The sequence below is a fragment of the Paenibacillus sp. 01T431 genome (genome assembly GCF_056398625.1).
Map to the genome: position 1 here is coordinate 230,686 of NZ_JBFTPT010000011.1, position 57,671 is coordinate 288,356.

Genomic DNA, 57,671 nt, shown 5'->3' on the forward strand with positions numbered 1-57,671 from the left:
ACGACGGCACCTGACAAAAACATCATCGTAACGAACCAGCCAACGAGAGAGCAGCTTGAAAAGATTTACGATATTTTAGATGAATGCTTTTCAGTAGGCCGAGTTTTTTTCCAAGAAAGATTAGACCTCGATAGCACATATGATCCAGAGACAACATGGTTCGCAATGGTCGACGGTGAGATTGCTGCTAATGTGCAAATTTTCCCTCTTTCTATTAAAGTCGGTCAAGCGATCTTGAAAATTGGTGCAATGGGCAGCGTCGGTACAGCTCCGAATTATCGCGGGATGGGCCTTACGCACAAAATTCTTCATGCACAAACAGACTACATGAAAGAAACCAATTATGATATAAGTTTACTTCTGGCTAGTAAGCATGGGTTTTATGAAAAGGTTGGCTGGAGACTTATTCCCGAGACTGCTTATGCAATTGAAAAGCAAGCAAGCTTTGAGCAGCAAAGCAGCTGCGACATCATTCCTTTTGAACCTCGTTATCTTGATGATATCCGTTTCATATATGAACAGTTCAATCAGAATCGCACCTATACCGTAGTTCGTAATGAATCATACTGGGATGATCTAATAAGCTGGCCGGAATGGAAAAAAGCAGACTGTCTGCTGCTCCGCAGAAATAAAAAAATTGTAGCTTATGGCATTATTGAAAAGAAGGATACTGAACAAGTATTTATTAATGAATTCATGTATTTGAACGAGGCAGTGGACGGTGTTGAACATTTATTTCATGCCTTATGTCAGCTGCGCCCAAGTGCAAAACAAATATTAGCGATGCTGCCAGAGGACCATAAGCTATATTCCTTTTATCAACAACATCAAGCACAATCCATACCAATTAATCAGGCGATGTGGAAAATGATCAATCTACATTCTACATTCCAAAAGCTTCGGCCTGAATTGGAACATCGACTTAACACTAATAACTTGATGGCAGATCAAGAACTGTACATAGCGCTTCAATGCGGAGAGGATCATATATATCTTGATTACAAGCAGAAGCGGCTTTCCGTTTCCGATGTTAGTCATGCTGAGTCCTATGTCGAGGTAGAAGTGGATGAACGTAATCTCATAACTTATTTGATGTTCGGCTATAATGCGGCAGGCAGAGCAAAGGATAGTGCTGAACAGGCAAACATTTTGCAAGCTCTATTCCCGAAACAGCAGGCCGTGTTTTATTTGACCGACAAATTTTAAGTCATTTTCCTTCAACTGATGTTGCTTAATAGCTTATAAAAAGGGGTGTGTCGCAAGTCCAGAACTGCTCGGACTTATGACACACCCTAATTTCGCATAACGCTAACTACTAATCGTTTTTCATTTTTGATCTTCCTAACAAAACAGCACCATAGGCAGCATCCCTAATCGGCAAGATCAGCTTTGTTTGCGGGTAGGTTCGTGCAAGCTTTCGTTCCAATGCATCTTTTACAAAACGAGATTTTTGCAGCACACTTCCTGCAACGGCAATCGGACTTTCATATAACTCTAGTCGCTCAATAACAGGCACCACAAGTTCAAATAGACTGGCTGCACATTGCTCCGCTAGCTCAAGCGCTTGCGCATCCCCTTTCTCGCATGCTGTCGTCATGATCGGTGCGAGCTTCGCAATATCTTTTTTTGTTGTATTTTTATGATAAACAAAGCCAATAATTTCTTTCACAGTGCTTAGCCCAAGCTGCTCGTATACTAGCGCTGGAATGATTGTATCCGTCATTCTTCCGTCCTCTGCTTGAACTAAAATGGACAAGAGATTGCGCCCAATGCAATAGCCACTTCCCTCGTCATCAATTAGATGGCCAAAGCCTCCTGTGCGATGCTGCTCTCCCTTTTCATTCACCCCGAAGCAAATCGACCCTGTACCGGCAATGAGAATAATGCCTTGCATCGCATTTTGTGCTCCGTATAATGCGGTTTCTTGATCACCTGTAATCGTTAACGGCCCTATGTAACCATTATCTCTCACATGCTTCTCCAAAAAATGAACGACTGTCGGATTGCTTACGCCTGCTGCTCCTATACAGATATGAGTAACTTCCTCTAAATTGCTGCAGTAGAGCTTCGTTCGATTAAAAATTTCCTCAAAGGAGACAGCAATCGCATCAGCATCCCCGCCGTTATAATTAATTGGTCCTACAGTAAAGGTTAATAAAGCATCTTCCTGGTCATGGATAATTGTGACAGCTGTCTTGGTGCCGCCTCCATCAACTCCAACGATATATGCCATACTCATATCCCCCTAAAGCTGAATCGTAATGTTGGCAGTTGGTGTAAGCTCACCATTTAAGATTGGAATAAGTGATTTGAATGCATCTAATGAATACTCAAATGCTGCAATTCCGCAGAACTCACCATCGATTAATGTTAAATCATATGGTCGTCCTAATGTAATGGCCGTTACTTTATAGTCTGCTGCCAACAGCTTCTGTACAAGCGCAAGTTGACCTTTGTTTTCACGCGCATTGAACAAGCCGATTACAACATGCTTGCAGCCTTCAGCCTTTTGCAGCGCAGCTTTAATTTGCTCCTCGCTCGGATCAATGCTGATAATCTCATACGCTGCATGAAAATGCTCACCCATATATTGCGGGAAGCTCAGATCTTGATTGACACTGCTGGATGCAAGATCGGTGCGATAGGAATAGGAGCCCATAAATAATACTTGCTCATCACCTGTTTGAATGGGATCAATCTCACCGTTAATGCGGCAGATCGTTTCCGTTCGCATCAGATCATTCGCACGGCGATGTACATCGCAGCCAACTATTTCGTAATCCAGCTCCTCAATAACTGCATATTGGGCTTTGTAAGCTAAAATTTTTGTAACAGCTGCATCAATAACCGCTTCATCCAAATCACCGATTGCTACAGCTTCTTCTATTAAATGAATCGCTTCTTTAACCGTTTTAGACGTATGACTAATAAATATCAAATCAATACCTGCTTTAACGGCCCCTAACGCTCCTTTTGCAGTACCATAATAACGTTTAATCGCATCCATTTCCAAACAATCCGATACAACTAAACCTTTAAAACCTAATTTTTCTTTTAATAGCTCTGTAATAATCGTATAAGACATCGTTCCCGGCAGTCCGGACTTATCGATTTGCGGAAATAAAATATGTGCGCTCATAATAGCTTGAGCACCTTGCTTAATTGCAGCCTTAAACGGCAGCAGTTCAAGCTGCTCTAATTCCTCTACCGTTTTTTCAATCGTAGGCAAGCCAATATGCGAATCGACATTTGTATCACCATGACCTGGAAAATGCTTAAGCGAGGACATTACGCCTCCACCCTGCAATCCCTTCATCATCTCAATCCCATATTGTGATACCTTCTCGACTGAATCTCCATAAGAACGAACGTTGATAACGGGGTTCAAGGCATTATTGTTAATGTCCATCACTGGCGCAAGATTGAAATTAATACCTAATGCTTTCAATTCTCTGGCAGTCATTCTACCTGCTGCATACGCATTTTCAGGTCGGCCTGATGAAGCAATAGCCATTGCCCCAGCAATATTTGTCGCGTCCTTGGGCATTCGAGTCACACGACCGCCTTCTTGGTCAATCGTAATAAAGCCTGGGAAACCTGTATGTGTCGTGAACCATTGCYGCAACTCAGCTACAAGCCCGCCTAATTGATATTTATCTTCGATATTATGTGAAAATAAAATAATATTGCCGACTTTATACTGCTCGATTACTTCCTTCAGCTCAGGAGATATCTCAGTTGACGGGAAGCCTGTGACGAACATTTGCCCGATCTTTTCACGCAAGCTCATTTGTTTTATTGTTTTCATCAATTGCTCACCATCCACTAACGATATAAATGATATTGCTGTTTCATTTCTGCAAATTGCTTGCTTTCCTCTGCGAACTGTTCAAGCAGCTGCTTTGCTCGAATATTTTCCGTACGATACATGCTGTCCCCGCCCAGCAAATCGATAAATGGGCGTGAGCCCTCCTTCACAGGAGGCAGGAATGAAAATTGCTCATACAAATCTCTTATCGCAAATAATAAGGTTACGCCAACATCTAACGGCTTCATCACTTGGATATCTGTAATATATATTTGTACTCCGCCACATCGTTCGCCAACATGCTTAGATGAGGCCGGCTTGAAATGAACAGGTCGGAAATGCACACCTGGCATTCGTTTGGCGTTCATCTCATCTGCCAATTGCTCCGCTTGAATGAAGGGAGCGCCAATCATTTCAAATGGGAACGTTGTACCGCGTCCTTCGGAGCAGTTTGTACCTTCAAATAAGCATGTACCTGTATATAATAACGCTGTTTCATATCGCGGTATCCCAAGTGAAGGATGAACCCAAGTTAATTTTGTATCCGGGAAGGACATGCTCCGTTCCCATCCTTCCAAACGAACGACATGAAGCGAAGCTTTCCAATTCATTTGATCATTTGCCATCATTGCCACTTCACCTGCTGTTAGGCCATATCGAACAGCGAGCTCGTAATTTCCAACAAATGATTTGAAGCTAGGCTTTAAAATATTCCCTTCCACGTTTACCCCATTAAGCGGATTAACACGATCAAGAACAACAAATTCTACGCCTGCCTTAGCACAATCTTCAAGTGCATACAGCATCGTATATATATATGTGTAATACCGTATACCAACATCTTGAATATCGTACACAACGATATCTACTTCATCCAGCATTTCCTTTGTTAAACGCTTGGAGTCTTTACGGTATAAACTATAGACCGGAACATTCGTCAAAGGATCCATATACGTCTCTACTAATGCCCCTGCATCCAAATCTCCGCGAACACCATGCTCAGGTGAAAACATCGCAGTAAGATTAAAGTTTTTATGCAAAATGGAAATCGTTGATTCAAAATTTTTTGTAAGCCCTGTCGGTGCTGTAATTAATCCTACGCGCTTGCCTTCAAACCATTGACGATAATTCATAATCGAATCGATCCCATTTAACACCATATAAAGTTGCCTCCTAACTGAACTGTTACCAAAGACTAGATTGTCTAACCTTCATCGTTTCAGCAGGCACCATAAAGGCTTCTGCATATGTTTTTCTTGCTTCACAGCCGCGAACAACTGCTAATGCTTTATAGTAATCCATATATTTGAAAGATTTGCTATTCGTCACAAACCAATGTTTGCTTAAAGCATCAATCCATAGATCATATGCCGCCTGATCGAAATCCACGTATAGGTAAGGGACATAATCAACAGCATCTTCCCAGTTTTCGGAATAATATAGTCTTGCTGCAAAGTGAGCAGGAAGATCTCGTTCAAAGGATGACAGGCTTGCGAAGAAACGAGCATCATTTACGATATGATGCGTTAGCGCATGATCCTTATGCATACTGTTTTTCCAATGTGTAATAATAATATTTGGCTTTACACGGCGAATAACATCACAAACCTCCATACGAACTTGTTGATTGTCAGGCAGCTCTCCGTCACAATAATCAAATACAATAGCTTCACCGCCAAGCATATCAGCAAATACTTCCGCCTCTTTCACTTTTTGCTGACGGTACTCCTTCATATCCCCTCCTGCTGGTACACCTCTTTCACCTGCAGTTAATGCTAGTGTCACAATGCGGTCTCCCTTTACACTATGACTTGCTAGTACACCACCGGATGCTAGTTCCACATCGCCAACATGTGCTCCAATGGCCAATACTGTTAATTTTTCGCTCATTTTTATAGTTCCCTCCGCAGTATAGAAAATTGTTTTTCAATACTAAATCCTGCTTTTTGATAGATTCGAAGAGCCGGATTATTGCTTCCAGTGAATAATGAAATATATTGACAGCCGACATGTTGAAAAGCCTCTACCATTCGGAAAAATAATACACTGCCGAGACCATGACCCTTATGCTCTGGGTGAACACCGATACCRCAAAAAAAAGCTCGACCATTCGGTTCTGAAATAATAGGACCTGCAAAGCCAACAACTTCGTTGCCATGCACAGCTGCTATAAGAGGTGCGCCATCCTTCACATACGATACAACATCTTTTTCCCACTGCGGATTTTGCAAGGCAGCAAGCGTTGCTTCAAGACCATTATGCAAAGCAGGGGCATAAGGAGTAACATAATAGCCTTTACTATTTGCTTTAACTTCTTTGCTTGTCATATCTTCAGGAACACTAAAGTTTCCGAGTCTTAAGTACATGCCGCATTGCGTCGCCCGATCCACGTACCCTCTTGCGATTAAAGCGTCGTATAATGGCTGGTCCTTACTGATGCCTGGGGCATTGTTGTGCTCATGCTGCGGCGCACTTGGAATATTCCATTTCAGCTTAATAGGGTTGAAAAACAATACTTCCGCCTGTCTTTTTCCAAGTGCTTGGAATCTTTTTTCTATACCTAATAGAAAAGCATCATAATGCTCTAGAAAAGCGACTTCGGCATCAATAATAACACTCGTAATATAGCCGGCCACATCTCCTAGCGGCAGGTCATCGCCACTGCAACCAGCAGCAAAACCAACAATACCTTTTTCATTGCAGCCTACCCATATACACTCCGCATCGAAATAAGGATGATCAATGAAATTATCTTGAAACTCCCGCTCTGTAAATGGTTTGTAATCATATTTTGTAGCCTCTCGATTCCAAAGCTCTACAACTTCAGAAAGATCTTCAATTGAAAAGGGTCTAATTTGCATCATTCAAGCCTCCTGTGAACGTCCAAGATAAGGCCAAGAAATTTTGCCCATGACTACTGGCTGAGAAGCTCCAGTTACTAGTGGAATATTGTTTGGCAAGCGCTTCATCGTATAATACGCTAGCACAGCAAATGCAATGGCTTCCTTAGCATCACTATTGCCACCGATATCCTCCTGCGTCAGCACCTGCACCTTATATGGTGCTAATAATTTCTGCAAATCACGCACTAACGTCAGGTTATAGCTGCCACCGCCACCAATTAACAATTGCTGGGCTTGATGCTGTGGCGCAATATACCGTTCATAGCTATCGACGATGCTCCATGCTGTTAAGTGTGTAGCTGTTGCAATAACATCTTCAGCTTTCCAGTTATTAACCTCCATCGATTCAATAATTTGTGCAACGTATGGTTGACCAAATCGTTCTCTGCCTGTCGATTTCGGTAAAGGCATCCTATAATATTCATCTTGCTGCATCCATTTCAAAAGCTCATCAATCACTTGACCGCTCGCAGCAATTCCACCGCCAACATCCATCGTCATTGGCGCAAATAATTGAGATACAAGCCCATCGATAATCATATTTCCAGGGCCAGTATCAAATGCAAATACCTGTTCCGGCGAGGCATTTGCAGGAAGAACAGTCACATTACCTATTCCTCCAATGTTTTGCAGAAGAAGTGTTTTCTCTGGATTGTTAAACAATAAATATTCAGTAAATGGTACTAACGGCGCTCCTTGTCCGCCCATTGCCATGTCAGCGACTCGAAAGTCTGATACGCAAGGAATTGCTGTGCGATTCGCAATTACAGCACCATCGCCAATTTGAACTGTACAATGCAGGTTATAGCCGTCCATAACATTTTCTTCCGGAGCATGATAGATCGTTTGACCATGTGATCCAACGGCAAATATTTGTGATGGCTCTAGCCCGCATTTCCCTATAACGGACAATGTGGCTTGGGCGTATAATTCACCAAGCCACATATTCATTGCGCCAACTTTATCAATCGTAGCGTTAGCCCGATCAAAAAGCTCAAATATTGCGTTTCTAACTTGCTTCGGAAAAGCAGTGTTCTCAAAAGCCAGCAGCTCAATCTCTACTCCTTGCTCTTTATCCGGCATTGGAGAAAGCTTAATTACCGCTGCATCAATACCATCTACTGATGTACCAGACATCAAACCAACTAAGTATGTTGCTTCAACTTTTGATTGTTTGTCCATTAGCCCTTCACCGCTCCAACTGTTACTCCTTCAAGGAAGTATTTTTGTAAACTGAAGAACAAAATAAACATTGGAACTGCTGAAATTGTTGCACCTGCCATCATTGGTGCAAAGTAAGTTGTATTCGCAAAGCGGAAGTTTTTCAAGCCGACCTGAATCGTTTGCATATCCATCGTATTCGTTACTAGGAATGGCCAGAAGAAGTCATTCCATGCTGCCATGAACGTTAGGATAGCCAGTACTGCCATAACTGTTTTTGATAGAGGCATAATGATATGCCAGAAGATTTTAGGTTGAGAACAACCTTCGATTTTAGCAGCTTCAATAATTTCAACTGGAATGGAAGACATGAACTGCTTAACCAAGAAAATGTTATACACCGTTACGATGCTTGGCATAATCAAAGCTGTATACGTATTTTGTAATTCAAAAATATTTACAATCAATATATATAGTGGAACCTGTGTGACTTGGCCAGGAATCATCATCGATCCTAGCAAAATAGCGAACAAAATGTTTCTTCCTTTAAATCTCATTTTTGCAAAAGAATACCCTGCAAGTGTAGCAAAAAATACGTTAGATACCGTGATACAAGCTGCCACAATAAAAGAGTTCATTAGCCAATCCCATGAATGCGGGCTGAAGTTAAAGAAGAATTTATAGGATTCAAATGAAATCTTCGACGGGATGATCGAATAGCTCATTGCACCAGCTTCTACCGGATCACCGAACGAGGAAATGATCATAAAGTAAATCGGGAAAATGGTAGCTGCGGCAAATAGGATAAGGAACGTAATAATTAGACCATTACGGACGAACAGATACCCTTTGCTTCTTATGTTATTGTTGAACAAACCCATAGTATCCTGCCTCTTTCCTAGTATTCTATTTCTTTGCCCAAAAACTTAAATTGAAGGTATGAAATAATTGCGATAATCGCTGCTAGAAGTAATGATTGTGCTGCTGCCTCACCAAACTCAAAATATGTGAACGCATTGTTAAAAATCAACAAACCTACCATTGTTGTTGCATGGTCTGGTCCACCGCCTGTCATAAGATAAGCGTTTTGGAATACTTGGAAGGAACCAATGACACCTGTAACAAGTAGGAATAGCGTGGTTGGCTTAAGGAAAGGAACGACGATAAACCAAAGCTTTTGCAAGAAAGTCGCGCCATCAATATCAGCTGCTTCATAATAGCTGTTATCAATACCGAGCAATGCAGCTAAATAGATAATAATCGCTGTACCATGACTTGATAGCCATGACATTAATACAAGTGAAAACATGGCAGTTGCACTGGAACCAAGCCAGTTTTGATTAGTAATCCCAAAAAACGACACAACCTGATTGGCAATACCTGATTTTAACGGATCGAAGATCCACAGCCATACAACAGCAAGCGCTACACCTGATGCTACAGCTGGCAAGTAATATACTGCTTTAAAGATTGTTTGTGTTCTTTTCTTGAAAGGTATAATCAAAATTGCAATTAAGAAGGATAGAAAAATATTAAATGGAACCGTTAATAACGTATATACTAATGTGTTTTTCAATGCTTTCCAGAAAAGTTCATCTGAAAATGAGTTAACGAAGTTTTCCAGGCCGACATATGTGGACCCTAATGGACGATATTCTTGTAAGCTGATCATAAAAGCATTGATTACTGGATATGCGGTAAATAAAGAAAACGCAATAAGTGCTACTGCGATAAACGCGTATCCCCAACCTAAGTCACTTTCGAGTTTCAATTTTTTTCTTTTAGTCAACGTTTGATTCATTGGGTCGCACCTCTCTTCTTTAAAAAGTAAAAGCTCTAGTCTAATTTAGAAGGAAAGCTGTACGTTGTAGCTACGTACAGCTTTCACATGCTAGGTTATGACAGACTAGTCAACTACAATACCATCTTCACCGAAGGCTTTAATTGCTGCTGCTTTAACTGCATCATACATTTTTTGTGGACTGATCTCATTTGCAAGTAATGCTTGCAGTTTAGGAACGATGACTTCCGTTTCAATTTTAAGTGCTTCTGCGGCTAGATCAGTTGGGATATCTGTACGCGCCGGAACCGCTTTGGACATCATGATTTGGTCTGCTTTAACGTTCTCTTCATTGCGAGGATATTGTTCAAGCACTGCAGCATTGCGTGCAGATTTTGTAATTGGTGATAAGAACAGCTCATTACTGTAGTTAGCTGCAATGGTTCCCGAAGATAGGAAATTAATGGCTAAACCAATATTTTTAACATGCTCTTCAGAAGGTTCCTTTTTGCCGCGAAGCGCAATGTAACCATCAACAACAGCTGTAGGAATGTAATCAGCGCCGTTAAATGTAGGTGTAGGAAGCGCAATGTATTCAGCTTCGATTGAATCCGCTACTGCAGAACCATCATTCGCTTTAATTTTTTCATTGTTTAGACGAGCAGAGTTTTCAAAGCTAGCTAGGCCTTTACCAGTGATCATGGTTTGACCAGTTAAGAACATGTTCCAGCGCTTGCCTGCATCGATAGAACTTAGTTCTTTAGGCATTGAGCCATCATCGATCATTTGACGGATAGCTTCAAGCAGACCTAAGAAGTTTTTGCTTGTGTAAGAGAACTTAAGGTTTTGATCAAAGTAGTCTGGCAAACCGGCAGATTTAGCCATAATACTAAGATAGTCCTTAGATGTAACACCAGATGTTGCGAAAACAAAACCATACTGAGTTGTTTCACCTTTAGCGTTTTTAACAACGCCTTTACTAATTGCATCGCGGAATTGGTCATATGTCCAACCGTTTTGTTGAACGTTTTTCCAATCGATACCCGCTTTCTCTAAGAACTGTTTGTTGCCACCGATAGAATGAATGGCCAAGTAAGCTGGCAAACCATATTGAGAATCGCCCAATTGGAAGTATTTCATTGCAACTTCATCATAATCTGCTTTAACTTCATCTGAAAGTGCAGCATTAAGGTCAATTAGAACGTTTAGCGCTGCATATTTAGATATTCCTGTAGAACCAACCCAAGCGATATCTGGAGGAGAACCCGCATTTACTTGAGTATCAAGTTTTTGTGTCATATCTTCCCAGCTCGCTGGTTCGATTTTCAAAGTTAGGTGTGGATACAATTCATTAAACTCTTTTTCCATAGCAGTAAAACGCGCTTGGTAGTTAGCCGATACTGGAGGTAACAATGCAGTAATCGTATCTTTTTTCAGCTCAGAACCACTGTTGCTGCTGCCTTTATTTTCGGAATTTGTAGCGTCTGGAGCGTTTTTACCGTTTCCTGCACAAGCGGATAATAGTGATAACATCATGATTACTGACAAAAATAGAGTTAATACACTTGATCTTTTTTTCATCGATAACAGCCTCCTCAATTTTTAAAAGCATCAATCCAGCTACTCCATTTCTTCTCCACCTAAGCCAATGATGAGATTGCTTGTTTCAACCGTCCTCCATTTGCGTTAAGTGCTTGTTCTGCTTCCTTTGCATCCAACCCCGTTTTAATCATCATTATTGCCAGCTTACAATTCATAGATGCTTTTTCAAGTGTTTCTGCGGCGGTTGATGTGTCTACACCAGTCGTATTCATAATAATACGGACTGAGCGATCTACCAGCTTAAAGTTACTTGCCTTTAGATCGACCATTAAGTTGTTATACGTTTTCCCTAGCTTGACCATTGTGCATGTTGTCAGCATATTAAGCACCAGCTTTTGAGCAGTTCCCGCCTTTAATCGAGTCGAGCCGCTAATGACCTCCGGCCCTACAACAGGTGAAATACAAACATCTACAATGGGTTCAAACTTTGAGCCTTTGTTGTTACAAACACCGATAGTGGCTGCTCCAAGCTCCTTTGCTTTCGTTAAAGCTGCAATAACATAGTTTGCACTGCCGCTTGCCGAAATCCCAATTAGCACATCTTTGTTTGTTACACCGATGCTTTCGATTAATGCGATCCCTTCATCAACATCGTCTTCACAGCCTTCAACCGCACTACGCAAAGCAATATCACCACCAGCGATATAGCCCTGTACTAAGGAAGGATCTGTACCAAAGGTAGGAGGACATTCTGAAGCATCCAAAACACCTAGTCTTCCTGAAGTGCCAGCTCCTATATAAAACATTCTTCCACCATTAGACAACCTATGATGTAGAACATCAACCGCCTTTGCAATCTGCGGAATTTCCTCAGCTATAGCTGCCGAGACCAGAGCATCTTGTTGATTCATTAACTGGACCATTTGCTCCGTAGTACATTCATCAATCATTAATGTGTCTGGATTCACAGCCTCTGTTGTTAATCCCGCAAGGTAGTCATTCATAGTCATCCTCCGTCTTGTTAACAATATTTCACATATAAATTACTAGATAAGTGAGGTTAATTAACATGAATTATTTTTTCATATTAATACACTGCCCTCAATTCGTCAATAGATTTTGAAATATTATTTCATAAATAAATAATATTTCGTTTTTTTATTTCAATATCTATACACACTGTTATATCACATTTACAAACCGCTTACAAGGTACTTTTTTAATTTTTGTTAAACGCTTACATTGCTATTATTACAGCATTCGCAAAATAAGAAATCGCTGTCATATGCGCTTGTTTCCAATTCAAATGAAGCATAAAATGACATAGTCTCTAATCAACCAGTAGACGTTTCGTTTACAATTTTCATTCATTTTCCATATTAAAATCGTGCGCGAAGCTTCAATTGTCGAATTAAACTAATCATTATATGGTTAGATTAAACGCATTCGTCATGTAGCTAATCTAACATCTATTGAGTGAGTATTATGTTAGGTATAAAAATAAATGCATGAAATACACAAAGAAAGCATTGATCAATGATCAATGCTTTCTTCCCCATTCATTAAAGAAGAACCTAATATCTCAGTTTTTTCTTCACTATATTATGTGTTTTTGTCAAGTAGGTTTTTACTTCCTCATATTCTGCACTTGCGACACCAGCAAATAAGATGTCGATAATCGTAAGCATAGCAATACGCGAGCCCATAGCACCACTGCGAATTGTAATTTCAGGTGTAGATATACTAAGAACAATATCCGCTCGCACGGCAAGCTCACTTTTATTGTACTTCGTAATCGCAATACATTTCGCTTTGTTCTTTTGAGCAATGATCAGTGCATCAATAATATCACTAGTTGCGCCAGAGTTGGAAATGAAAATGGCAACATCATCTTTCTCAAGTAACGTTGCTGCTGTGAGCTGACTATGACCATCCGTATAGGCATGGCACATCTTATTAATTCGTGAGAACTTCTGTTCCCCGTCCATACAAACGATTCCTGAGGCACCTATTCCAAAGAAAACAATTCTCTTGCTATGGCATAATAATTCTACAGCTCTTGCAATTTCTTTTCGGTCGATGACACTAAGCGTATCCTCAATGGACTTGCAATTATTCAAAGAAATATTTGAAATAATTGTCGAGAGATCATCGCCCGGCTGAATATCTGTATATTGAGCCTTTGGATCCTCATCACGAGAGCCCAAAGAAGCGGAGATACTCACAATAAAATTGCGGTATCCGCTGTAACCCATCGTCTTACAGAAACGAAGGACAGAGGCATCACTTGTTTTACTAGATTGAGCTAATTCCTTAATCGATAAATGAGGGATTTCTTCTTTATTTTCTAAAATGTAATCTCCAACCAATCGTTCAACTGGAGTAAAGCTTTCTCTCATTTCACGAATCTTAATTAATATGTTGTCATTTAAACTCATAATCTACCTACTCAAGATTTAATTAACACCTTAAATAATATCATAAACAATTTAGACAACCTAATACAATAGCAAAATACATTTTGGCAAACTTAAAATTAATATTTGTTACTCTGATACAATCATCCGATCATGCAAAAAATCAACGATGTGCATCGCTTTCATCGTCTGATCAGGCTTATGCTTTTCTATTCCAAGCTTCATTTGAAGCAGACAGCCTGGATTACTCGTTAGCATATAGCTTGCTTGTGTGTTGTTCGCATGCTCCATTTTGTGCTCAAGGATGGAACCCGCCATCTCAGGCTGTACGACATTGTATATGCCAGCAGAGCCGCAGCAGCGATCAGACTCACCCATTTCAACATATTCAGCGTTAACTACTTCCCTCATTAATTTACGCGGGGCGCTCGAGCCTTTCATCACATTGCGCAGATGACAGGAATCCTGATACGTCACTTTGACTTTCCGGGCATCTTGAGAACTTTCTTTTTGTACAAATTTCGGTACACGTCCCTTTTCTACAATCAATGTACTGACATCGATCACTCTTGAAGCAAACCATTTTGCTGTCTCGCTGTACTTTTTATTTTCCTGCATAAGATGGTCATATTCAACGAGCAGCGCACCACAACCGCCTGCATTGGATACAATGTAGGCGACATCGAGCTGTTTGAATATATCGATATTCACTGCTGCCAGTTCGCGAGCGTCATTCATTTCCCCACTATGAGCATGCAGCGCACCACAGCAGACCTGACTTTCAGGAATATATACGTCAAAGCCCGCAGCAGACAGCAGCTCAACTGTATTCACATTCGTATCTGCGAATATAACATCCATGATACAACCGCGAAACATCGCAACTTTGGCGATTCGTTCACCCTTCGCAGGATAAAAAGTGCCCAGCCGCTCAACTACACCCTTTGAACTGGCAGATGGCAAGATAGACTCCATCTCAGATAATTGTTTAGGCAACAGCTTCATTACACCGGTTGATTGCACTACTTTTTGCAAGCCGGATTTTTGATAGACCGCAAGCGAGCCTCCAAGCAGCTTCAAGCTGCTGCGTTTCGGAAATAAATGTTTGAAAACCGTCTTGCGAATACCTTTAATCGGCAATGAATGCGTTGCGTGCTCCTCGATCGCTTCTTTCGTCTGTTCAATTAATTGACCATACTTTACATCTGCCGGACAAGCTGGTTCACAAGCACGACAGCCTAAGCATAAGTTCATTTGATCTTGGAACTGCTGGTCTGGAACCATTAGTCCATCTACAGCTGCCTTCATCATCGCAATGCGTCCACGTGGAGAGGCAGGCTCCATACCTGTTTCATGGAATGTCGGACAAGCAGGCAAGCAGAAGCCGCATCGCATACAATTTGTTAGCTGATCGTAGTCAAGCTTCTCTAATAAAGTACGAGCAAGAGGATGAGCATGCTCGATAACCGGTTTTCCTGTAGTACTAGCCATGCTGCACCACCACCCGTTTCCTCGCTTCCTTAGCAAACATCTTACTAGGATTCAAAATATTCATTGGATCGAAAGCGCCTTTGATTCCTTTCATTACTTCAATTCCCGCTTCCCCAACCTTCCATTCCAAATAAGGGGCTTTCACAACGCCGACCCCATGCTCACCAGTAATCGTGCCACCGAGTTCGATTGCAGCTTCAAAAATTTCGGCAAATGCCTCCTCAACACGATGCACTTCTTCGTGGTCACGTGCGTCAGTCGTTGCGGTTGGATGCAGGTTTCCATCACCTGCATGCCCAAAGGTCGCTATATTCACATTATATTTTTGGGCGATTGCATTTGTACGCAATATCATTTCCGCAATTTTAGAACGAGGTACAGTAGCATCCTCAAGTATCGTCGTCGGGCGCAGGCGAGCAAGTGCGGTAAATGCGCTGCGTCTAGCTGTCAGAAGCTTTTCTGCTTCTTCACGATCCGCTGCTACCTCAATTCGATCCGCCTGCTCTTCCTTGCAAATAAGCTGTATTTTTTCAATATCACGTTCAACCACTTCTTGTTCACCATCCTGCTCAATAATGAGGATCGCGGCCATATCTAGTGGCAAACCGATTTTCGCGAAATCATCAACAACCCGAATGGTTGGATTATCCAGTATTTCCAAGGTCGCTGGAATAATTTGGTTTTTAATAATTTTAGATACCGTATGTGCTGCACCATAAATATCCTTATACATCGCAACCATCGTTTTCTTTGTTTTTGGCTGTGGCACAAGCTTAAGAATCGCCTCTGTAATAACGGCAAGAGTTCCTTCAGAGCCTACTAATAGTTTCGTCAAATCGTACCCAGCGACATCTTTAGTCAATTTCCCGCCAGTACGGATGATTGAGCCATTTGCCAGCACAGCAGTTAAGCCAAGTACATAATCTTTTGTGGTTCCGTACTTTAAGCCTCTTAGACCGCCTGAGCATTCAGCGATATTGCCGCCTATTGTAGAAATTTTCATACTGCTTGGATCTGGTGGATAGAATAGTCCTAGCCCTTCAACATGTGAAATGAATTGTCCAGTAATTAGACCAGGCTGGACAATAGCCGTTAAGTTTTCCATATCCACTTCAATAATTTTATTCATGCGATGCATAACCATCACAATTCCGCCTTGCAATGGTACTGTACCACCGCAAAGATTCGAACCCGAGCCTCTTGTTACAATCGGAATAAGATTGCTGTTAGCTATTTTCATAATTTCTGAAACTTGCTCTGTTGATTCTGGATAAATAACTGCATCTGGCAAAGCCTGCAACATCGGCGTTCCATCATAGGAATGTGCGATTAACGCCTCCTGATCTGTCCGAAAAAATTTTTCCCCTACAATCTCTCGTAATTGTTTAACTACAGCTTCATTCAACATGAACGATTCCTCCATAACTAAATTGAGCAGGTCATCTGATGACTTTGTGTTGATTATAGTGTAATAAAGTTGTACAGTATAGTCTATAGTTTTATTTTCGGGAGGTTTAAAGCTCTATGCAGCCGATAAAGGTAGAAACTGAAAAAGGACATGAGCTTGTGCGAAGAGCCATTCTCTCACAAATTGAGGAAGGTCTCTTACATCCTGGTCAAAAACTACCGTCCGTAGTTGACTTGAGTACCTCCTTTGGAGTAGGTCGCTCCACCATTCGTGAAGCATTGAGCGCATTAAAGGCAACAGGCTGGATAGATGTAAAGCATGGCGGAGGTACCTTTGTCAATAAAGTATTGCCTACCTTGCAGAGCAACTCGCGAGATCCATTCGAGGAATCGGAAAGTGTAAAAGAGATACTGGAAGTTCGTATTTGGCTTGAAAGCGGCAGTGCTGCATTCGCTGCCGAGCGTCGAAATGATAGGGATCTCGAGAACTTAAAGCAGATTATTGAACAAATGGAGCAAGCGTTGGAAATGAATAATACACAAATGAGTGAACATGCGGATATCGAATTTCATCTAGCTATAGCAGCTGCCTCACACAATAAGCTGCTTAATACATTAATGAGTTCACTTACTTCTAAGCTGACCGAAACAATGGGAAAAACTCGCCAGCTGTGGTTTTTCGAAGACAAGTCCTCTTCCACACTTCTCTTAAAAGAGCATCAATCCATATATAATGCAATATTAGCTCAAAACAGCGAGCTGGCCAGCCAGCTCATTCAAGCTCATTTGCATAAAGTCGAGAATGTACTGAAACGCAGAGACATTTTAGAATAATTCTGTTCAATAAAGATTCAAAGATAGAACGACAGTTCTATCTTTGGCTTTATTTTTTCCTATAGGCTTCTCAGCCTGATAACCGACTGGATCTATTATCTTTTTTCTATGTGCTTTATTCCTCTTAATAATCCTTTGATCTATTCCTTTTCGATTTAGTTAGTGGTGATAGAAGCAATTCTTCGCATTTCGCATAACCCCCTAGCAATTTCTGAGTCAAGCTTAACTTAGGAACAACAAGGTAAACAATTGAGCTTGAAATGATGCTTATAATAGCTCCTACTAGGATATCTGCTGGATAGTGGACACCGACCCAAATACGAGAAATACCAACAAGGGAAGCTAGTATAACCCATAAAAACCACCAGCCTTTTCTAAATAACCAAAAGGATACACAAAATGAAAAGAACAATATGGTATGATCGCTTGGAAAAGAATTATCAACTGCTTTTTCAATTAATTTATTAACATTTGCCAACTCAGCAAATGGTTGATTATTCGAATGAAATTTGCCTGCTATTTTCCCAATAATTTCAGCAAATACAAAAGTAATGGTTGCACACACAATCATCATTCTACTCTGTTTATTTCGAGTAAACCAAATGAAGATAACACCTAAAACCAAGAAATACACCATAAACTCAGCAATGAAAACCATAGCAGGATTTAAGTATGGATATTGTTTCCCTAGGTCATTTACCATTCTAAATAAATTAATATTTTCTTCTAAAAAATTCATTTCACACCACCTCCTCTGCCTTTATTTCTTATATCTTAAAAGACAGATAGGCAAACAACCATCGATTCCCCTAACAATTAAGGGATCCTATGTTACATTATTGTCATTTTGTAAATTGGCTTTAATATTCACATAGGCAGTTGCCCCCGTTGGCAGCGATTACCTCCCTCTTCTCCAATATCCTTATTCACGTTGAATTTCGACAAACGCAAAAAGACCTCCCAGAATAATCTGGAGGTCTCAAAGTAAAGATATTGTTAAACAGGATTTTCACTGACGAAAACCCTTGATGTTTAAAGGTTTATCCCCTTATTACATCATTCCACCCATACCGCCCATGCCGCCCATATCTGGCATGCCAGCGCCTGCACCCTTAGGTTCAGGTTTGTCAGCAACTACGGCTTCAGTTGTCAAGAACATAGCTGCAACGGAAGCTGCGTTTTGTAGAGCGGAACGAGTTACTTTAGCAGGGTCAACGATACCCGCTTCGAACATGTTAACCCATGTTCCAGTAGCTGCGTTGTAGCCTACGCCGATTTTTTCGTTTTTCAGACGCTCAACGATAACCGAACCTTCTTGACCAGCGTTCGCAGCGATTGTGCGAAGCGGCTCTTCAAGGGAACGAAGAACGATGTTAACGCCTGTTTGCTCGTCGCCTTCTGCTTTAACAGCAGCAACTGCATTGTATACGTTAATGAGGGCAGTACCGCCGCCCGATACGATACCTTCTTCAACCGCTGCACGAGTGGAGTTGAGGGCATCTTCGATGCGTAGTTTGCGCTCTTTCAATTCTGTTTCTGTAGCTGCGCCAACTTTGATAACTGCAACGCCGCCAGACAATTTTGCAAGACGCTCTTGAAGCTTCTCACGGTCAAAGTCGGAAGTTGTTTCTTCCAGTTGAGCGCGGATTTGGTTCACGCGAGCAACGATGTCAGCGGAGTTGCCGCTGCCGTCAACGATGATTGTAGTTTCTTTAGTGATGCGGATCTGACGAGCAGAACCTAGTGATTCAACGCCAGTTGATTTAAGCTCAAGGCCTAGCTCTTCTGTAATCACTTGGCCGCCTGTTAGAGCAGCGATATCTTGAAGCATAGCTTTACGACGGTCACCGAAGCCTGGAGCTTTAACAGCTACGCAAGTGAATGTTCCACGAAGTTTGTTCACTACTAGAGTAGCTTGAGCTTCGCCTTCTACGTCTTCAGCGATGATTAGCAATTGCTTGCCGGATTGTACGACTTTCTCAAGAACCGGAAGGATCTCTTGAATGCTCGTAATTTTTTTGTCAGTGATAAGAATGTAAGGGTTGTCTAGGACAGCTTCCATTTTATCAGTGTCAGTAATCATGTATGGAGATACATAACCACGGTCAAATTGCATACCTTCAACAACTTCTAGCTCTGTAACAAAGCCTTTCGACTCTTCTACAGTGATAACGCCGTCGTTGCCGACTTTTTCCATAGCTTCAGCAATAAGTTGGCCTACTTCATCGTCAGCAGATGAGATCGAAGCAACTTGTGCGATCGATTGTTTGCCTTCGATTGGTTTCGAGATTGCTTTAAGCTCTTCAACAGCAGCTTTAACAGCTTTCTCGATACCTTTGCGGATAACCATAGGGTTAGCGCCAGCTGTAACGTTTTTCAAGCCTTCGCGAATCATCGCTTGTGCAAGAACTGTTGCCGTAGTTGTACCGTCACCAGCTACGTCATTCGTTTTTGTAGCTACTTCTTTAACAAGTTGAGCGCCCATGTTTTCAAAAGCATCTTCAAGCTCGATTTCTTTTGCAATGGAAACACCATCATTTGTGATAAGCGGGCTTCCGAATTTTTTCTCAAGTACCACGTTGCGGCCTTTTGGACCTAGTGTTACTTTAACTGCATTTGCAAGTGCATCAACACCGCGCAGCATTGCGCGACGAGCGTCTTCGCTAAATTTAATTTCCTTAGCCATTAACAGAAACCTCCCAAAATAGTTTAAGTAGAACTGCTTAGTTTATGTGTTGCCTTCTATGTGACCCTAAGCGGGTTGTTATTCAAAAATCGCGTGAATTTCGCTTTCTTTCATAATCAAATACTCTTTGCCATCGTATTTGATTTCTGTGCCTGCATACTTGGAGAAAAGAACGCGGTCGCCTTCTTTAACTTCAAGAGCAATACGAACACCATCTTTCAGCGTGCCGCTTCCAACTGCAATCACTTTGCCTTCTTGCGGCTTTTCTTTCGCCGAATCCGGCAATACGATACCGCTAGCGGTTGTTTCTTCTTTCGCGATTGCTTCGATCAATACGCGTTCACCCAAAGGTCTGATCATTGAAAATAGCCTCCTTCAAAATTTGTCGCTGCTTATATTCTCGTTAGCACTCGAAACCTTCAAGTGCTAACAACTATTTTTATCATACTCATTTTCGTTATTAATTTCAAGTGCTTGGTTTCATTTTTCCGTTTATTTACACTAGGCAGAAGGAACTAAATCTTTTTTACGCGGATTGGCCCGTCCATTGTGATTCGCTCAAGCTATTATTATGCGCCAACTATATCTTGAGAATACGATAATGCTCAAATTGCTTCCCTGCAGAAATACGACCGTTTGCTCTTTTTAAAACGACCTCAGGATCAGTAGAGATTTACTTCAAAGCCGCATCGATGCCAAAAGCCTGTCCTGACCACGCCTTTTTAGAAGTCCAAGCCTCGTCCGCTCCACTCCAAAATGGATGCTCGCTTGCTAGGCCAAGCGGCAAGAACACCGCAGCGCATAAATAGAGGCTTCCCGTAGAAATGTACCGCTCGCCAATATCTCGCTGATGTCCGCAGAAGCCGATTGTAAGCCATCCATCCGCTGTAAAATTCCCTGGCACTTCTAGCGTTCTACGAATCGCTGCGGTTAGCGCACAGCGTACCTGAGGTGCTGTGACGGACGCTGGCAAATCATCATTTAGAGCATGCTGAGCTAGGCTTTGAAAGGCTCCGAAACGATAGGCAAGTGACCGTCCAATTGGCGGGTATGTTCCATCCGTTCCAATTAGCCGCTCAAGCACTTCTGCATAACGCCGTGAACGGCTCGCAACAGCACCCTGCATGGCTCGCCATTCCTCGTGCTCATCACCTGCTGCGGCAAGTACATCGACCAGCATCGGCTGAATAACGAAGCTGTTATAGTAATCCCAGTGGAAATCCGGACCATCACTATATGCGCCGTCACCCAAATACCACTGTTCATGCTGCTTCAACGCGTAATCGATCCGCATCGGGTCCCAGTCAAGCTCACCAAGCTTAAGCAGCGCCGCTTCAATCGTTGCTGCAAACAGCAGCCAATTCGAGAAGACTGGCTTTCTCGACCTCGTTTGCTTCAGCGCCGTAATTGCATTTGCTTTCACACGCTGCTCCAGCTTTTCACCAAGCTCTATTGGCGCACGCAATACCGCAAGCGCCAAAAAAGCAGCGTCGACAATCGGCTGGTAACCATCGCTGAAGTTCATATAGTCTGGCGATGCTGGATCAGTGCCCGCATCCACTGCTTCACGAGCAAGCGCGGCATAACGAACTCGCAGCTCCTCTTCGTGTCCATTAATGTGCTTATTCTCAAGCCATGGAGCCATGCCGGATAAAAGGCGTCCTAACGCTTCCAAATGCGTGAATTTCGCTCGGTCAGCTTTAAGTTCAGCGGCAGCTTTCTCATCATCAGTCTCTCCAGCAGTTATTGCGATTTCTATAGGCATCTTCTCTTTAAGACGGCGCTCCGCAAGGGCGCTAAGCACAGGTTCGCCAATAGCGAGCATCTGCTCCAGCCAGTATTTGCGCACAGGTAGCATTTCGTTTATCTGTGATCCACTTTCGATTTGCATGTTCGTTACCTCTCCTCTACCAGAACGTCGAGGAATCCCCTCTTAATCGTGCTAAACCTTCTACGAAGAAATAGTCGCCATAAATAAGCGGCACGTCAATGTTTCTCCGCTCTGGGTAGTGGCTTGTCCCATGCAAAATCAAGCCTTCCTCCGCCTCATCATCCCAAGCGCCGTAATTCTCGTACAGTGAACGCAATATTCGCTCGCCAGCCGCTTGATATAGCTCCGATTCTTCCCCAGGAACTGAGCTTGCGATTTCGAGCAGACCGCAGGCAGCACAAGCGCCAGCTGACGTGTCGAGATAACGTTCTACACCTGAAGGCAGACGGAAATCCCAATGCGGCACCGAATCCTCAGGCAAGTTCGCAAGGAAGAAATGGGCAACCCGCTTCGCCGCCTCCAAATACCGAGCCTCGCCCGTATAACGATAGCTGAGCGCCATCCCGTAAATTGCCCACGATGCTCCGCGCGACCACGCTGAGTTTGGTGCAAAGCCTTGTCCGCCGTTCACACTTGCAAATTCACCCGTATGCGGGTCAAAGACTACAATATGATTAACCGAACCGTCCGTCCGTATAAAATGCTCCAGCACCGTATCTGCATGCTCCATCGCCAAATGCTTAAATCTTGGGTCGCCCGTTGTCTCGCTCGCCCAGTAGAGCAAAGGCAGGTTCATCATGCAGTCGATAATCGCCCAGCCCTCATTGCGATCCCCCTCACCCCATGGGTTCCAAGCTCTAATATAGTTTCCTTTTACATTAAATCTTCCGCTGAGTACACTAGCCGCTAACAACGCTCGTCTGCGGGATTGCTCTTCACCAAGCAGCTTATAGCGGGCTACACTCGTTAGCGACCACATGAAGCCGATGTCGTGATCCAAGCGATCATATCCGAACAATACTTCATCCAATTGCTGCTCGCATGCTTCGGCAATATCTTTATATCGATCATCCTTCGACTCTGAATCACGGTACAGCAGCCATAACAAGCCCGGCCAGAAACCGGCTGTCCACCACTGAGGCGCCTCCAGCACATACGTTCCATCGACGCTTGCATGCGGAAATCTTGCACCAATCCGATTGCTCGTTCTCGTAACCTTCTCATGTACATTTGCCCAAGCTTCATTTGCCCAATTGATCTGCTCCATATCCTTGCTCGCTCCTCGCATCGAATATTGTAGTTATGATTCAAATTGAAAAATAAAATTTGCAATCAACGGCACTTCAACTGCTGCTGCTTTCCATTCAAAATCAAGCGTATACCAGAATCGCTCAACGCCATAATGATCGATATCGCTCCTTGCGGTAACGACCGGCTTCCAAACCTGATGATCATAATTAATGAACAATTGGCGTTGTCCTGTTAAAACTACTCGACCTTCCTCTGCCAGCTCAGGAACAAGAAACGTAATGAACCGCTCTGTAACTTGCCGTTCAGCATCAGCTTCTTCTCCATTTGGCATCATCCAAATCGTATTCGACAGCGTCAGGCGCGGCAGCTTTTCCTTTTCCCATAGGAATCGGCGCTCCATTCGCTCCAGCTTGGAATGGCCATACGCCGAGCTGATTTCCAGCGCAAACTTATCCATATTCGCATTTGTTGACGCTTCCATAACTGCTGCTCGAAAAGCAGCCCCATTTTGCTGATGAGAGCCGTCTATAATAGGAACCGAATGACCCTGAGAGCCATTGCACCAAATCGAATACCGTTCCGGGCCAAAATATTTCGCCGTATATTTTCCGCTGCCCAAATCCGCTAAATAAGCTTGTCCATCCGCATGTAAGATGAAATGGCCCACGTCATTGTGGTTATGAGGCTCCTCATTATGGCCCCCTTTTGCCGCAAAGCTGTAGTTGCCGCCGTTCTCGCTTGCATGTCTAGACAGAAGCCACTGCACATCAGATAAGTAATAGGACTCGGCAGGCCAGATCGTTTTACTTTCAGTCGCCGCCATCCATTCTTCTTTTACCCACATCAAATTACGAATCGCCGGCGCCCAGCGTCCGCAATGATCAGCAGCATACTCCGCTCTAAGGCTCGCATCCGGTACAATGACCTCTGCAAACTCCTGATGCAGACAACAGCTGAGCCCCATAAATATACCGCTTTCAGGACGCGAATCACTAAAGTTAACGACCGTGCTGCTTCCCGTAAAACATTTCTGCTGAAAAAGTGCAATCTCCTTCACCTTATTCGAAGCAAATAAGTTGATTTCTCCATCTGTTGCCCTTTTTAACATCTGAGCAAAATATACATAATACCCGAAACCATACTGCCAATATAAATAACCTTCCGCACACGCGCCGTCATCGCCAAATCCACTCAAATAACAATCAAGCGAATGAAGCACACGTTCCAGCACTTGCGACAGCCTATGCGAATCCTCAATGAGATAAAGTGCCGCTGCCCCAACCGAACCTGCGCATACAGCCGCCCAATTGTGATCCGCTGTCTCCCACCCATATGGGCCTTGCTCCAAAAAAGGACGGAATAGGCGATTCTCTACCTCAGTCTCTATACGCTTGTGCAGCATAACCGGTAAACGGTCGCCTAATAACAATTTAATCTCACTTAGTGCAAACCCAGTCTCCGCCGAAAATAAATCGATGTCCAGCCTGTCTGATCCTTCATTAAAATGAGCAGGCAAACACCATGTAAACTCATTGCAAACCGACCAGATCACATTAAGAGCGGCAACTTCGTAATCTGCATTTTCCGGCTCCTGCAGCGCCATAATGACATACGAATTCAATCTTTTTCGCCTCTCAAAATATACTCTTTCATAAGCTAAGCGCTCTCCCGTATCTCCATAAACACGAAATAGAGAGTAAGTGAGCTCGGGATCAGGGGTAAGCATGAAGCGATCGGCATCCCTTTTAATCTCTTCAAGGAGCTGTTCATTAATGGACTGATTCCACATTTGCGAACTGGGCTTCTGGATTTCACCGCCTGAGGCAAGAAGCGTCAGCCCTTTTTTCCTACGCTGCTCCAAAATTTCCTGTATCCGTTCACGTTTCATTTGTATAATCTCGCTCCTATTCTGCCTCAGCAGCTGCTGGCTTTATACTAAACGGGCATTATGCTTGAAACTCCAAACTTTCATAATCCTTGCACCTAAATTGTACCAGTAGTTTATGAATAGCAGAAGGCTGTAACAAAAAAATACCGTACGGCGATTTCTCGCGCACGGTATTTCATGGTTTTCAGCTATTCGCCTCTATAGTACAATCCACCCAAAATAAATAAGGTTAAATCCTCGACGATCGCTTCCTGTGATGAACGTTCTTCTTCATGCAAGATAGCCCAGTATTGGCTATTCCGATGAAAGAGCAACGTACCGATAATGGAAAACAAGGTGTTATCTAAGGAGTTGAATTGAAATAAACCTTGCTCCTGACCCTCTTTGAGCCAGTAGCGGAGCTTCCCCCACATCGGCATCACATGCTTGCGTATCTTCTCAATTCGATCCGTGTTCATGATAACTTCTTGCTGAATAATGTTAATTAATTGATAATCGCTGTAGCGGAAATTAGTTACCTCACGAACAATAAGTCTAACTCCCTCTACCGGATCTATCTGCATTGGGTCTAGCTCGGCAATTTGATTGTTTGGAAAATAATAATCAAATAAAGCATAGAACATATTTTCTTTCCCGCCAAAATGATACGAGACGAGCGCAACATTAGCTCCAGCCTCTTCGCATATTTGCCTAACGGTCGTTTTATCGAAGCCGTTTTCCGCAAACAGCTTTTTGGCAGCTGACAATATTCTAATTTTAATATCCGCATCTCCTGTTGTCATGACGGGCCCCCATAAAAACAATATCTTTTATTTTGAACCACTTCTAAACCAACAGCAAACTGCAGTTGAATTATCTTTTTTGCCCTGCAATAACTGCTGTAGGCTGTACTGCAGGAGCGGCTTGGCGCTTCAGCGCAACCGCAACTACGCTAACCGCAAAGGCAACGACTGCAATAACGCTCAGTGACAAAGAGTCAGCTGTAGCAGCTGGGCCGCCGAACAAAATATTCATCGTACCTTCAACTGCATACGTCGCTGGAAGAATATCACCAAGCTTGACGTAAAAGTCGGATAACAATTCACGCGGTACGATCGCACCAGAGGTAACAAGCTGTGCCGACAATAAAATAATATTGAACAGCATGCCGCTTAAACCAAACAGGTAAATAAACATTTGAGAAACGAATATAAATGTTAATACGAACATCAGCTGGAACAGCCAGATATGAAGGAATCCTTGTTCCATCTGACCGCCAAATGCAGCAAGCAAGGAAGAACCTACTAACGAAACAATGACACCTGCTCCTACATTAATTACGCTTCTTGCACCGAAACGTTTCCATCTGCTTGTTGTTGCTCCTAGTGAAAGGGAAGATTGCTCAAAATTCATACCCATGATCATCGCACCGACATAAGAAGCAAGCACCAGCATCATCGGAACCATCTGATTGTTCATTCCTTGTATCACGTTCGTTGACTGAATTTCAGATTTAACACGTTCTGACAATCCTTGTGCCGCTGCTCCAGCTTGCTCTGCTGGCAGCTGCATGTTGCCAAGTACCGTTTGAATGCCGCCCGTTACGGCTTGTTTATTTACTTCTGCTGTTATTTGTCCGGCTGCACCACTCATAATACTTTTAATCAGTGCTGGATTTGATTCGTTTATTACATATTGAATGGAGGCTGTACCATCGGCTGCTGAAGCCTTCTGAGAGAAATCCGCCGGTATCCATACGACCATCTGCAGTTCACGCTCATTCAGCTGCTGCTTCGCCTCGTCAATGCTGCTGATTTCACTCATGTTAAAAGGCAAGTTCTGAACAAGGTTGCCAGCAATCTTCTGTCCCATCTGTGCATCTTCATTGACAATAGCAATACGCAAATTTTGTACGCGGTCCGTAACACCGTTATAACCTGTCATCCAAATGACCGAAAAAATAACCTGGAACATGATTGCCGTAAATATGCCAACGATAGTCGTTGGACGTTTCATAAAAGCAATTAGTGCATTTTTCAATATGATCCACTCCCGTTTTCTCTATTTAAACAATTGTTTTAAACAACTGTTTAAATATTATGCGGAAATGATGTTTTTGTCAACCACGCAAACTCGCCTTCGGCGTCCTCTAGATGCTGATGAAGCTTTGACGGAGAAATATAAGCCCTTTATAAGCTTCTTATATTAAAAAAAGAAGAAGAGGACATTCCCCTTCTTCTTCCTATGCTTCAGACATTGACTCGCCATACTCCGCTTCCCATTTTGCATCAGCGGCAAGCTGCTTTTTGTGTACCGAGCCTGATAARAACACACTAATCTCATATAGAACAAGTAATGGGATTGCCACTAATATGTCCGATATGAAATCCGGCGGCGTAATCATAACTCCGATAAGCACCATGATGAAATAGGCTAGACGGCGCATTTTGCGCAGCCGCTGTGGATTCACTAAACGAATAGCTGTCAAAAACATGATGACTAGCGGCAGTTCGAATAACAGCGATATCGGAATGAGCAGATTAAACATAAACGTAAAATACTGCGCGATACCATATGTTTCCTCAAGGTTTAAATGTTGTGATACTGTTCTTGTGAAATTAAAAGCGAGTGGAAAGACGACAAAATAAGAAAACGCCAATCCAATTAAAAACATGATTAGTGCAAACGGAACATATTTAAGTGTGGAACGCTGCTCGTTCTTGCGCAAAGCCGGCTTTACGAATGCCCATAGCTGATATGCAATAACAGGCAAAGAAATAATTAAAGCGATGACAAATGCAAATTTCATATACATGCCAATGCCATCCCAAAGGGAAAACGTATGTAACGAAATTGTATTAGCAGGCTTCTGGCTCATTAGAAAGTTATAGGTAGGCTGTGCAAATATAAGTCCGACGACTAAGCCTAACGTTAAAATAATAAGCACGTAAATGATACGCTTGCGCAGCTCGCCAAGATGCTCCAAAAGCGGCATCAACCCTTCTTCACGAAGAAGCGCTTTACGTGATTTATGCTCCGATTTGCTGTTTCCTTCCGATCCCACCTGCACGATACCTCCTTCGCCTAGCGGTAAACCTTTTTTTCAAGAAAAAAGCGGGCCCGATTAATCCGGCAGCCGCTTATTGTCTTTATCATTATTTTCCGAGCGACTTACTTCAACACGGCTCGAATCTTTGTCCTTGCGATCACGGTCACGATCATCATCATCCATGATCTCTCTTGCTCCGGATTTAAACTCACGCAATGTCCGTCCGAATGCACGTCCAAGTTCTGGAAGCTTGTTTGGTCCAAATAGTAGCAAAGCAACCAACACGAGCAGTATAACACCTGTTGCACCAATTCCTGACATTTGCCAACCTCCTCGTAATTTTATGTAGCAGCATCATTAAGCAGCTCATACTTAACAGCTGTTTAAGCCGCCATATCCCATGCTGACAATATCTTCACGAACAATCGTATCTCCCGCTAAAATCCGCGGCAGCAGCACATCGAATGATGTATATGGATCATGCATGACGCATCCTGGAAGCCCCATTATCGGCACTCCGTTTAAATAACCAATAAGCAGCATTGAGCCTGGCAGCATCGGAGTTCCATAACTTACGATATCCGCACCTGTTTCCTTTATGGCTCCAGGAGTGCGATCGTCGGGATCTACCGACATTCCGCCAGTCACTAGTATCATATCATAACGTTGTGCAAGCAAATAGTGTATTTCCTTGACAATTGTTTGTCGATCATCGGGTGCAAATCGCTGCTCTGCAACTTCTGATCCAAGCTCCTCGAGCTTGCTTCTTACTGCCGGACCAAATTTATCTTCAATTCTTCCGTTAAAAACTTCGCCGCCTGTCGTCAACAAACCGACACGAAATTTACGGAAAGGGCGAACCCGCAGCGGCGAAGCTCCGCCATTCGCTTCACGGTATTCTGCTGCAAGCCTCTCCACCGTCTCCACCTTCGATTTGGGTACGACAAGCGGAATGGCTCTTGTTGCAGCCAGCGCTTGACCCGGCTTAACGACTGTTTTTGCCTTAATCGTCGCTAATGCAATTTCACCCAGCTCATTAATGGCATCAACTAATGCCTTATCAATCTCCGCAAGGCCTAGCTGGTTTGCTTTAATGCTTACCTTGCCCTCATGCGGCTCTGAAAGAATGAGTTTCTCGTCATATAACGCTTCAGCCATTCGAATGGCTGCATCATCCTCATGAAGCTCGTTTTCTCCAAGCTCCATAATATAGATATGCTCCTTGCCAATATCAAGCAGATTAGAAATGTCTGCTTCTACCACAACATGACCTTTTTTGAACAATCGACCCTTAAACTGACCTGGGATAATTCGCGTTAAATCATGAGCCAGTCGCAGCCCGATCGCATCATATACGGAAACTTCTCTTAGCGTAGTCGATCCATGCTGTTCTGTTCCGTTCTTAGCATGATGCTGCTGCTGACTCATACGCTATGTTCCCCCAGTTCTCCGGATAAAATGCCCAGAGCATGCGGCAATTGATCCATGATCGCCATTAAGCTCTCGTGTACGCCCTTTGGGCTCCCAGGCAGGTTAACGATTAATGAGCTGCCTCTAATGCCGCAGACGCCTCTTGAGAGCATTGCTCTTCTTGTTTTTTGGAGAGCGCCCATGCGCATCGCTTCCGCTATTCCCGGAACAGCACGGTCAATAACCTTGAGCGTTGCCTCGGGCGTAACATCGCGCTCTGCAAGACCTGTGCCGCCCGTCGTAAGCACAAGATCCGCATGGAAGTACTCTGTCATTTCTATGATGGCTGCCATTATCTCATCCTGCTCATCCGGTACAATCCGATAATCAATAATTTCTCCACCCAGCTCTTCCTCAACCAATTCACGGATAACCTGGGCACTCGTATCCTCACGTTCTCCACGTGATCCTTTATCGCTTGCTGTCAAAATTGCTACTTTCCACCGCATTTACCATTCCTCCCATTCCTATTTCGCTCATGGGTTTGACGAAATTCGATAATCGCCGCTTTTTCCGCCCGTTTTTGAAACCAGCTGCGTAGGACCGATAACCATATCCTTTTGCAGCGCTTTGCACATGTCGTAGACCGTTAGAGCTGCGGCAGACACGGCTGTCAGTGCTTCCATTTCCACGCCGGTTTTTCCTGTTGTCTTTACTGTACCTTCTATGTAAAGCTCATCCGTTCCGTTATCGCTGAAAACCACATTGATGCCTGTGAGCGGTAGCGGATGGCACATTGGAATCCAATCTGACGTTTTTTTGGCAGCCATAACTGCAGCAACCTGAGCTACAGCCAGTACATCGCCCTTCCCAATCTTGCCAGCCTTAATTTGTTCTAATGTATCTCGGTTCATCGTTATCCTAGTTTGAGCGACTGCCGTGCGGGAAGTGACTTCCTTGTCAGAGATGTCTACCATTCGCGCCCGGCCCTGCTCGTTAAAATGTGTCAACTCCACCTCAAACGCTCCTTCTAACGCTAATGAACGGTTCGCCTTTAACGTTCATAGCTCGCTTGGCAATCATTCAGCTGCATTTCCTCTAAACTAAATACATGTTTTTTTCAGTAATCAAGCCATCCATTTTCAAATCATGCCCCTCGAGAGGCACCTCATCAATGAGCTGCGCCTCGAACGCTATTCCAAGCCAGTACGGCTTTGAAGCATTGTTTTGAGAGGATTCAGCAAATCGGTCATAATAACCGCCTCCATAACCAAGCCGGCCCCCTTGAAGGTCAAAGGCTAGTCCCGGCACAAACACAACACCCAGTTCACAATTTTCCTTAAAAGGCTGCGCCGTATTCGGATTCGGCTCCATAATCCCATATGCACCAGGTATCAGATCATCCCAGCTCCGCAAGGTATAGAGCTCCATGGAACGATCTGCTGCGATGCATCTTGGAGCAATGACTTCTCGCCCTGTTCGCCAGCCCCATTCAATGAGACCCGATAAATCAAGCTCGCTCCGAAAAGACACGTACACCATAAACGCGCCGACCGAATGGCTTTCAATAAAAGCCATTGCGTTCGTGCAAGCTGCTTCTGACCATAATCGCCGCTGCTCGACTGGTAATTTATTTCGTTTTATCGTTATCTGACTTCGTATGTAAGCCTTATCGCCCCGTTGATTTGGTTCAACCAAAAGCATTCACCTATTCTAGTTCCCATCATTTTCTTTCATTAATTGTAGTTTAACATTGTTGTGCAACTTTCGCCAATGCTAGCGCTCGTTTATGGTACACTAATATGTAGTATGAGCATTCGTTCTTTACCATTTATTTGTTGGAGGTTTCAAAATGCTGCTGCAGGTTTCTAACGTAACAAAAAGCTACGGCGTAAATGTCGTATTATCCAATATTTCGATGCAAGTGCTGGAACGAGAACGTATTGGTCTCGTAGGTGTGAACGGTGCAGGCAAGTCTACACTGCTCAAAATCATTGCAGGCGAAATGTCCGCAGATTCTGGCGCTATTCATAAAGCCAAAGAAACTAAAATTGGTTATCTCGCACAGAATAGCGGATTGCAATCCAATCGAACGATTGGTGAAGAAATGCTTGCCGTTTTCTCACATCTAATTGAAGCAGAGCAAGAGCTTCGTGATCTTGAAGTGAAAATTGCAGATCCCGAACTTCATCAGGATGAGAAACGTTATACAGCCATACTCGATCGTTATGCCAAGCGTTCAGATTGGTACCGCGAGCAAGGCGGTTTCGAGGTCAACACGCGCATTAACAGTGTTCTTCACGGTATGGGTTTCGGAACATTTCCAGCTGACACTTTAATATCAACATTAAGTGGCGGCCAGAAAACACGGCTCGCACTCGCTCGCATATTGCTTCAAGCACCAGATCTGCTCATGCTTGATGAGCCTACCAACTATCTCGACATTGAGACTTTAACGTGGCTAGAGTCCTATTTGCGCGGATATTCGGGTGCCATCTTAGTTGTATCCCATGACCGTTACTTCCTAGATGCTCTTGCTCAAACAATTATCGAAATCGAGCGTCATACCTCCAAGCGGTATACTGGAAATTACAGCCGCTATATGGAGCTGAAAGCTGCCGAATACGAAATCAATATGCGTCAATTCGAAAAACAGCAGGACGAAATTTCGCGTATGGAGCAATTTGTTCAACGAAATATTGTTCGAGCTTCAACGACCAAACGTGCACAAAGCAGACGGAAAGCTTTGGACAAAATGGATCGCCTGGACAAGCCGCAAGGTGATTTGAAAAAAGCTCATTTCACTTTTGAAATCGAGCGTTCGACAGGCAAAGACGTACTTGCTGTTAATGAGGTTTCCGTTGTTTTCCCGGGTAAGGACACACCTATCTTTAAAAATGTATCCTTCCAGCTCACTCGTGGTGAAACCGTTGCATTAATTGGTCCGAACGGGATTGGGAAATCAACACTGCTAAAGGTTATTGTCGGTCAAAATGAACCAACAACAGGTACAATTAAGTTTGGAACTCACGTCAAACTCGGCTACTATGACCAAGAACAAACGAGGCTGAACGGCCAAAATACTGTTCTTGAAGAGGTCTGGGGCAGCTACTCCCATATGGAGGAGGCACGTATTCGTACGGTGCTCGGCAACTTCTTATTTAGCGGCGAAGACGTACTCAAGCGAATTTCTTCCCTTAGCGGCGGTGAGAAGGCACGTGTATCTCTAGCGAAGCTTATGCTTGCAGAGGCCAATGTCCTTATTTTGGATGAGCCTACCAACCATCTCGATCTATTTAGCAAAGAAGTTCTTGAAGCTGCATTGCTTGACTATGAAGGAACCTTGCTCTTCATTTCGCATGATCGTTACTTCCTAAACAAGATGGCTGAACGAATTGTCGAACTAAAGTCGTCAGGTACTGATCATTTCCTAGGAAATTATGACGAAATGATAGAGAAAAAAAGTGAAATCGAAGAAGCACGGCTCGAAGCACTGTCAAAACAGGCTTCAAACTCAAAAACAACAGCCGTATCCGACATTTCACCTGCCAACTCTTATGAGGCGGACAAGCAAGCAAAACGTGAAGAACGTACACGTCAGCGTAAAGTTGAACAATTAGAACTGGAAATCGCTACGCTCGAGCAGCAAATAACCGATTTGGAATTACAGCTTACTGATCCTGCGATTTTTAATGATTACATCCGTATACAAGAAATTCAAGCTGCCATTGAAGCTGTTAAAACCTCACTATCGGCCGCATATGAGGAATGGGAACAATACATGTAAGTTTCGTAAATCAATTCGTAAATCAATTAAAACCGGCAGCTTAAGGATAATCCTTTAGCTGCCGGTTTTATTCATTCCTATCCTACTTAACCACCTAAACAAACTAGAGTTATCTAACCTAATTCTAGTATTGTTCTAAGCTGATCAAGCCTAAACGCTGTGCTTCCTTAATTGCTTCCGAACGGGACCGCACGTTGAGTTTATCAAATATACGCGACAGCTGATATTCGACATTCCGCTGGCTAACATGAAGCATAGCTGCCAATTCTTTATTGCTAATTCCAGTGGCTACTTCATGTAATATGGTCTGTTCTTTCTCATTAATCGACACATCTTCAACAGCTACTTCTGTCCGTCCGATCGTTACTTCATGCCTTCTAAGCTGCTTTAACAAGGTGATCGGAATAACCGTGTCCCCTCTCATGGCACATCGAATCGCATTATGAAGCTGTTCTCTTGATACTGTCTTGGAAATAAAACCAGAGACGCCTGATTCAATCAGCAAGTTAAAATGCGAGCCAATCTCATAGCCCGAGTAAATAATAACCTTGCGCTCCGGATCCTGTTGAATAAGACGTTTCGTTAATTCCAATCCACTAATGCCTGGCATATTCAAATCACATAAAATGAGATCAAATTGCTGGATTTGTACAATATCGAGCGCTTCAATGGCGGACAAAACGACCGATACCGACATCTCGCTGTCTTGCTCAATCATTGTTTTGGTTCCTTCTCCGACAGAAGGATGGTCATCAACTAATAAGATACGAATCACGCGATATACCCCTCTCCGATCTACCGGCTGTCATGATCTCTGGCAGCAAGATGACAACCTCTAAGCCGTTACCGCTTTCCGAATAAAATGATATGTCACCTTCCAGACCAGTCACCCGCTCTTTAATGCCTGACAAGCCCATATGTTCAAAAGAAACACTCATTTGATTTACATCCATACCGACACCATCATCTTGATATCGGAAATATATCGTTCCTTTGCGCAGCTCAAGCTCAAGAACAACTAATTTAGCTTGAGAATGTTTGTCCGCATTACGCAGCAATTCCTGTACGATCCGGTAAATCGCCGTAATTTGTTCCTCGTTAAGCGGACGATTAAATGATTTTGCACGAAAATCCACTGCAAAGTTAACACGCATTTGAGTATGCTCGATAATCGATTCAACAGCCTCGACTACTCCCATCTCCTTCAAAAGCGGTGGACGCAGTTCATTACAAGTTTCACGAATTTGATGGATAACATCGAGTAATCCTTCTTTAATATCCTCCAGCTCGCGTCCCAAACTATTCGAAATCGGATAGTCCATCATAATGGCTTCAAGCTTCCGGTACCAAAGCAGCTGATCTTGCAGCGCTGAGTCATGCAAGTCAGCAGCAAGTTTTCTTCTCTCGTTCTCAGACAAACAGAATAGAAGGCGCAGCACCCATGGTGAAGTTGAATGCTCTTTGCGAACCTCCGACTCTAAATCCTCAATTAAACCTTCAATTAAATATAGATTCTCAAATACGATGCTGGAATAATTGGACATCGTCTTAAGCCAACGAAGCTCGTCCGAATTAAAGCGCGTATGATTGGTTTTCATGCCGATCCACAAAATATGATACCTAGACCGTTGTCTGCCGATTACAAGACCGAGTCCATAAGGCAGCTCGATTAACTCGCCCACCTGTAAGGAATTTACAGTTCCGAGCAAAAACTCAGCAGTAATAAGTTCCTCAGGATGATCGCCCATCGGGTATACGGTATTCTCCGATTGCTCAATAAGTAAAAAAGTAATCCGACTAACTGGCAGCAGATCACTAATCTCTTGTTTGAGCACAGCTTCCAAATCGCTTTGCTTCATTACTCTAGCGATTTTTCGCGAGAAACGATCCAGACTATCCTGATAACTATACATCGCCTTAAAGAGCTTAGGTCTGAACCTTTGATCAATTTGTTCCTTCCCATATAAAAACAACGTCATTCCGATGTAAATGACAAAAAATAYGCCAAACCACGCGGACCATGACGGATTGTTCTCTCCTAGTAATACGAACGCTACAAGTGCCGCCACAATGACAGCTGGAATAAAGGCTAGCGCCGTATAATATTTAAATCTAGTTAGAATAAAGTCAATATCAAATAATTGATTTGAGGTAGACAGATAGAAATAAACGATAGGTAATAAGAATAGGAATAGCGCAGTAAAAGCGGCTGGAAAAACTTGGTCCTTGCCAATAATTTGAGGCAGCAAGTTCATTAATGCAAACGGAGTAAAAGCAACTAGATGCGAGATCAACGTAATGGTGAACAGAGAATGCAGCTTTGTACGCCGATGCTTTATAAACTTTCGCACAAGCATATAAACGCATACAAAATTACCTATCAGCACAGAACTGCTATAGGCTATTTGAATATAGGTATAGATGTTATTTGACGCTAAATCTGTCCAGATATAAATTAAGCTTATGATCCCTACAAAACCCACAATCCCATATAGAGTGTTCAATATTGATTTACTAATAAAATGAACATCGAATCGCTTTAAATAAATGTTCATGAAGCTCATAAACAGCAATGGTATGTTGGGTAGAACCAAATAAATAATAGTAAGCCCAACAGAATCGCTTCGACTTGATGCTGCAGAACTATAGTAACTTAAGCCAATCGAAATAAAAAACAAAATAAGAATGATTACAGCCTTATCATTCCTTCGTTTTGCATACAAAAATCCTGAAAACGCACAAAAAATAATGAGTGAAACACCAGGGATATACAACTGAATCAGCAGCTCCCATAACGAATGGTCGCCTGTCCACCCCTTGGGAAACTCAATTTTCTGTGTAACTTTATCCTTATGTAAAACAAGAACGTAATCTGCGGATTCAATTGAATTATATTTCTTTACATACTCAAAATCCTGTACTGAATCACCGTTTATTTCTAAAATCTGATCGCCTATTTCAATACCTTTTACATCCGCTTGTCCGGCTGGTTCTATCGACTTAACAAAATAACGATTACCTGGCTCCTCCACTAGTACAGCACCGATTGAAGGAATTCTTACGATTACCGAGGTTAAATATAAAACAGAACCTAACAAGACAAACAGGAAGAGGATTGCAACAATTCGGTTAAATAAGTTAGGTCTCATGCACTCCTCTTCCTTCCCTACAAATCAGTATGCTAATTCCACATGTATGCGTAGCCGCTATTTTTTTCGTTTTTGTTCTTTAGTTCGCCAAGAAGAGCGCGTTGTTCAGCAACTGAAACACCTGCTACTTGCATTTGTCCACCCATAGCCATAGACATTTTTTCAGTGTTGCTTACCAACTGACGAATAGCTTCTTTTAACATATTAACTCCTCCGCTTCTCTACTACTATATTAGTAATCTTTTCTTCTTCTCTACTATAACAGGAATAGATACGACAGGAAACGCAAAAGTGATTCGTATTTACCGAAAGACGTTTTGCGTGGTTTGTTGTTATGCATTTTTAGAGTTTATTATGTGCAAAAATTCCGCTTTCCAAGGACTTATTTCCTGTATGGAGTCTACTAATTCCTCAAAGCGATTATAGTGCATCCGACTCATGACAGAGCCATATAGTATAGTTCCTGTTCTTTCACAGGTTTCAAGAAAAAGCTCTCTTTTCATCGCAATTTCTTCGGAAGTTAACCGACCCTCAAAATACTCTTTAATCCAGCGATCCTCTTCTGCTTCTCCTTCTATTAAATACAGAGTAAGCAAGGTGCATTTACGTTGAAGAAAATCACTTTTTTCATCCCATCGCAGCAAATCTCGGAGGTCATTCTGAATTTGAGCTGAAACACCTATTTCTAGCGCATATTCTGCAACGATTTCATTCCAAGGGCGACCAGCCAACATTACGCCAGCCATACACGCTAGTTGAAGAAGCGTAGCAGACTTTTGTTTTACGACATCCAAATAGGATTCCTCGTCGTTCATTTCATTCATAATATCAAGCATTTGACCATTTGCGGCCTTCAGAAGCTGCGCATTCATCATTTCTGTGAGTGCCAATCGAATCTCATGATTAGATGTGCTGCTTAACATTGCTTGCTGCGACAAGGTTAGTAGAGAGGATGCTATATGAATGGCAATAGGCATTGGGACTTTCATCCAAGGCTTGCTTGGAACATCCTGATCCTGCAAATCATCCAATATATCCGACGCCAAAATAAATAGTTCGACTGCAGCAGCTGCTTTTATGGGGTCTTCGCCTTTTCCGCCAAACATGCGGTAATGAATAACCGTCAGTTGACCAAATCGAATCGTCTCTTCAAGCTTGTCCGCAATAAACTGCTCTGCATAACGTGCAAGAGGCTCAGCTGTAAAGAAACGCTGAACCAATAAACGCATGTGTTGACCAATGAGTGGAATACAATCGTTCACAATCGATCCTCCGCCAAATCAAGATCATTATATTATACTACTAAATCGTTACATAAACATACGCTGAAATACAGTTACGAATCGTCCTATCCGATGTAGTGTCCTTATGCCGTTGCAGTCGCCTCTGCGCTTTTGTTTTTTTTGCTTTTGATCTTCTTGCTTCTGACTCTCCCCCTCATTCATTTGACTGATTAAGTTTGTAATCATCTCCATTCTCTTCTCCAATAGTTTTCTGCGCTCGACTGACGGACTTTCGATGCGATCTCGATGATCCATTTACTAAAAAGCCCTCCTTGAGGAATACATGTGCAATAAACATACTTTCAGTTTTTGTTTTTCTTATATGCTGACACTCCCATTCATCTCAACTGCGTGATGCATATAAACGGCTTCCATTGTCATGCCGCCACCAGGCAGCTGTGCAATAAGTGTAGACGGGTTATCGCAAGTAATGAATTCTCCCTTGCGCATCACGCATACGCGATCGCAATTGCGCTGAATTTCCTCCATATCATGAGAAGCGACAATAATTGTTTTCCCTTGTTGTCTAAGAATCTGCAGCAGTGACCAATAATCACGTTTGGCTTGCGGATCCAGTCCTGTTGTGGGTTCATCCAAAAATATGATTTTTGGATCGTTCACCAATGCGATAGCTAGTGCCGTACGTTGTCTCCAACCGCCTGATAAACGTTTAACTAGTTTATCCGAATATGGACTAAGCCCAAACTGTTCAATGATGTGATCCAAATTATTTTTCCGTTTATAAAAACCTTGGAAAAGCTCCATTGCCTCTCGAACATTCATTTTATCTACTAAGGTTGTGCTTTGCAGATGAATTCCGATGTCTTCCTTCAATTTTTCTGCATCCAGCACCACATCATGTCCATAGATGCGTATACTGCCTTGATCGGGCATACGAATCCCCATTAGCATCTCTAGCAGCGTCGTTTTTCCCGCGCCGTGCGTACCGATAATACCGAATATTTCACCTTCGTTTACTTTGAAGGAAACCTGATCTACTGCCTTATTCGCACCATAGTACTTGCTGACCGAGCTTACCTGAATGATCGTTTGCTTATCCATTCCTTGGTTAACCTCCATTCACACTTAAGCATTGCCTATCACTAAAAGCTATAAGGTGAGATTTATGTTTTGGTATGCGTCATAGTTTCAAGATAACGCATACCGTTAACTTTTTCACCGAAAACCTGTCTAGTAATTCACGCAATTTTTTTGCGTGACCGCAATGCTAGCGCAAAACAAAAGGAAGCTTACTAATGATTCCAAAAGCTGCTATAAACAACCAATCACCATTATCCACAGAGATATCAACAGTTCTGTATAAATTGTTAGTTAATTCTGTCGATAGTACCTACGTATAAGAGTAGCATTTTAGCGGAATCCGTCGTTTTATAGGTACAATTTCTTACATTTATTTATTTTATCCACGTTATACACATTATCCACAGTTATACCCCGCAAATAATATCCCCTTTCCGTTCACAATATTGATCTTTCGTAAATCCAGTGTTTTCGGGCATTTCACTCTTTTATCCACAAAATGAAGCCTCATTGTGGATAACTTTGTGCACAACACTAATTTTGGTAATTTTTTATGGCTATTTTCTAATTCCGATGTAAAGCAAATGTGAAGCTGAACCTAATAAATGAATATTTTCAGCAGAATCATAAATCATTTGCATGAAATCAGAGAATTGTTTGTTTCCCTGAGACCTCCAATAATCGAACTGCTCCGTTGTAAGGGCTCCTGCAACGCTGGAGGAACCAATCAACTTGACCGTTTCAAATCCTTGCGCTTCCATAAACGGCGTAATCGTATCGATATCATAGTAATAGGCTCCCGTGAATCTGCCTTCATCTGTATGATTAAAAACACCCGAATCCATAAACTGCTGAATCTCATCCATTGAATCGAGAGGCTTCCAGCTTTGCGGATAAGCAAGAGCAGTAAGCAAATGTCTAATCCGTGTCATAAAAGCGATAAACACATAACCTCCGCTCCGTGTTACACGATATAGCTCCTTAACCGCCTGTTCACGATCCTCTTCCTTCTGTAAATGATAGAGCGGTCCCATCATCAATGAAGCATCAAAAGTCTCATCTGCAAACGAGCTCAAGCTTCTAGCATCTGCAACGCGGAAACCTTTAAAACGATCTGCCAGCCCAAGCTCCTCTGCCTTCTCAGCGGCTAATTGTACCAGCCTTGGGGTCAAATCTGTTAACGTGACATCATAGCCGCTATCAGCTAGTTCCATCGCATATTTTCCAGGCCCGGCGCCATTATCCAAAATATGTCCACGCGCAGGCAAGTAATTTCGAATAAAATGCCAGTTGACGATAAACTCAAGGGGCGCTCTATCGAGACGCCCCCATTCATCAAACTGATTATAATATTGAATAATTTTACTCATCACATATACCTCCTTGAGGTTTTATGCCCACAGCAGCGCTTATTCCCATAATAGAAAGAACTCACTCTACTATGGGAAAAGCAATCCGTTGGCCTTATGAGAAATTAGTTGGCAGCTTTAGTTTGGATTACTTCTACTACTCTGCTGCCTGTCGTCATAACTGCTTGATTGCACGCTGAAACATAGGCTTGAGCGGCTGCAAGCACAATATCACTATGAATGGATGTACCGCGGAATCGTTTCTGTTGATGAATAATGCTGACGACCGCTTCACCGTGAGCATCCTCGCCAGTTGATAGCGAATGAAGCTCCAAATCCTCGAACTCCGCTGCTACTGGAATCGCTTGTTGAATGGCATGGATCACTGCCTCAATAGGGCCGCCTCCCATTGCGATATAAGATTGTTCTACACCAAACTCATTCTCACAGATGGTAACCGTCGCTGTACGTGAAGGCTGCGTACCCGCGTGAACATGCAGATCAACCAGTACATATGGATCTGGCTGCGTCTGTGTCAGCTCACCTGCGATACGAATCAATTCATCATCTGTCACGATTTTTTGAGCATCAGCGACTTCCTTGAATTTATCGTACACATCCTGCAGCTGCACTTCTGTCATATCGATGCCATACTCAGCAAGGCGATGTTTAATCGCATGGCGGCCGGAATGTTTGCCCAATATAATCATGTTCCGCGAAATGCCCATCGCTTCCGGATCCATAATTTCATACGTGTTACGGTTTTTCAGCAAACCGTCTTGATGGATGCCCGATTCATGCTGGAATGCATTGCGGCCAACGATTGGCTTATTGTAAGCAATCGGGAAATGCATAGCGCGGCTAACCAAACGAGAGGTTTCATAAATTTCGCTAATTTTAATGTTTGTTTCTGCTTGAATAGCATCCTTGCGCGTTTCTATTGCCATAACCAGCTCTTCTAGAGAGCAGTTGCCCGCGCGTTCGCCAATCCCGTTTACAGTCACTTCAATTTGTGTGGCACCTGCATTAATAGCAGAAATACTGTTAGCTACAGCAAGGCCTAGGTCATTATGACAATGGGCACTATATCTCACCGTTTCTCCGCCTCTGGCTTGCTTGCGCACCGCGCGGAACAGCTCGCTCATTTCCTCTGGCATAGCATAACCAAGCGTATCCGGCAGGTTAATGATAGTCGCACCTTCCGCAATAACCGCCTCAACGAGCTGAATGACAAAGTCTCTGCCAGATCGTGTGGAATCCATTGCAGAAAACTCGATTTCATCTACGAATTGCTTGCCGTAAGCAACCATATCTCTCGCGATCTTAATGACCTCTTCCCGAGATTTGCGAAGCTGATGATTAAGATGAATATCGGAGGAGGATATAAACAAGTGAAGGCGTCTGCGTGCTGCATCCTGTGTCGCTTTCACTGCAGCGTCAATATCAACCTTTACCGCTCTCGCAAAACCTGCGATCTCTACATGCTGAAGCTCACGTGAAATTTGCTGTACAGCCGCGAATTCGCCTGGGCTGGAAACCGGGAAACCTGGCTCAATAACATCAATGCCAAGCTTGCCAAGCTGGCGTGCAATAATAATTTTACGTTCAGGATCAATTGAAGCACCTGGTGACTGCTCGCCATCACGAAGAGTTGTATCAAAAATTTGGATTTTTTTCATTTCGTTTGTCATTGTTAATTCCTCCTAGGGATTCGTTTGGATGTATTTTTTTCATTTTTGGGTACAAAAAAAAGCGCGTCGTCTCCTTGTAAGAGACGACGCGCTTACGCTGCCGTGGTACCACTCTAATTGACCGATTCTTGCTGCAGAAGCTTAAACAATGCTGCCTTGCAAAAAAGGCAATATTGAATAGCTTGCTGCGGGAACCGAGCCCGCTTAAATGCCCGATGACGGCGGCTAACCGTAACGTTGTAGACAAAAACTGTCTTTTATGACAGCTTGCTTCCCACGTTCCGCTCCCAGGCGAGATTCAAACCTCAGCTTCGACTGCGTCACACCACCCCGCAGCTCTCTGTACGATTTCAATTCGTTCATCTGCTTTTGATGAACATATCTTGAAATTCGTTTTGCCAGCCTACTGTTCTACTGCTCCTGTTCATTGCGTTTTTACTCTATATGGATTGTTGCTGCTCATTAAATCGTTAAATCCTTCACTTCAAGACAACAAGAAAAACCTGTCATCTCTTGAATCAAGAGACGACAGGTTATTATGACCCGCGCGGTACCACCCTTGTTGACACCCATACGTTCGCAAACGAGCAGGGACGCCCAACTTAAGCATATGGCCAACTCCGGATGTTGACTCACATGCACCCGATTACGGTGGTTAACCGTAACAATGTACCTGCATGGCTATCAGCATGAACTCATGCTGCCATCGTTTCCACTGTTCCGCTCCCAGGCGAGTTTCAAGCATCCTTCGACTGCGTTGCACCATCCCGCAGCTCTCTTGTGTCATAACGACGTATGAATGATGCACATTCATAGTGACGTTTCAGACATTCCCGGACAAGCTTTACTATTCCTGTTCTTTGCGTTTGTAACGTATGAAGTTGAAGTTTGAAGTATTGTTGCTTATTATATGCTCTAATAAATTGTCTGTCAATTCCAATTGAAAATATTTTTTATTAGCCCCTATTCAGCCAACGAATGTGGCATATTGCTCACTGACCAGCTCTCAAGCGATAAACCAGGGTCAGCTTTCATGTCAAGATCTGTGAATTGCGACCGTTTTAGCTTCAAATAAGCCGCTGCTCCAATCATTGCAGCATTATCTGTACACAGCGAATTCGGCGGTATAAGCAGAGGCACACGTTCTGACACGCACTTTGCACTTAAAGCTGCCCTCAAGCCCTTATTCGCTGCCACGCCGCCACAAAGCAGCAGCTGCTTCGCACCATATTGTTTGACTGCGCGCAGAGCTTTTGTGACGAGCACCTCAGTGACTGACTCTTGGAATCCGCGAGCAAGTGCCGCCTCATTCAGGACTAAACCTTTCATTCTCGTCTGATTAATAACCGCTAGTACTGCCGATTTCAAGCCGCTAAAGCTAAAATCATAGCTATCCGGTTCCAGCCATGCACGAGGCAAAGTAATCGATTCGTCTGCTTCGACTGCAAGCTTGTCGATATGCGGCCCTCCTGGGTAAGGCAAGTGCAGCGCACGCGCTACCTTGTCATATGCTTCACCGACTGCGTCATCCCTAGTACGGCCAACAACTTGGAAATCACCTTCACTTTTTAACAGCACTAACTCTGTATGGCCCCCCGAAACAACTAGCGCCATACATGGATATATAATGTCATGAACGAGCTCATTTGCATAAATATGACCTGCAATATGATGCGTACCGATCAATGGAATATCTAATGCCATAGACAGGCTTTTGGCCGCTACAATACCTACGAGCAAAGCCCCTACAAGACCGGGACCTTGTGTGACTGCGATAGCTGACATATCCTTTAGCGTCAGCCCTGATTCCTTGACAGCCTGTTCTATTATCAATGTAATCGACTCTACATGTTTACGCGATGCAATCTCGGGAACTACACCGCCATATCGTTCATGTATTTCAATTTGGCTGGACACGACATTCGATAAAATATGTTTTCCACCGCGAATAACCGCCGCTGACGTTTCGTCGCAGCTCGTTTCAATCGCCAAAACAAGATCATTCATTGGCTGTTCATTCACTGCCTGTTTCGATTGATTCACATTCATTGCTCCCTTACCTTCAACCGCTCTTTGTCTAGCTCAGCCCACATTATAAGCGCGTCTTCATTGTTGTCCGAGTAGTACCGCGGGCGTATGCCGGCAGGCTCAAAACCGTATTTCCGATAAAGGTTTTGCGCAATTTCATTGGAGGGACGAACCTCTAGCGTCATCTTTACCGCGCCAAAGAAAACTGCCGTCCGCTGCAGCTCATTAAGCAAGCAGTTTCCTAAACCTTGCCCGCGATAATCTGAGCGTACCGCAATATTCGTTACATGCGCTTCGTCCATAATAACCCACATGCCGCCGTAGCCTATTATTTGTTCCTCATATTCCATAATCATATAGCGAGCAAATAAGTTGTTCATGAGCTCATTCGTGAATGCTTCCACAGTCCATGGACTCGTAAAGGCTTCCTGTTCAATCGCAACGATAGCGGGTATGTCTGCCATAGTCATCGCTCGAAAAATGAGTTTGTTCACTTCTAATTTCATGCCTTAGCTTCACCTGCCTGCTTTGCCTTCCATACGACCTCAGCCTCAGTTAGCTGAGTGTAGTTAGGAATAAGAGTATGCGGATCTTCTATTAGACCTGACTGCAGTCTTTTGAGGCCAAGCTCTGCTATCCATTTGCCCTCTTGGATAAAGGGTTGAAGCTGAACGATAACGCCTGCTGCCTCGCCAATCTGCTTCAAGCGCATCGCGCTTTCTTCGTGAAGCGACAGGTCGCCGACAAGTGAGATGCTCCGTATGCTTCCAGCCGGCAAATTCGCTAATCGCTGCTCAAGCTGATCTACAAAATCCTTCATAATACGAACGCCATCATCCAGCCAGCGAGTCCATTCAGATGCATCCGTCATCAAGAAAGCCGATGTATACACCTGACCGCGCCTTGCATCCATAATCGGAAATACCCAATGCTCGCCATTATGCATTTTCTCCAGCTCCGCAATTCCGCTCACCTGCTGATGCCAAGCGCCATATGCTATGGCCTCCAAGCTGGACACGCTCACCAGCGGCTTGTTCCATACCCATGCCAACGTTTTTGCTACAGAGATCGCGATACGCATTCCTGTATATGATCCTGGTCCATTCCCAACCGCAATCGCCTCGATGTCCGTAGTAGCAAGGCCGCTTTTTCGCAGCATTTCTTGAATATGCGTCACAACGTGTACAGAATGGTTTCTTTCCGCTAACGTTTGAATTTCCGCAAGCACCTCATGACCGCTAACGATAGCAGCTGCCATCGACGCCGTGGACGTATCTAAAGCGAGTATCGGTCCCGTTTGATTTCTCTGCTCATTACTCATCTGTCTGCTCCTAACTTGCTTAAAGCTTCACACCAGCCTGCGTAAATTTCACCATAGCCGGTCAATTGTATGCGCCGTGCTTCATCGCCAAGATGCTCAATATACAGCTCCAACCTCTCAGTTGGCAGCAGCTCCTTGATCAAGCTAGCCCATTCCACAATCGTTACGCCATCGCCATAAAAATAATCATCCAAACCAAGCTCATCCGCTTCCTCCAGCGACAGCCTGTAGACATCCATATGATAAAAGGGAAGCTGATTCCCTTCATATTCTTTAATAATTGTAAAAGTCGGACTATTCACAATGCCTCTCACACCGATTGCGCCTGCAAAAGCTTGTGAAAATCTAGTTTTTCCCGCGCCCAGATCACCATCCAATGCAAGCAATGTACCTGGTTTTACCCAAGCTGCAAGCTGTTCGGCTAGCGTTACAGTGTCATGTTCCGTTTGTGCCAGCCAAGTGGCATGGCTTATCTGTTGTTGCATGCTATTCACCCGTTCATGTCGAAAAATGATTATATCCGCGTTTCTTAAGCAAAACTCTCTTCTCCAAATGAGGCAGCGACTCTTTTTCCTTAAAAGCTTGATCATGTCGAATGAGCTCAACAGCGGGCTCACCCATCTCGGTTTCTCCAATAATAAAAAAAGGAATACCTTCTTGATGAAAAGCTGCTCGCATCGCTTCCGCATGTTCTGGTGCCATCGTGCCTAGCAAGACGTAATCTTCTCCGCCATACAGCATCCATTCCAGCGGATCTATTCCTGCACTTGAAGCGTAAGCGGCCAAGCTGCCGCTCTTTGGCAGAAGCTTCTCATAAAGCACGAGGCGAAGCCCCGACGCTTCAGCAATTTCCCATGCTTCGCTCGCCAGGCCGTCGCTTACATCATTAAGTGAACGACAGCTCCCATGCTCAAGCAGCAGCCTTCCCGCACGCACTGAAGGATTTGGCCGCTGATGCGCCTGCACTAGCAAACCTTCCCTACCCGCGCTGAAATCCGCGGGCTGCAGCACCACGCGCTCCTCCTCTGCAAGGAGCGCATGCAATCCCGCCGCCGACATGCCTACGGCGCCGGTCACAAACACTGCATCGCCCGGCTTTGCGCCCGAGCGACACAGCTCACGCCCTGCTTCCACGGTGCCAACCACCGTTACAGCGACAACCAAATGCTCCGGCGCCGACGTCGTATCGCCGCCTACAATGGCAACCCCGTAGCGCTCGGCGCACTCGTACAGCCCATCATACAACCTCCGCATTCGCTCCGGCGTATACGATGGCGGCACGCTGACCGAGACGAGCGCATGCAAAGGCACGCCTCCCATCGCGGCAATATCGCTAATGTTGGCGGCAAGCGCCTTATAGCCGACATCCTCGTCCCGCATCGTCGACGGCTTGAAGTGTACCGTCTCCACCATCGTGTCGACGGCCAGCAGTATCCGCTTTGGAGCAGCAATGCCATCCGCAGCAGAAGCGGGATCAACTACGGCGGTATCATCGCCTATCCCTATAACCACGCCGCGCTCGCGCTGCCAAGCACTTCCTTGCATGCCTGCCGTCCAATGATGAATACTCGCAAACTCATCCAAATTGCTGGTCTCCTTCATCTCAAAGCAAAAGTGGGCCGATCTGTGCAAGCCAAATCGGCCGCGCATTTCTTAGAAACTGACTACTACCATCATTAGTGAATATCCCGTTTCTTAAACCGTCCGCCCTTCACATCGTGAATATTGCCGACGGCAAGAAACGCCACAGGGTCAAGCTCATGAACAATCGACTTCATCTTCGCCTCTTCAAGCCGCGTAATGACACAAAAAATAACGCGTTTGCTGCCGCCAGTAAAGCCGCCTTCGCCATGCAGGTAAGTAACTCCGCGTCCTAAACGGCTCATAATCGCTGCGCCGATTTCCTTCGCTTCATCGCTAATGATCCACACCGCTTTGGATTCATCGAAGCCCTCGATCGTAATATCAATCAATTTATAAGCAATATAATACGCGATAAGCGAATACATCGCCCGATCCCAGCCAAACACGAAGCCTGCACTGCCGAGAATGAATAAGTTGAAAAACATAACGGTCTCGCCAACCGAAAGAGGAATACGCTTATTAAACACGATCGCAACAATTTCGGTACCATCGAGCGATCCGCCAAACCGAATAACCATGCCAACGCCAATGCCCAAAATGACACCGCCGAATATAGCAGCTAGAAAAGGCTCTACCGTAAGAGGCGGTACGGGATGAAGCAAAAACGTTCCTAGCGACATGACCGAAACGCCGTACAGCGTCGATATTGCAAAGGTTTTGCCGATTTGCTTGTAACCAAGGAACAAAAATGGAAGATTAAGAAGAAAGAGAAAAAGACCAAGCGGCACTTTCGTTAAATAGGAGGCCATGATCGATATGCCGACAATACCACCATCAATAATATGATTTGGTACTAGAAAGATTTCCAGCCCAACTGAGACGAGCGCAGCGCCTAGTGTAATAAACAGCACTCTTCGCAACACTTCGAGCTTGGACAGTTTGTGGTGCTGTAATGATCCCATAAATGTACGCACATCCCCCTATTAGCTCTATTTCTCATTATTTTACCTTAAAAAGTACCAGATATAAAGCAACTCTGTCATTATTGCAAAAAAAGAAACCTTCCACTTTAGCAGCAATTTGCCTCTAAGAGAAGGTTTCTATCCGTGTTTAATATTCAAGTAAGCGCGAAAGACATAGCGCCTATTTCCTACAAAAAATAATTACAACTCCTTTACGATTGTAATATGAAGCTCGTTCTTGAGCTCAATCTCATAAGGCGATGCCGGCATTGTGCCGTCTGGCTCCATAATAATTCGTATACGGGGACGATGGACAGCGAGCTCCGTATTTTCTGAAACGACACCAACTTGACCAGTGCTAAGCAAAAGCGAAGTCGAAACTGGATATATTGATATATGCCGACAGAACAGCTTAATCAAGTCCAGATCAAAAAAGGTGCCGCCGGCAGCAAATAAAAACTCAATCGCTTCGCTTGCCGTGTACCGTTTGCGATAAGGTCTTGGTGAAGTTAATGCATCAAAAGTGTCCGCTAATCCTACGATTTGAGCGTACATATGAATCTCACTTTCCTTGAGCCCGCGCGGGTAACCTGATCCGTTAAATCGTTCATGATGCTGAAGCGCGCAGTGTGCAGAAACGATAGATATATCGTGATACTTGCGTAATATATCGAACCCGTCCTTCGCATGGCTTTTGATGACTTCACGTTCCGCCAGCGATAAACCGCCGGTATGAGCCAGCAGCTTTGGCGGCACCTTTGTCATACCAATATCGAAGAGCAGCGCGCCAATGCCAAGCTCTTCAAGCTGATTGCGATTAAAGCCCTTTGCCATGCCCATAATGCCTGAAAGCACAGCCACGTTAAAGGAATGCTGAAATAAATAACCTTCCATGGCATGAATGCTCGTTAAATTAACCAGCATGTTTGGTCTTGAGGATAAATCCTGCATAATTTGGCCGAATACCGCCCGAAAATTGCGGCCCATATCCGGTGCGATCGTTCGCCCTTTTGTTACGGTCTGGTCTTTGAAGGAGTTCATCGTTTTGTAAATAGTATCGACCGCTTGCTTACGCGTTTCATCACGGATCGTATCTTCAGGAATCAGATCCTCCGTCAACCCATCCTCTATGAATAGAAAATCGATGCCTAAGTTCCGCAATCGATCGATGTAACGATCATTCAATTCAACCCCTTCTCCTAGAAGCACGTTGCCGTTTTCTTGAAAAATGGGTTTAGCCACCTTGTCTCCCGGCTTGACCATTCCAATCTGCGTTTTTCTCATTAGATTAGTTCCCGCCTTTGATAGTTTAGCGATTGTAACCGGATCAAATCCATTTTATCAGAACTATGTCCAACTGACTATGCAGCAAACACGAAAAAGCCTAAACATATTGTTCAGGCTGCTAGGCTAATTTTCGTTTAACAATCCGATTACGTCCATTATACTTGGCCTCATATAATGCGGCATCTGCCTGTGCAAGCAACTCTCTTAAGAAAGCTTTTGGATCTACTAAATCGGTTGGGTCAACATGTTCAATAGAGATTACGCCCATGCTTATCGTTACCGATACCGGCTCCTCAGAGGTTCCCGTGTTTATTTTATTTTGCTCAACCGATTCCATAAGAATCTCCGCTATCTGATCGGCTTGGTCTCGGTTGGTATGCGGCAAATACACCGTAAATTCTTCTCCGCCATAACGAGCTAATATATCCGTAAATCGCAGAACTCCTCTAACGGCATCAACCGTACCGCAAAGCACCTCATCACCAATTAAGTGGCCATATTTATCGTTAATCAATTTAAAATGATCGAGGTCAAATAAAAATATAGAGAAGGGTATGCCATAACGAATATTAGCAATCACTTCTTGCTCCAATTGATGGAGCAAGTAACGCCGATTATAGCAGCCGGTCAAACCGTCAGTAATCGCCATATGCTCAAGCTTCTTATTCGCTTGAAACAGCTCGTCCTGCATAATAAGCAGATCGCGATTTCGATCTTGAAGCAGCTCGTTCTGAACATTCGTTTCTTCGACTAGCAGGCGAAGCTCCGTCACATCTTGGAAGGTCAGTACTCTGCCTACCAATGTCTTCTTATTGTTCAATATAGGCGCAGACTGTACGATAATATGCCTATGCTTGTCATGCTGAATTGCAATTTCCATCTCAAGCCTGTCCATCGGACGCTTATTCTGCTCTTCAAAAAAAGCAGCAATATCTCTAGTAACCTCGCCTTTAAATTGCGGTCCTAGATGAGCGGAATTAAACTTGTCGCCAATGCGCAGCCTCAGAATCGGCTTTATTACTTTATTTACATCAATAATGATATCGTTCTCATCGAGCACGATAATACCCATCGACATCGTATTCATTACATCTCTTTGTACGGTTTGAATAATATCGAGTACTTTGTTCCGTCTAATGGCATGTACCAAATAAACAGCGGCAACAGCCATTCCTACTGAAATAAGCGGAATATATTGATTCATTTTTTCAATTAATAGAACATTGATAAATAAATCTGTTATAGCAAACGAAACGAGTACAAACATACCGTTTATTGCGGTTTTGATTAATGTGCGCTGCCGTACCGAATTTTCGCCGCGCAGCTTGTAGAACATAATAACAAAAGAAACGGTTACATAAACAATTAATTGCGTAATCATAATCCAGTACAACGGCCCTTGCTCTAGCTGCTTGAGCGGACTTAGCTGATCGTTAATTCGTAGAAACATGCCATTTGGGTTAATGATAACCACAGCTACAGAAATAAGCGCGGGCATCGCTAAAATGAACAACCGGCTCTTTCGTATAACATACGACTGGCCGGTGAGATATACGATGAATACGAACCATCCAATTCCAAGCAGAGAAAGCCCTACATACGATATGGAAACGTAAAATAGTCTAAAGAGCGCAGAAGTTGTCGTCTGGGACGCAAATTGAAAAAGCGTCCAACACATAAAAACGACATGCAAAGTCAAATACATACGATGCAAAATCGTAACGTTGCTGGAGGCAAACACGTAGAAAAACAAGCCGAGCAGCACTAGAAACATACTAAAGTCTAGCCAGATCATCCATTCCAATACGGTTCACCCATTCATTTGATAGCCATCTTCTTCCATTGTAGCAAATGTTAATACTATCGACAATTGCTTACCCTCAAAAAATTCAAAGTGTAACATTCGCCAATAAGCAATATTATTTGGAGATATGATTAGGCCATCGTTCGGAAAGCATATGCTCCAGCGACGGGGAAATGTTCAGAAACTGACGAAATTGCTCATACTCTTCCCATTTTTTCATAGAAAGCCCATGCTGCTCTGAACGGACCGCGCGAATGAGCAGATTTTTTGGCGTATGCTCTGGATCTACAAATTCCAGCATCGAAACCTTATACCCCAAAACCTCCAGCAAAGTTCCTCTTGCGGCATCCGTGGCGAGTGCGGAAAAACGCTCCTTCAGCAGGCCTTGAGAGAGTAACGGAGATAAAACATCACTCTTTACCTGCTTGAACAGCTCATGCTGGCAGCAAGGTACCGACATAATAACGGAGGCTCCCCAATTAACAGCTTTGGCAAGCGCAGCATCCGTAGCCGTGTCGCATGCATGCAGAGTGACAACCATATCAGCAGCTTGCAGCTCTTCATATTCAGCAATGTCACCTACGAGAAACTTAAGCTTGTCATAACCCAGCTTCTCCGCAAGTTCCGAACAGAAAGCAATGACATCGGCTTTCAAGTCAAGTCCAATAATGTTAATATTCCTCTTCTGCTCCACTGCAAGCAAATGGTAAAGCGCAAACGTTAAATAAGATTTGCCGCAGCCAAAATCAACGATCGTAATTTCCCTGTCCGTTGGCAAATACGCAAGCACATCCGTTACCATCTCTAGAAAACGATTGATTTGTCTGTATTTATCCTGTTTTTTGGCGTGGACAAGCCCTTCCTGCGTCATAATGCCAAGCTCAACAAGAAAAGGGGCCGCTTGACTCTCGGACAAAATACGCTGTTTCTGCCGATTATGCTGCAAATTCGCTTTGCTCGAATCACCAGTTGGCGGTTTCTTTAAAATAGCCGCTTTCCCTTTTTTGCTAAAGAGCAATTGAACGTCAGCCTCGTTCGTTTTTACAAGCGCCTGACGGTAGTTCTCCTGCAGCAAATCGATGACTCGCTCAGCCGCTTGCGGCTCAGCAACATTGTCATGCGTAACCTTGTTTGCAAAATGATATTCAAATTGATAAAACAAGCCGTTCTTCATCTCAATGGGACGAATGATTGTTTTAGGCGCTGCGGTTCCGTCCTTCCGCTTCGGCTGGCTAAGCGTAGCCTGCAGCAGCTCTTTGCCAGTGATCCATTTCGTAATTTCTTGCTGCCATTGTTCCGTCATGCTGTCCAATCACTCCTAAATCAGTTTTGAAGCTAAGCTCATTATACGTACGCTTATGCTATATCGTCTGTTTGCTGCTTGGCAAGGTCTTCAATTCCCTGCTCTATCTCCTCGCGCGGCAGCCCTCCCGCTTCAAGCCGTTCGTCTGGTTGTAACAATATTCGTTTATAGGCTGCTTCTGCTTCCTCGTTCGTCAGCGCGTTATCTTCAAGCAGCTCATGCATCATATTTTCAACAGCGTCATAACGCCCTTCTGCTTCAAGCCATTCCATTAACAAACGTTTCGTTGCTAGGGGCAATTCATAAGGCTTCAGCCGCTCAAGCAGCTCCTTTATTTGTTCGCGGGGCTCGGTAATCGTTGGTGCCGCATCTACTAGCGACAATCTTAGAAACAAATGCAGCGACTTCACATACGCGATGAAGCTCTCATCCTCGCGTCCCAAGTCGGCAGTCAATTCAGCTTCCTGCTTCATCAGAAGAGCGATGGCTTGCAAATGATCCGTTTCCAATATCCCGTTCGTCGTCATCATTTTCAGTAAGTCTTCATCCGAAAGGGAACGAATAAGCTTGCTGCTTAGCCTAAACTTTGTATCAAGAAGCTCATCGATGTAGAGCAAAGCCTCCTCGTGCTTGCGCTCTCGCCTCAAATTCATAATTTGACCGACTGCTTCTGTCATTTGCTCAATCATTCGCATGAAATAATCGCGCTGAAACATCTGGTTCCCCCTCTCGCCAATCTACTGCTGCTTATTCTTTACAAAGCTAAGAATAGCATTGATCAATTGCTTCGGCTCTTCGATCATTCCCATATGACCTGCGCTGCCAAGCTCCACTTTCACGGCCCAGCCGTTTGATGCTGCAAAAACACTTTCCACCGGAATAACCTTATCTGACACCCCTGCAACAAGAAGTACTGGCAGCTCAGATTGCTCGATTACCTGCGTCCGGTTTGGACGTGCCTTCATTCCTTTTGCTGTGCCGATTGCGCCTTGCAGGGATGTGCCATAGCCTATTTTCTTTCCTTGCTCAACCTCAGCGGACAAAGCCTCCACATTATCGGGAGCAAACAGCTTAGGAATAAGACCATCAACGAATGTCTTCACGCCATCTTGCTCGAGAGCCGCTGCTGCTTTATCACGGTTTTCTTTGGCAGCGTCACTATCTGCTAGCGCTGTTGAATGGATCAGGCCAAAGCCAGAAAGCTTCTTCGCATATTTTTCAGCGAATGCAAGAGTAATATAGCCCCCTAAGGAATGCCCAAGCAATACTGCATTATGAATTTGCAGCTTGATAAGCAGCTCAGCAATATCCTCCGCATACAACTCCATCGTATAAACCTCATCACTTGGCGCAGAGCTTCTTCCATGCCCGCGTGCGTCTGGCGCAATGATACGTACAGATTGCTCTAGCCCATCCAAGATATGCTCCCAATAGGAAGAGCTTCCGCAGTAGCCATGCAGCAAAACGACAACCTCGCTAATGCCATCCGCCGCGCCTCCGTCATCCGGATGGGAATCATAATATGCAAGCTCCAATCCGTTATTCAAAAAAAGCTTACGCTGTGCGATTGAGTATACTTCTTTGCTATTTTCATTTGTCATTTGTTCATGCTCCTCTACACGGATGGAATTTGTAATGCTTGATTAACATATGACAAGCTATCCGAATGCTGGCCCCAAGCTGAATCTACCGCGCACGCGATCTCGCTTGCCATACGCATCACTTGGTAAAGTGAAGTCGTTTGCAGCATCCAGTAAGCCTTGGGTCCGTTAGCATTTACTACGCCTGCAATACTATAATGCCCAATTGCTGGAAGTCTGCGGCCGATTGCCTTTCCTGGCTCAAGCGGTCCTTCGTGCAAAATAAAACGGCCGATGGAGGTTGGTTTGCCAAGGCATGCATCAATGGCAATGACAACGTCATCTTTATGCAGCGACTGAGCGGCTTGCTGAACCGCATGCGCATCACATGGCTTGTCTAATGTTCCAATGACATTCGGCCAACCTCTCTCCTTAAGCATCGTTCCCACTAATGGACCAAGAGAGTCCCCTGTGGAACGATCACTGCCTATACATACAAATACAATGCCGCTGCGATTCATATACTTATTTGCAATGGCACTAAAAAAGGACTCCAATTCACTGCTCGTTAGCTGTTCCGTCGTATTGCACCTGCCCTGTCTTCGATTGCCAATCGTATCTTGTTCAATTGTATCCAATTTTAAGATACTGTTCAATTTGTGGTCATTCTCGTTTGAAACATGTTACAATTGCAGCATTGCAAAACGTTCGAACAAGCCCATTTCCGCAGCCGAATTCGGCTCGCAAAAACTTTAGGAGGCACTCCATGACGAATTTAAACTTACAAACGCAAGAAAATGTAGCGTTTATGATTGAAGTTATCAAAACAAAGCTGAAAATGGCTTCCGCTGCAGCGATGCAGGCATCTAACTTTGATCTCAATAAATATGAGGATATAAAAGATCTGTACGAAGTAGTCGCTTCAAAAGAGAAATTCAGCATCAGCGAGGTAGAAGCGCTCGTTTCCGAGCTTGGAAAGCTGCGTTTGCAATAAACTATTTACAAACATAATATTCCAGTATCAGACATTTATTTTCATTTTTCTACAAAAGAAGAACCGAGCCAGGCAACTTCGCCGAACTCGGTTCTTGTTATTGTTCATTCAGTATTTACTCCAGCTCTTCCACTTCTATTTCCGCAGCTTCTATAGACAGCTTTATCGATACTTCCTTGTGCTCGCCTTTTAGAAAATGTGCGATTCGCTCCAGCTTGTCTGCAAGTGCAGGTCCGCTTAGCGTCGTATTTAAATGGTAATCGAAGCTATCCGACGGAAGCTTGCGCTCCGCGAAAGCAGACTGCCCGGACCAGCCGCGCTCTCCGCCAGCATTCGTTCTCGTTATGAGCTGCTCTTGGACGGGATAAAACTTATCTGATTTATTAACAACTCTTTCGTAAATCCGAAGCTTCTTCAGCAGCATATAATATTGCGCGGAATGCTTGAAGTTCCAAGCTTCCCGAATGTCTTTAAGCGTGTAATCCATCTTCCAACGCTTTAATTTTTCCACTTGCTCATCAGTGCTAAGCTGCAAAAAGTCGTCCAACGGCAGCATTTTTTCGGACATCTTGACCCCTCCGATAAATAGTTTATAGAGAAATAAAAATATAATTCAAAAAGGTTTGTTTATTCTATAAAAAATACCATAAATTTTGTCACTTTACAAATTAATATAATTTCACAATGCATGATTATAAAACATTATATAAATTGCTTCATTTTTAAGCTTGATAGCAAAAAACCTCCATCCAATCGCAAGTGACCCGCGTGGATAGAGGTTTTATTATTTTATGCTCTTTGGAGCCCTATAGACGTTAAGAAACGTTCAAAGGCTGCGGCGCCATCAGCTGTGCGCTTGTATACGCCTGCGTCCTTCAACACCTCTAGAAACTTGCTGCCCGTTTCAGCTTCAACGATTTTTTTCGCTTGTTCAGCAGTATTTGAAGATCCAAAACGATCGATTAGAGCTAGCAGCCACTCCGCATGCTTATGGAGCGGATGAGAGTCCGCATGAAGCTCTTCTGGAACAGCAGCTGATGCCCCTGACAAATAAGCTGCAATTTGCTCCAGTTCATCCTTCAAGCGTCCTGGCAGTACTGCAAGTCCCATGACTTCGATCAAGCCGATATTTTCTTTCTTCACATGATGCAAATGCTGATGCGGATGGAAAATACCGTCCGGATGCTCTTCGCTCGTGCGATTGTTGCGAAGCACTAGATCAATCTCATACTCGCCATTGTCCCGTAGACGTGCAATAGGCGTAATCGTGTTATGCGGAGTATTTGTACCATCGGCCTGCTTCGTAAATGCCAGCACATCTACAGCCTCATCGCTATAATTACGCCATTCAACGAGAATATGGCAAGCTGCACGATGAACATCCGCTTTGGACGTCCCGTTAACCCGAACGACTGACATCGGCCAGTTCACGATGCCAAAGCGCAAGCCTGGCAGCTTAGGGTCAGTAAACAGCGTATCTGTTGATGCAGCTTCCATCGGAAACACATGGCGGCCGCCTTGGAAATGATCATGGCTTAGAATCGATCCGCCGACTATCGGCAAATCAGCGTTCGAGCCAATGAAATAATGCGGAAACAATTCCACGAAGTCGAGCAGTCTCGCGAATGAAGAATGCGAAATAACCATCGGCTCATGTGCGCCTTTGAAAATGATGCTGTGCTCATTGTAATAAACATACGGTGAATATTGCAGATACCACTGCTCTTCTTGCAGCGTGAGCGGCAGGACACGCAGGTTTTGACGAGCCGGATGATCAGGACGGCCAGCATAGCCAACGTTTTCTACGCAGAGCAAGCACTTCGGATATTTCGCCTGCGGCATCGTTTTGAGCAGCGCAATCTCCTTCGGATCTTTCTCGGGCTTCGAGAGATTAATCGTAATCTCAAGATTTCCGAATTCTGTCTCGTGCAGCCAATAAAGGTTTTTGCGAATGCGGTCCATCCGAATGTAGTTCGAATCGATGCTCAGGTTGTAGAATGCGTCCGTAGCTGCTTTTAGCCCCTGCTCCTTCGCCAAACGCTGAAATGCAGCGCTGGCTTCAGAAGGACGCGGCAGCAAGAAGCCCATAATGCGAGCATCAAGCAAATCGCGATATGTCGTCGTATTATCTGGAATGAGTCCGATTGCGTAACCATAGTCAAGCAGCGGCTCCAGAAGCGGTACTGCGCTTTCGAGTCGCTCCTCCGGCACTTGGCCTTCAAAAGGCTCAGTAAAGTGAAAGAGATCAAGCAGTTCGTTTCTCGCTGCATGCGTATCAAGCTGATCGTTCAGCAGATTGCGCTGCAATCCAAATTGCAGCAAGCGTTCTATAAGAATCAGCGCATCGTTTGCTGATGTTGCTTGTTGTTTGGTTTCCAAGGTGATGCAGCTCCTTTCCTTTAAGCGTCAATCCTAGTCGTTGTATCCATTTGGATTCGCTTCATGCCAGCTCCAAGCGCTTTTGATAATGTCTTCAAGCTTATCCCGCTTCGGATTCCAGCCCAGCTCCTTGCGAGCACGATCTGATGAAGCTACGAGAATAGCAGGGTCGCCCGCACGGCGAGCTTCGAACACAGCAGGGATTTCTTTGCCAGTCACTGTGCGCGCAATTTCAATAACTTGTTTGACAGAAAAGCCTGTTCCGTTGCCTAAATTGTATACAGAGCTTTCAGCTCCGCTGCGAAGACGATCCACTGCAAGCACATGGGCATCGGCAAGGTCGCTTACATGAATGTAATCACGGACACACGTACCGTCTGGCGTCTCATAGTCTTCTCCAAATACCGAAATATGAGGACGTTGACCAAGCGCTGCTTGGAGCACGATAGGAATCAAATGGGTTTCCGGGCTATGGTCCTCGCCGATTTTCCCGCTCTCATGAGCGCCCGCCGCATTGAAGTAACGAAGCGAAACAAATTTGATGTTATGAGCAACATCGAACCATTTCATCATTTTTTCCATCGCAAGCTTCGTTTCGCCATAAGCATTCGTCGGAAGCGTGCGATCGTACTCGTCGATCGGCACGTTCTCCGGTTCGCCGTAAGTAGCAGCTGTCGAAGAGAATACGATTTTACGAACATTGTATTCATTCATTTTCTCAAGCAGGCAAAGCGTACCAAATACGTTATTGT

At 44.0% G+C, this 57,671-nt stretch carries 54 protein-coding genes (2 of these 54 only partly in view); 4 read left to right on the forward strand and 50 right to left on the reverse strand.

Annotated features, from left to right (window positions below; genetic code table 11):
* Positions 1-1,206: the 3' portion of a GNAT family N-acetyltransferase gene (locus tag AC1DM9_RS20860; RefSeq protein ID WP_477581967.1), read on the forward strand. The gene continues 3 nt to the left of window position 1, outside the view; only the last 1,206 of its 1,209 coding nucleotides appear in the window; the start codon falls outside the window, past its left edge; its stop codon occupies positions 1,204-1,206.
* 109 nt (positions 1,207-1,315) lie between these two features.
* Here the strand turns inward: AC1DM9_RS20860 and AC1DM9_RS20865 are convergent, their stop codons facing one another.
* From AC1DM9_RS20865 to AC1DM9_RS20925, 13 genes are all read right to left on the reverse strand, one after another.
* A complete protein-coding gene (locus tag AC1DM9_RS20865) occupies positions 1,316-2,233 on the reverse strand; it encodes an N-acetylglucosamine kinase (protein ID WP_441877285.1) in 918 nt (305 codons plus the stop codon).
* Positions 2,234-2,245: 12 nt separating this feature from the next.
* Complete coding sequence (locus tag AC1DM9_RS20870; RefSeq protein ID WP_477581970.1) at positions 2,246-3,808, reverse strand: glycoside hydrolase family 3 protein; 1,563 nt, start codon at positions 3,806-3,808, stop codon at positions 2,246-2,248.
* A gap of 17 nt (positions 3,809-3,825) precedes the next feature.
* A complete protein-coding gene (locus AC1DM9_RS20875) occupies positions 3,826-4,968 on the reverse strand; it encodes an exo-beta-N-acetylmuramidase NamZ family protein (protein ID WP_477581972.1) in 1,143 nt (380 codons plus the stop codon).
* Positions 4,969-4,993: 25 nt separating this feature from the next.
* Positions 4,994-5,698, reverse strand: a complete 705-nt coding sequence (locus AC1DM9_RS20880; RefSeq protein WP_441910659.1) for a PIG-L deacetylase family protein — start codon at positions 5,696-5,698, stop codon at positions 4,994-4,996.
* 2 nt (positions 5,699-5,700) lie between these two features.
* Positions 5,701-6,672 (reverse strand): GNAT family N-acetyltransferase, encoded by a 972-nt coding sequence (locus AC1DM9_RS20885; RefSeq protein ID WP_477581975.1) that lies wholly within the window; start codon positions 6,670-6,672, stop codon positions 5,701-5,703.
* Entirely contained in the window at positions 6,673-7,893 is a 1,221-nt protein-coding gene (locus tag AC1DM9_RS20890; protein ID WP_477581977.1) for an anhydro-N-acetylmuramic acid kinase, read from the reverse strand.
* Positions 7,893-8,753, reverse strand: a complete 861-nt coding sequence (locus AC1DM9_RS20895; protein WP_441910654.1) for a carbohydrate ABC transporter permease — start codon at positions 8,751-8,753, stop codon at positions 7,893-7,895. Before AC1DM9_RS20895 ends, AC1DM9_RS20890 begins: the two co-directional genes overlap by 1 nt.
* Before the next feature lie 17 nt (positions 8,754-8,770).
* A complete protein-coding gene (locus tag AC1DM9_RS20900) occupies positions 8,771-9,673 on the reverse strand; it encodes a carbohydrate ABC transporter permease (RefSeq protein ID WP_441877306.1) in 903 nt (300 codons plus the stop codon).
* A gap of 105 nt (positions 9,674-9,778) precedes the next feature.
* Complete coding sequence (locus tag AC1DM9_RS20905) at positions 9,779-11,233, reverse strand: ABC transporter substrate-binding protein (protein ID WP_477551678.1); 1,455 nt, start codon at positions 11,231-11,233, stop codon at positions 9,779-9,781.
* Between the two features lie 59 nt (positions 11,234-11,292).
* Complete coding sequence (gene murQ, locus AC1DM9_RS20910) at positions 11,293-12,198, reverse strand: N-acetylmuramic acid 6-phosphate etherase (RefSeq protein WP_477551679.1); 906 nt, start codon at positions 12,196-12,198, stop codon at positions 11,293-11,295.
* 570 nt (positions 12,199-12,768) lie between these two features.
* Positions 12,769-13,632 carry a MurR/RpiR family transcriptional regulator gene (locus AC1DM9_RS20915; RefSeq protein WP_441877315.1) on the reverse strand — a complete coding sequence of 288 codons (864 nt, stop codon included), beginning with the start codon at positions 13,630-13,632 and terminating at the stop codon, positions 12,769-12,771.
* A gap of 108 nt (positions 13,633-13,740) precedes the next feature.
* Complete coding sequence (locus tag AC1DM9_RS20920) at positions 13,741-15,102, reverse strand: (Fe-S)-binding protein (protein WP_441877318.1); 1,362 nt, start codon at positions 15,100-15,102, stop codon at positions 13,741-13,743.
* Positions 15,095-16,510: an FAD-binding oxidoreductase gene (locus AC1DM9_RS20925; RefSeq protein ID WP_477581979.1), complete on the reverse strand. Its 1,416-nt coding sequence runs from the start codon at positions 16,508-16,510 to the stop codon at positions 15,095-15,097. The genes AC1DM9_RS20920 and AC1DM9_RS20925 overlap by 8 nt, the downstream gene beginning before the upstream one ends.
* A gap of 116 nt (positions 16,511-16,626) precedes the next feature.
* Here AC1DM9_RS20925 and AC1DM9_RS20930 point away from each other — a divergent pair, with 116 nt between their 5' ends.
* Positions 16,627-17,343 (forward strand): FadR/GntR family transcriptional regulator, encoded by a 717-nt coding sequence (locus AC1DM9_RS20930; protein ID WP_477510293.1) that lies wholly within the window; start codon positions 16,627-16,629, stop codon positions 17,341-17,343.
* Between the two features lie 124 nt (positions 17,344-17,467).
* On the opposite strand, the gene AC1DM9_RS20935 is transcribed toward AC1DM9_RS20930, so the two are convergent.
* From AC1DM9_RS20935 to AC1DM9_RS21000, 14 genes are all read right to left on the reverse strand, one after another.
* On the reverse strand, positions 17,468-18,082 hold the full coding sequence (locus AC1DM9_RS20935) for an undecaprenyl-diphosphatase (RefSeq protein WP_477510294.1): 615 nt from the start codon (positions 18,080-18,082) through the stop codon (positions 17,468-17,470).
* A gap of 312 nt (positions 18,083-18,394) precedes the next feature.
* Positions 18,395-20,029 (reverse strand): chaperonin GroEL, encoded by a 1,635-nt coding sequence (groL, locus tag AC1DM9_RS20940; RefSeq protein WP_076269676.1) that lies wholly within the window; start codon positions 20,027-20,029, stop codon positions 18,395-18,397.
* Positions 20,030-20,107: 78 nt separating this feature from the next.
* Positions 20,108-20,389 (reverse strand): co-chaperone GroES, encoded by a 282-nt coding sequence (gene groES / locus AC1DM9_RS20945; protein ID WP_441911650.1) that lies wholly within the window; start codon positions 20,387-20,389, stop codon positions 20,108-20,110.
* 313 nt (positions 20,390-20,702) lie between these two features.
* Entirely contained in the window at positions 20,703-21,920 is a 1,218-nt protein-coding gene (locus tag AC1DM9_RS20950; RefSeq protein WP_477581982.1) for a DUF2264 domain-containing protein, read from the reverse strand.
* Between the two features lie 16 nt (positions 21,921-21,936).
* Positions 21,937-23,067: a glycoside hydrolase family 88 protein gene (locus AC1DM9_RS20955; RefSeq protein ID WP_477581984.1), complete on the reverse strand. Its 1,131-nt coding sequence runs from the start codon at positions 23,065-23,067 to the stop codon at positions 21,937-21,939.
* 33 nt (positions 23,068-23,100) lie between these two features.
* Entirely contained in the window at positions 23,101-24,939 is a 1,839-nt protein-coding gene (locus AC1DM9_RS20960) for a hypothetical protein (RefSeq protein WP_477581986.1), read from the reverse strand.
* A 188-nt stretch (positions 24,940-25,127) separates the two neighbouring features.
* Positions 25,128-25,721, reverse strand: a complete 594-nt coding sequence (locus AC1DM9_RS20965; protein ID WP_441877343.1) for a TetR/AcrR family transcriptional regulator — start codon at positions 25,719-25,721, stop codon at positions 25,128-25,130.
* 70 nt (positions 25,722-25,791) lie between these two features.
* Complete coding sequence (locus AC1DM9_RS20970) at positions 25,792-26,958, reverse strand: YhgE/Pip domain-containing protein (RefSeq protein ID WP_477581988.1); 1,167 nt, start codon at positions 26,956-26,958, stop codon at positions 25,792-25,794.
* Positions 26,959-27,160: 202 nt separating this feature from the next.
* The gene (tatC, locus tag AC1DM9_RS20975; protein ID WP_076269790.1) at positions 27,161-27,913 is read right to left on the reverse strand and encodes a twin-arginine translocase subunit TatC; all 753 of its coding nucleotides are present in this window, start codon (positions 27,911-27,913) and stop codon (positions 27,161-27,163) included.
* A 129-nt stretch (positions 27,914-28,042) separates the two neighbouring features.
* Complete coding sequence (tatA, locus tag AC1DM9_RS20980) at positions 28,043-28,288, reverse strand: twin-arginine translocase TatA/TatE family subunit (protein WP_441877349.1); 246 nt, start codon at positions 28,286-28,288, stop codon at positions 28,043-28,045.
* A gap of 51 nt (positions 28,289-28,339) precedes the next feature.
* Complete coding sequence (locus AC1DM9_RS20985; RefSeq protein WP_477581991.1) at positions 28,340-29,395, reverse strand: molybdopterin-binding protein; 1,056 nt, start codon at positions 29,393-29,395, stop codon at positions 28,340-28,342.
* Positions 29,392-29,886 carry a MogA/MoaB family molybdenum cofactor biosynthesis protein gene (locus AC1DM9_RS20990; protein WP_054026672.1) on the reverse strand — a complete coding sequence of 165 codons (495 nt, stop codon included), beginning with the start codon at positions 29,884-29,886 and terminating at the stop codon, positions 29,392-29,394. The genes AC1DM9_RS20985 and AC1DM9_RS20990 overlap by 4 nt, the downstream gene beginning before the upstream one ends.
* 27 nt (positions 29,887-29,913) lie before the next feature.
* Entirely contained in the window at positions 29,914-30,393 is a 480-nt protein-coding gene (gene moaC, locus AC1DM9_RS20995) for a cyclic pyranopterin monophosphate synthase MoaC (protein ID WP_339207238.1), read from the reverse strand.
* 82 nt (positions 30,394-30,475) lie between these two features.
* A complete protein-coding gene (locus tag AC1DM9_RS21000) occupies positions 30,476-31,075 on the reverse strand; it encodes a 5-formyltetrahydrofolate cyclo-ligase (protein WP_477581993.1) in 600 nt (199 codons plus the stop codon).
* A 154-nt stretch (positions 31,076-31,229) separates the two neighbouring features.
* On the opposite strand from AC1DM9_RS21000, the gene AC1DM9_RS21005 reads away from it, so the two are divergent.
* Positions 31,230-33,164 carry an ABC-F family ATP-binding cassette domain-containing protein gene (locus tag AC1DM9_RS21005; protein ID WP_477581994.1) on the forward strand — a complete coding sequence of 645 codons (1,935 nt, stop codon included), beginning with the start codon at positions 31,230-31,232 and terminating at the stop codon, positions 33,162-33,164.
* Between the two features lie 124 nt (positions 33,165-33,288).
* Here AC1DM9_RS21005 and AC1DM9_RS21010 read toward each other — a convergent pair whose 3' ends face one another.
* The 20 genes from AC1DM9_RS21010 to yyaC all read right to left on the reverse strand — a co-directional run bounded on the left by AC1DM9_RS21010 (position 33,289) and on the right by yyaC (position 54,184).
* Positions 33,289-33,939: a response regulator transcription factor gene (locus tag AC1DM9_RS21010; protein ID WP_076269667.1), complete on the reverse strand. Its 651-nt coding sequence runs from the start codon at positions 33,937-33,939 to the stop codon at positions 33,289-33,291.
* On the reverse strand, positions 33,917-36,313 hold the full coding sequence (locus AC1DM9_RS21015) for an ATP-binding protein (protein WP_477581996.1): 2,397 nt from the start codon (positions 36,311-36,313) through the stop codon (positions 33,917-33,919). The genes AC1DM9_RS21010 and AC1DM9_RS21015 overlap by 23 nt, the downstream gene beginning before the upstream one ends.
* 32 nt (positions 36,314-36,345) lie before the next feature.
* A complete protein-coding gene (locus AC1DM9_RS21020; protein ID WP_339207229.1) occupies positions 36,346-36,516 on the reverse strand; it encodes a competence pheromone ComX in 171 nt (56 codons plus the stop codon).
* A gap of 129 nt (positions 36,517-36,645) precedes the next feature.
* Positions 36,646-37,575 (reverse strand): polyprenyl synthetase family protein, encoded by a 930-nt coding sequence (locus tag AC1DM9_RS21025; protein ID WP_477581997.1) that lies wholly within the window; start codon positions 37,573-37,575, stop codon positions 36,646-36,648.
* Between the two features lie 48 nt (positions 37,576-37,623).
* Positions 37,624-37,851, reverse strand: a complete 228-nt coding sequence (locus AC1DM9_RS21030) for a hypothetical protein (RefSeq protein WP_441877367.1) — start codon at positions 37,849-37,851, stop codon at positions 37,624-37,626.
* A 63-nt stretch (positions 37,852-37,914) separates the two neighbouring features.
* On the reverse strand, positions 37,915-38,658 hold the full coding sequence (locus AC1DM9_RS21035; RefSeq protein ID WP_076269663.1) for an ABC transporter ATP-binding protein: 744 nt from the start codon (positions 38,656-38,658) through the stop codon (positions 37,915-37,917).
* 536 nt (positions 38,659-39,194) lie between these two features.
* The gene (locus tag AC1DM9_RS21040) at positions 39,195-40,007 is read right to left on the reverse strand and encodes a methyltransferase domain-containing protein (RefSeq protein ID WP_477581998.1); all 813 of its coding nucleotides are present in this window, start codon (positions 40,005-40,007) and stop codon (positions 39,195-39,197) included.
* A gap of 104 nt (positions 40,008-40,111) precedes the next feature.
* Positions 40,112-41,677, reverse strand: a complete 1,566-nt coding sequence (locus AC1DM9_RS21045) for a 2-isopropylmalate synthase (RefSeq protein ID WP_477581999.1) — start codon at positions 41,675-41,677, stop codon at positions 40,112-40,114.
* Positions 41,678-42,640: 963 nt separating this feature from the next.
* Positions 42,641-43,684 carry a tRNA (adenosine(37)-N6)-threonylcarbamoyltransferase complex transferase subunit TsaD gene (tsaD, locus tag AC1DM9_RS21050; RefSeq protein WP_441877589.1) on the reverse strand — a complete coding sequence of 348 codons (1,044 nt, stop codon included), beginning with the start codon at positions 43,682-43,684 and terminating at the stop codon, positions 42,641-42,643.
* Between the two features lie 38 nt (positions 43,685-43,722).
* Positions 43,723-44,211, reverse strand: coding sequence for a ribosomal protein S18-alanine N-acetyltransferase (gene rimI / locus AC1DM9_RS21055; RefSeq protein WP_339207222.1), 489 nt, complete (start codon positions 44,209-44,211; stop codon positions 43,723-43,725).
* On the reverse strand, positions 44,208-45,026 hold the full coding sequence (tsaB, locus tag AC1DM9_RS21060; RefSeq protein ID WP_441877377.1) for a tRNA (adenosine(37)-N6)-threonylcarbamoyltransferase complex dimerization subunit type 1 TsaB: 819 nt from the start codon (positions 45,024-45,026) through the stop codon (positions 44,208-44,210). Before tsaB ends, rimI begins: the two co-directional genes overlap by 4 nt.
* Positions 45,023-45,511 carry a tRNA (adenosine(37)-N6)-threonylcarbamoyltransferase complex ATPase subunit type 1 TsaE gene (tsaE, locus tag AC1DM9_RS21065; protein ID WP_441877380.1) on the reverse strand — a complete coding sequence of 163 codons (489 nt, stop codon included), beginning with the start codon at positions 45,509-45,511 and terminating at the stop codon, positions 45,023-45,025. Before tsaE ends, tsaB begins: the two co-directional genes overlap by 4 nt.
* A gap of 13 nt (positions 45,512-45,524) precedes the next feature.
* Positions 45,525-46,628 carry a thiamine-phosphate kinase gene (gene thiL, locus AC1DM9_RS21070; protein WP_477512780.1) on the reverse strand — a complete coding sequence of 368 codons (1,104 nt, stop codon included), beginning with the start codon at positions 46,626-46,628 and terminating at the stop codon, positions 45,525-45,527.
* A gap of 74 nt (positions 46,629-46,702) precedes the next feature.
* Positions 46,703-47,572, reverse strand: coding sequence for a YitT family protein (locus AC1DM9_RS21075; RefSeq protein ID WP_076269656.1), 870 nt, complete (start codon positions 47,570-47,572; stop codon positions 46,703-46,705).
* Positions 47,573-47,773: 201 nt separating this feature from the next.
* Positions 47,774-48,856 (reverse strand): HD-GYP domain-containing protein, encoded by a 1,083-nt coding sequence (locus AC1DM9_RS21080; RefSeq protein ID WP_441877386.1) that lies wholly within the window; start codon positions 48,854-48,856, stop codon positions 47,774-47,776.
* A 121-nt stretch (positions 48,857-48,977) separates the two neighbouring features.
* On the reverse strand, positions 48,978-50,654 hold the full coding sequence (locus tag AC1DM9_RS21085; RefSeq protein ID WP_256710986.1) for a histidine kinase N-terminal 7TM domain-containing diguanylate cyclase: 1,677 nt from the start codon (positions 50,652-50,654) through the stop codon (positions 48,978-48,980).
* 124 nt (positions 50,655-50,778) lie between these two features.
* The gene (locus AC1DM9_RS21090; protein ID WP_441877389.1) at positions 50,779-51,966 is read right to left on the reverse strand and encodes a class I SAM-dependent methyltransferase; all 1,188 of its coding nucleotides are present in this window, start codon (positions 51,964-51,966) and stop codon (positions 50,779-50,781) included.
* A 53-nt stretch (positions 51,967-52,019) separates the two neighbouring features.
* Complete coding sequence (locus AC1DM9_RS21095) at positions 52,020-52,682, reverse strand: DUF6483 family protein (protein WP_441877392.1); 663 nt, start codon at positions 52,680-52,682, stop codon at positions 52,020-52,022.
* A 21-nt stretch (positions 52,683-52,703) separates the two neighbouring features.
* A complete protein-coding gene (locus AC1DM9_RS21100; protein ID WP_477551690.1) occupies positions 52,704-53,567 on the reverse strand; it encodes an alpha/beta fold hydrolase in 864 nt (287 codons plus the stop codon).
* A 14-nt stretch (positions 53,568-53,581) separates the two neighbouring features.
* Positions 53,582-54,184 carry a spore protease YyaC gene (gene yyaC / locus AC1DM9_RS21105; protein WP_477582000.1) on the reverse strand — a complete coding sequence of 201 codons (603 nt, stop codon included), beginning with the start codon at positions 54,182-54,184 and terminating at the stop codon, positions 53,582-53,584.
* Between the two features lie 128 nt (positions 54,185-54,312).
* Here yyaC and AC1DM9_RS21110 point away from each other — a divergent pair, with 128 nt between their 5' ends.
* Positions 54,313-54,540 carry a DUF1128 domain-containing protein gene (locus tag AC1DM9_RS21110; protein ID WP_076269651.1) on the forward strand — a complete coding sequence of 76 codons (228 nt, stop codon included), beginning with the start codon at positions 54,313-54,315 and terminating at the stop codon, positions 54,538-54,540.
* 115 nt (positions 54,541-54,655) lie between these two features.
* Here AC1DM9_RS21110 and AC1DM9_RS21115 read toward each other — a convergent pair whose 3' ends face one another.
* From AC1DM9_RS21115 to galE, 3 genes are all read right to left on the reverse strand, one after another.
* The gene (locus tag AC1DM9_RS21115; protein ID WP_076269650.1) at positions 54,656-55,108 is read right to left on the reverse strand and encodes a hypothetical protein; all 453 of its coding nucleotides are present in this window, start codon (positions 55,106-55,108) and stop codon (positions 54,656-54,658) included.
* 221 nt (positions 55,109-55,329) lie between these two features.
* Complete coding sequence (locus AC1DM9_RS21120; RefSeq protein ID WP_477512773.1) at positions 55,330-56,919, reverse strand: UDP-glucose--hexose-1-phosphate uridylyltransferase; 1,590 nt, start codon at positions 56,917-56,919, stop codon at positions 55,330-55,332.
* Between the two features lie 33 nt (positions 56,920-56,952).
* On the reverse strand, positions 56,953-57,671 hold the 3' portion of the coding sequence (gene galE / locus AC1DM9_RS21125) for a UDP-glucose 4-epimerase GalE (RefSeq protein WP_441877407.1). 268 nt of this gene lie beyond the right edge of the window; the window shows 719 of its 987 coding nt (coding positions 269-987); its start codon lies beyond the right edge, outside the window; the stop codon is at positions 56,953-56,955.

Coding starts and splice junctions, on each gene's coding strand:
- AC1DM9_RS20865 (WP_441877285.1), bottom strand. CDS start 2,233: ATGGCATATATCGTTGGAGTTGATGGAGGCGGCACCAAGACAGCTGTC.
- AC1DM9_RS20875 (WP_477581972.1), bottom strand. CDS start 4,968: ATGGTGTTAAATGGGATCGATTCGATTATGAATTATCGTCAATGGTTT.
- AC1DM9_RS20880 (WP_441910659.1), bottom strand. CDS start 5,698: ATGAGCGAAAAATTAACAGTATTGGCCATTGGAGCACATGTTGGCGAT.
- AC1DM9_RS20890 (WP_477581977.1), bottom strand. CDS start 7,893: ATGGACAAACAATCAAAAGTTGAAGCAACATACTTAGTTGGTTTGATG.
- AC1DM9_RS20895 (WP_441910654.1), bottom strand. CDS start 8,753: ATGGGTTTGTTCAACAATAACATAAGAAGCAAAGGGTATCTGTTCGTC.
- AC1DM9_RS20900 (WP_441877306.1), bottom strand. CDS start 9,673: ATGAATCAAACGTTGACTAAAAGAAAAAAATTGAAACTCGAAAGTGAC.
- AC1DM9_RS20905 (WP_477551678.1), bottom strand. CDS start 11,233: ATGAAAAAAAGATCAAGTGTATTAACTCTATTTTTGTCAGTAATCATG.
- murQ (WP_477551679.1), bottom strand. CDS start 12,198: ATGAATGACTACCTTGCGGGATTAACAACAGAGGCTGTGAATCCAGAC.
- AC1DM9_RS20915 (WP_441877315.1), bottom strand. CDS start 13,632: ATGAGTTTAAATGACAACATATTAATTAAGATTCGTGAAATGAGAGAA.
- AC1DM9_RS20920 (WP_441877318.1), bottom strand. CDS start 15,102: ATGGCTAGTACTACAGGAAAACCGGTTATCGAGCATGCTCATCCTCTT.
- AC1DM9_RS20925 (WP_477581979.1), bottom strand. CDS start 16,510: ATGTTGAATGAAGCTGTAGTTAAACAATTACGAGAGATTGTAGGGGAA.
- AC1DM9_RS20930 (WP_477510293.1), top strand. CDS start 16,627: ATGCAGCCGATAAAGGTAGAAACTGAAAAAGGACATGAGCTTGTGCGA.
- AC1DM9_RS20935 (WP_477510294.1), bottom strand. CDS start 18,082: ATGAATTTTTTAGAAGAAAATATTAATTTATTTAGAATGGTAAATGAC.
- groL (WP_076269676.1), bottom strand. CDS start 20,029: ATGGCTAAGGAAATTAAATTTAGCGAAGACGCTCGTCGCGCAATGCTG.
- groES (WP_441911650.1), bottom strand. CDS start 20,389: ATGATCAGACCTTTGGGTGAACGCGTATTGATCGAAGCAATCGCGAAA.
- AC1DM9_RS20950 (WP_477581982.1), bottom strand. CDS start 21,920: ATGCAAATCGAAAGTGGATCACAGATAAACGAAATGCTACCTGTGCGC.
- AC1DM9_RS20955 (WP_477581984.1), bottom strand. CDS start 23,067: ATGGAGCAGATCAATTGGGCAAATGAAGCTTGGGCAAATGTACATGAG.
- AC1DM9_RS20960 (WP_477581986.1), bottom strand. CDS start 24,939: ATGAAACGTGAACGGATACAGGAAATTTTGGAGCAGCGTAGGAAAAAA.
- AC1DM9_RS20965 (WP_441877343.1), bottom strand. CDS start 25,721: ATGACAACAGGAGATGCGGATATTAAAATTAGAATATTGTCAGCTGCC.
- tatA (WP_441877349.1), bottom strand. CDS start 28,288: ATGTCAGGAATTGGTGCAACAGGTGTTATACTGCTCGTGTTGGTTGCT.
- AC1DM9_RS20985 (WP_477581991.1), bottom strand. CDS start 29,395: ATGAGTCAGCAGCAGCATCATGCTAAGAACGGAACAGAACAGCATGGA.
- AC1DM9_RS20990 (WP_054026672.1), bottom strand. CDS start 29,886: ATGCGGTGGAAAGTAGCAATTTTGACAGCAAGCGATAAAGGATCACGT.
- AC1DM9_RS21005 (WP_477581994.1), top strand. CDS start 31,230: ATGCTGCTGCAGGTTTCTAACGTAACAAAAAGCTACGGCGTAAATGTC.
- AC1DM9_RS21020 (WP_339207229.1), bottom strand. CDS start 36,516: ATGTTAAAAGAAGCTATTCGTCAGTTGGTAAGCAACACTGAAAAAATG.
- AC1DM9_RS21030 (WP_441877367.1), bottom strand. CDS start 37,851: ATGGATCATCGAGATCGCATCGAAAGTCCGTCAGTCGAGCGCAGAAAA.
- AC1DM9_RS21035 (WP_076269663.1), bottom strand. CDS start 38,658: ATGGATAAGCAAACGATCATTCAGGTAAGCTCGGTCAGCAAGTACTAT.
- AC1DM9_RS21040 (WP_477581998.1), bottom strand. CDS start 40,007: ATGAGTAAAATTATTCAATATTATAATCAGTTTGATGAATGGGGGCGT.
- AC1DM9_RS21045 (WP_477581999.1), bottom strand. CDS start 41,677: ATGACAAACGAAATGAAAAAAATCCAAATTTTTGATACAACTCTTCGT.
- tsaD (WP_441877589.1), bottom strand. CDS start 43,684: ATGAATGATCTTGTTTTGGCGATTGAAACGAGCTGCGACGAAACGTCA.
- rimI (WP_339207222.1), bottom strand. CDS start 44,211: ATGAAATTAGAAGTGAACAAACTCATTTTTCGAGCGATGACTATGGCA.
- tsaB (WP_441877377.1), bottom strand. CDS start 45,026: ATGAGTAATGAGCAGAGAAATCAAACGGGACCGATACTCGCTTTAGAT.
- tsaE (WP_441877380.1), bottom strand. CDS start 45,511: ATGCAACAACAGATAAGCCATGCCACTTGGCTGGCACAAACGGAACAT.
- thiL (WP_477512780.1), bottom strand. CDS start 46,628: ATGAAGGAGACCAGCAATTTGGATGAGTTTGCGAGTATTCATCATTGG.
- AC1DM9_RS21075 (WP_076269656.1), bottom strand. CDS start 47,572: ATGGGATCATTACAGCACCACAAACTGTCCAAGCTCGAAGTGTTGCGA.
- AC1DM9_RS21080 (WP_441877386.1), bottom strand. CDS start 48,856: ATGAGAAAAACGCAGATTGGAATGGTCAAGCCGGGAGACAAGGTGGCT.
- AC1DM9_RS21085 (WP_256710986.1), bottom strand. CDS start 50,654: ATGATCTGGCTAGACTTTAGTATGTTTCTAGTGCTGCTCGGCTTGTTT.
- AC1DM9_RS21090 (WP_441877389.1), bottom strand. CDS start 51,966: ATGACGGAACAATGGCAGCAAGAAATTACGAAATGGATCACTGGCAAA.
- AC1DM9_RS21095 (WP_441877392.1), bottom strand. CDS start 52,682: ATGTTTCAGCGCGATTATTTCATGCGAATGATTGAGCAAATGACAGAA.
- AC1DM9_RS21100 (WP_477551690.1), bottom strand. CDS start 53,567: ATGACAAATGAAAATAGCAAAGAAGTATACTCAATCGCACAGCGTAAG.
- AC1DM9_RS21110 (WP_076269651.1), top strand. CDS start 54,313: ATGACGAATTTAAACTTACAAACGCAAGAAAATGTAGCGTTTATGATT.
- AC1DM9_RS21115 (WP_076269650.1), bottom strand. CDS start 55,108: ATGTCCGAAAAAATGCTGCCGTTGGACGACTTTTTGCAGCTTAGCACT.